The sequence below is a fragment of the Algibacter luteus genome, from assembly GCF_030344935.1.
Lineage (GTDB): Bacteria > Bacteroidota > Bacteroidia > Flavobacteriales > Flavobacteriaceae > Arenitalea > Arenitalea lutea.
The window spans coordinates 634386-692056 of the sequence record NZ_CP128313.1 but is presented as its reverse complement, the minus strand read 5'-3'; the positions used below and the strand labels follow the sequence as shown (position 1 = coordinate 692056).

Genomic DNA, 57671 nt, shown 5'->3' with positions numbered 1-57671 from the left:
TAAAGGTCGGACACGCAGGAACGTTAGACCCTTTAGCCACAGGTTTACTTATTATTTGTACAGGTAAAATGACGAAGCAAATAGATACTTTCCAAGCCCAAGAAAAAGAATATACTGGCACTATTACTTTAGGAAGCACAACACCTTCTTTCGATTTAGAAACAGAAATAAACGAAACCTTCCCGATAGAACATATTTCTGAAGCTTTAATTCAAGAAACCACCAAACAATTTATTGGCGACATACAGCAATTTCCTCCTGTTTTTTCAGCATTAAAAAAGGATGGCAAACGCTTATATGAATTTGCTAGAGCTGGCGAAAACGTCGATATTAAAGCAAGAAGCGTTTCAATTTCTGAATTTGAAATTATTGATATCGACATGTCTAATTCACAAAGTACAGGTGCTATAAAAGTAGACTTCAGAGTAGTGTGTAGTAAAGGCACTTACATAAGGTCGTTAGCTAACGATTTTGGAAAATCTCTAAGCTCTGGAGCTCACCTTTCAGCATTAAGACGAACCAAAATTGGTGCTTTTGATGTGGCCGATGCTATATCCATAGACACCTTCATTTCATCGCTAAAAGACTAAATTTTTAATTTTTACGTATATTACCATATAAAACACGTTACATTATATCGATTTGCACCTAACAGATCAACATAAAGCCCTACTTATCACGCTTCTAATTTCTGGAACTGTGGTACTCTCTGTATTTAATTTGAGCCTTAAGCAACACGACGACATTGCTTCTGAAAGTTATTATGAAATAGAGCCTGAAAAGGAACTTACGGAAGAAGAACTTAAAGTGCTTGAAGCCTTGGAAAAACTTAATAATTCCAAAGCTGAAACCAATCAAGCCTTTAACGAATCTCAAAAAACGAAACATTTTGCGCAAGCTTTTAAAACTATAGCGCCTCCTAAGGATTATGTTCCTAATACTCCTAACACCGAGAATAATCATCAAGAAGCCAGAGATGCTTACGATATTCCTGAAGATTCTAAATTAAACACAGAGGAATTAGCAAAGTTTAGTAAAGTTAATGATGTGCTTAAAAAACAACAGGCAGACGCTACTAATTCTAAAAGTTCGATACGATTTTCATTAGTTAATCGAAAAAAAGTGTTTATACCTATTCCAGTTTACTTATGCGAAGTTGACGGCAAAATTGTTGTAAACATTACAGTAAACTCAAGCGGAAATGTAATTGATGCTTACGTAAACACATCCTCAACATCGAGTAACGAATGCTTAATAGAAAGCGCATTGGATTACGCTAAACGATCTCAGTTTAGTGAAGATGCCTCAAAAGAAACTCAATTGGGTTCTATTACCTTTTATTTTATTGGCAAATAGGTGCTAATCGACAAAGTATTTCAACAATATCTTTAATCACATTTTGCCCTTTATCATTATTATACCAATGTTGTAGGTCTTCTTTGAATTCTGGAGTTAGACTACCGTGTTTAGCTTTAAATCTACTAACATAATTAGCAGCTTCACTTGGTCTTGGTCCATATGTATTTATTACTTCGCCTGTTTCATCATCAATCATAATAACTTTAGGAATGGCGCTGGCGCCATTAGTTAAATAAATATCCATAAGCTCCAGATTTTCATCTCGAAGAACCACCTTCATATTTATGTAATCAGATAACTCAGCTATCTTATTTAGAGCTGGAAGTACATGTGCTGCATCACCACACCAACTTTCAGCAATAACCAACCAAGTTATCTTTTGATTGAATTCTGATACGATTTGTTTCACCTCTTCCGAAACCTTAATGGTTTTATCCCAACGCTTCATACGTTTATCATTAAGCTTCGTATAATTCACCATAGCTTCAGATTTGTCGTTTCCAGTAGTAGCATGGTCTTCTACCAATTGCTTTACTAAAGCTCTATAGTTTTCGTAAGTCAAGCTATTTTTTATACCTTTTTCTATTATTGGATGCATAACATTTATATTTTAATGGATATTGACACACAAAATTAATGTGTCAGGATTCTAATTAAGATGATTTTTGTCATACTTTTACTATTATCCTTACAAAGAATTATTTTACGCTTAAATTTTTAGAATGATGAATAAACATAGATGCGGATGGTGCGAAGGTGATGCTTTATATGAAGCGTATCACGACGGCGAATGGGGCGTTCCTGTTTACGATGATGACACCTTATTTGAATTTTTAATATTAGAAACTTTTCAAGCGGGTTTGAGCTGGATTACCATTCTAAGGAAACGTGAAAATTTTAAAAAAGCATTTGATAATTTCGATTATAAAAAAATCGCAGGATATCAACAAAGTAAAAAAGACCAATTAATGGAGGATGCTGGAATTATTAGAAATAAACTTAAAATTAATGCAACTGTATCTAACGCTCAGGCTTTTATGAAAATACAAGATGAGTTTGGAAGTTTCAGCAAATACATATGGGGTTTTGTAGACGGAAAACCGATTAAAAATAAATTAAAAAACTACAAAGAAGCTCCAGCGAACACCCCTTTAAGCGACACCATAAGTAAAGATTTAAAAAAGCGAGGATTTAAATTTGTAGGTTCTACTGTTATTTATGCGCATATGCAGGCTACCGGAATGGTAAACGATCATGAAATTAGCTGCTTTAGGTATAACGAAGTTTAATTTTTTAATGCTCTAATAAATTCTTCTCTTGATATTTCCTCGGCCCCTAAACTTTCAAGATGCTTGGTATAAACCTGACAATCTATTAATTTATAGTTCGTGTTTTCAATAAAGGTTATTAAGCCAACTTTACTAGCATTACTTTCTTCAGTAAACATACTTTCACCACAAAAAATATGATTTCCTAAATCAACGCCATATAACCCTGCCACAAGCTTATTCCCTTTCCAAACTTCAACAGATTTTGCATATCCTAATTCATGAAGTTTTAAATAAGCTTCAATCATCTCTGGTGTTATCCACGAACCAATTTGCCCTTCGCGCTTAGCTCGTGAACATGCATTAATTACAGTCTCGAAATCTTTATTTATGGTAACTTCAAACTCCTGTTTTTTTAAAATTTGTTTCATGCTTTTTGAAACTTTTAATTTCTCTGGAAACAATACAAATCTAGGATCTGGTGACCACCACAATATGGGCTCTTCTTTATCATACCAAGGAAAAATACCAGATTTATAAGCAAGCAATAAACGCTCTACCGATAAATCGCCACCAAATGCCAGTAAACCATCTTCTGTTGCTGTATTGACATTTGGAAACCATATGTCTGAAGTTAATTTGTGCATACTTTAAAATTAAAAAACCTCAATGTATTTTTAACATCGAGGTTTTTTTATCGTTAGATTTCTGCTTTTACAGAATTTAATTAAAACGGTAAATCGTCGTGATCTTCTTCTTGTAAATCTCCTGCAGGCTCAAAAGCATCTGCTGGTGGCACAGGTGGTACATTTGCATCTCCTGCTTCACTTTGTAAAGCTTCTATTCTCCAACCTTGAATAGAGTTAAAATACTTGGTTTCACCTTGAGGATTAACCCACTCTCTTCCACGTAAATTGATGCTAATTTTTACTTGTTGACCAACTTGATAATTGTTAAGTAAGTCTGTTTTATCTTGAACGAATTCCACCATAATATGTTGTGGGTATTGCTCCTCAGTTGTTACTACAATTTCTCTTTTTCTAAACCCATTGCTTCCAAAAGTTTGAGTTTCTCCAATCATTTTAATTCTTCCTTGAACTTCCATTTTTATATATAATTATTAAATATTCGTCTAATTTAATTACACTGTTATGACAACAGTATTTTCCATGCACTTTCAATATCGCCAAAACTAATATAGTTTCTTGCCAACTTGTGTTTTTCTCTATGTGTTGCTGTTTTTATATTTGGGTAGCGCTCTCCAACTTCCTCAATAAATGCATTAACATGCTCTTGGGTTGGTAAAGCTTCAACATTGGCCAACATTCCTAAATCATTTCCTGTTAAAATCATACTATTTTTAACGTGGTCTGGAAAATTATCAACACCAATTCCCAAGGTTGATATTGGTTTAGGTATTTCAAAAAATCCTGATTTAGCACGACTATAATAACTTCCTCCTGCTCTTGCTACTAAATCTAATTTCTTCTGATTGATGTTGTTGTTTTCATCCAAAACCTCATCATCTATATGAAACATCACAATTTCACAAATAATTAAATTACCAGCACCACCTTCTGCCCCTAACTTTATGATATCTTTAATTTTACATTCAAATTGTACAGGTGATTCAGCAACTCTGTATGGTTTAACTTTACTCGACTTAAGCATCGATAAACCTGCTTTTTCAAATTCATTAACGCCTTCTGGATATTCAGAGCTACTTAATGACATTTGGTGAACCATATCGAAATTAACCACGTTAATTACGACTTCTTTAGTGATTTCACAATTATCTAATGTGTGTTTAGTAGTATTATTGCTTACCCGTCTAGCAGGTGAAAAAATTAAAATTGGCGGGTTTGAACTAAAAACATTAAAGAAACTAAATGGAGATAAATTAGCGTTTCCCTTGGCATCCAACGTACTTGCAAATGCAATTGGCCTAGGCGCAATAGCGCTTAACAAATAGCTATGTAATTTACTGGTTGATAAGGTTTTTGGATCTATCGTAGGCATTTAACTTCTTAAGTTTTCACAAATGTAACTAATCTATAACGCAACTAAAAACCGATTTACTAACAACTTACACAATAATATTAACAGATTTACATTATATTACATGTTAATTAATTTTTAAAATGATTTTTACAAAACACAGCAATATTTTCCGATGGATTATCATTGTAGCCTCTTTTGCAATTGTCTCTCTTATTTTATTGAAAACCTACGAGTTTTTTCAACATTTTAAGGATGAAGAACGCACAAAAATGGAAAATTGGTCTTTTGCTCAAACCGAATTTGTGAATTCAGACACCAACACCAATTTAAATTTAACCCTTAAAATTTTAAATAGTAATACCACTACTCCAATGATAGTTATTGATAAAGATGGTAACTTGAGTAGTTCTAATAACATTAATGATAGCAAAATTGAAAACCCAGAGTATTTAAAAAAACTCATTAATAAGTTTTCTGACGAGAACAAACCTATTGAAATTAAGTATCAAAATCAGGTGTACTCTACTATTTACTATGGAAACTCACCTTTATTAAACAAACTAAAATATTATCCATTAGCTTTAATACTTATCGTGGTTCTTTTTGGTGCCGTTATTTTCTTCTTTTATAGTAGCAATAAAAATGCAACCCAAAACAAACTTTGGTCTGGTATGGCAAAGGAAACAGCGCATCAAATAGGCACACCTTTATCTTCTTTAATTGGCTGGACAGAATTATTAAAAACCGAAAACGTTAATCCGGAATATATCACTGAGATGGAAAAAGACGTGAGTCGATTAAAAACTATTGCCGAACGATTTAGTAAAATTGGTTCTTTACCAACTCTAGAGAAAGCAGATATTATTAAAGAAACCATAGAATCTTACGATTATTTAAAATCTAGATTGTCTAAGCTTGTAGATTTTGAAATAATAATCCCCGATGGTGAAATTCCCGTTAATTTAAACAAGCAGCTTTACAGTTGGACAATAGAAAATTTAGTAAAAAATGCTATCGACGCTATGAAAGGACGAGGTAAATTAACAGTTGAAATATCGCAACTTGAAAATGATGTGAAAGTTAATGTTACCGATACAGGAAAAGGCATTTCTAAAAAACATTATAACAGTATTTTTGAACCAGGGTTTACTACAAAAAAACGCGGTTGGGGACTAGGATTATCTTTAACCAAGCGAATCATTGAAGATTTTCATAACGGGAAGATTAAAGTGCTTCAATCTGCAAAAAACAAAGGAAGCACTATACAAATAAGCTTAAAACGTGCGAGTTAAAACTTATTTATTATGACTGAAAAATTAATTGACGTAAAAAACGTGACATTAAAAAACAATTGTCCTGAGTGTTTCAGCAAAGATGGATTGCGCTTAACATTCAAGCAAAAAATTAAAGACAATAAGTTTTACCGATCAATTACTTCAGAGATAAGTCAAGAGATAAGTTGTAATAAATGTAACTCTATCATTTATCCAGTACAATGGACTGATGACATAGAACTAGTTTTTGAGTATCAGAAAAAAGCATTCACCCCAAAAAAGTCGTCAACTTACTTAAAAAAGGCATCTTGGATAGCAATTATAGTTGGATTAGTTTTAGTAGCCATAATATTCGCACTAGTATTTTACCTTATTCTATAATTGTGATTTGATGGCTTCTGCCAAGGCTAGAAATTCCTCATGAGAAAGTTTCGCTTTTTGAATAAAACGTGCATCTTCCATTGATTGTAACGGAATTAAATGCACATGCGCATGCGGTACTTCTAAACCTATTACACTTACGCCAATTCGTTTACAAGGCACTGCTTTTTTTAAAGCTAAAGCAACGGTTCTAGAAAAACCCATTAAACCATGATATGTAGTTTCATCTAAATCAAAAATTTTATCAACCTCTTTTTTAGGAATACACAGTGTATGTCCTTTAGCATTAGGATTAACATCTAGAAAAGCTAGAAAATCATCTGTTTCTGCTATTTTATAACAAGGCAATTCGCCGTTTACAATTTTTGTGAAAATAGAGGCCATATGATTATTTGATTTGTTTTTAATTGGATTCCGTTTTCACGGAATAGAAACCAGTATTATCTTGAAATTTCAATAATATCAAATTTCATAACGCCATTTGGAACCTGAATTTCGGCTACATCGCCAACAGATTTACCCAATAGCCCTTTTCCGATAGGTGAATTAACAGAAATTTTACCAGAAGCTAAATCAGCTTCACCATCGGCAACCAATGTATATACCATTTCCATACCGTTAGTTTGGTTTTTAATTTTAACCTTCGATAAAACTAGAATTTTAGAATTATCAAGCTGCGATTCATCAATTACACGAGCGCCAGCTAAAGCATCTTCAAGTTTAGAAATTCGCATTTCTAACATCCCTTGAGCTTCTTTTGCCGCATCGTACTCAGCATTTTCGCTTAAATCTCCTTTATCTCTAGCTTCAGCAATGGCTCTTGAAGCCTTTACACGCTCAACATCTTTAAGATGTTTCAATTCATCTCTTAATTTTTTTAACCCCTCTGGTGTATAGTATGATACTTTACTCATAACTTCATCGTTTAACTTTATAAAAGATGCCGAATCTCCATGAAAATAATTTTGATAGAGTTCAGCAAATAAAAAAATCTCGCGTATACGAGATTGTCATACAAAAATACAAAATTTTAGTTATATCTGTATTGAAATCATGAACATACTTTGCCTTAGAGGTTTTTTGAGAAAGAAAAAATAGCCTAAGGAAAATTTAAATATTAGAATCTCAATTTACTTTTTATTGTAAATTGCATGCCAAATCCCCTGAATTTATGAAATCCCTTTTTTACACCTTATTTTTTTTAATTCTAATGACTTGCAGTGGCAACCAAGTAGATGATAAAAATTGTAGATTCCTACTAGACATTAGTGTCAATTTTACAATAGATTTAAGTTTACCACAGTACAGTCAGCTTACTTTTGCTGGTAATTCGGTATATATTCCAAATGAAGGTAATGCAGGCATTATTGTTGCTAGTACAGGAGCTGATTTCTATGCTTGGGATGCAAGCGACCCAAATCATGCACCTAATTCATGTTCTGCGCTTGTACCTTCAGGTTTAAACGGAACTTGTGGGTGTGAAGACGGCAATACCTACAATTTTGTAACCGGAACCCCGGATGGGAACGACGGCTTAAGATGTGCACTGAAAAACTACCGTGTACAACAAAACGGCAATACACTTTTAATATTTAATTAAAAAGCGCAGTTACATAATTATAACCACGCTTTTCATCCCTAGATAATACTTAAAACTTGAAAGTTGCACCAACTAAAAAATTGGTTGTTGCTTGTGGGTAATAACCAGCATAATAACCAGTGGTTATTCCAGAAGGGCTCGATGTATCTTCATAATCATAAGACCCAAAATACCCATTAGAAACATATTTTTTATTAAAAATATTATTCACCAATCCTGATAATACAATGGATTTAAATAATTTTCTTGGTTTTATTTCATAATTAATATTGAAATCGTTTATAAAATAACGCTCTAAAATAGAGGCTTCATTGTCTGTATTTCCCATATATTGTTCACCCACAAACTTACTTAAAAGCGATAATTGTAATCGTTCTGCCGGCATATAATTAATGGCATTACCAATAACTAATTCAGGTGAGAACGAGATATTTGTATTTCCTAAATCAACCAATTCGCCATTTATTTCAGATGAAAAATCTTTATTTTTATTACTGCTTATGGCAACGTTTGTTGACGTATTAAGCATTTTGCTGAATTGTATTTTGGCATCAACCTCAAGTCCAAGTCTATAACTTTTGCCACTTGTAGCTCTAATTGGGCTTCCAACATCGTCAAGTTCTCCAGTTAACACCAATTGATTTTGATAAAACATGTAATACAAATTCGTATTTACACTGACTTTATTGCTGTTATAGCGCCAACCTAATTCAATATCATTTAAAGTTTCATTTTCGGTTACACCAGCTTCAAAATCGTCGCGATTGGGTTCTCTATTCGCTCTTGCATATGAAGCATAAAAGCTATTGAAATCGCAATGTTTATAAGTTAATCCTACCTTGGGATTGAAAAAACTAAAATTGGCATCGGTAATAAATTCGGCTCTATCAGAATTTAAACCATTGGTTTTATAGCTTACAAAACGTCCTTGCAAATCAACAAATCCTGTAATTTTTTCGGCCATTTTAAATGTAGCTTTTGAAAAAATACTGAAATCGTTTTTGGTAGCATCGCCTTCATAATAACGATCTCGAATCTCGGTATTTGGTTGTAAATCGCTTCCCCAAATCACTTCTCCAAAGTGATCGCCGTCGTAAGAACTATAAGATAAGCCTGAAATTATTTCAAATGCATTTTGCTTATAAGTTACATTTGCATTTAATACATAGAAATTATTATCGAGCCATCTTCTAACAATTACATCAGAGTCTTCCTCAATTAAATTAGCAAAATCTGCAGCTGATTCTTCTGGCTTATACTGCTCAAAATAGCCTTTCCCTTTGGTATAATTTAAGCCTAAATTAGTTGACCAATTGTTATCAAATCGCTCATTCCAATGTAATTGATAATGGTCTTGCCAATAATTATCTGTTTCATTTTCGTAGGTGTACGGGTTTTGTCTTCTATCCTCTTTTAATTCATCCGCTGTTAACCCATACCACGCTTGATATGTGCGCTCTGCATTACCAAACGTCAGAGCTTTAATTAAGGTATTATCATCTTTATAAATACCCTGAAGAAAGTATGATTTTAAATCAGTAAAAGCACGATCTATATAGCCATCTGAATCAATTTTTGAAAAACGCCCTGACACTTCAAAATGATTATTTAATAACCCTGTACTTAATTTTACTGTGTGCTTTCGGGTCCCAAAGCTTCCAAAACTATTAGAAATTTCACCTGAAGCTTCCACTGATGTTGCATCGGTTAATAAATTTAAACTCGCTCCAAAAGCTCCAGATCCATTAGTAGACGTTCCAACGCCACGTTGTAATTGCAAACTCTCTGTTGAAGACGCAAAATCCCCTAAATTCACCCAAAAAGTACCTTGGCTTTCAGGGTCGTTATAAGGAATTCCGTTAATGGTTACGTTAACACGAGTTGCATCGGTACCTCGAACTCGTATACCAGTATAGCCAATTCCAGCACCCGCATCACTAGTTGTTACTACCGATGGTAAAAAGTTAAGCAACACAGGAATGTCTTGCCCTAAATTACGTTTTGCCAAAGCCTCTTTAGACAAATTAGAGTGCGTAATTGGCGAATCTGCATCCACACGTACTGCTTTTACTAAAACTTCGTCTAGTTTTTCTGTTTTAGTTGAATCTTGTGTTTTTTGATTTTGTTGCGCTTGCGCACTGACTGATAACACTAAAAGTGTTAAAAAAAGAAAAATGTTTTTCATTACGATTAAGTATGTTTAATCGAATAAAAAGAGGTAATTATTCTTTAATTATTAATAATTAGTTTTTGAACGCTTGAAATTTTCAGTTAAAATTCAGCTATTATTACTAGCATCATAAAAGATGAACTAATCACAATCACTAAAAATGTCCACTGAACTTTTACTTTACGCTCGATTCCTAAACAGCATTACCTGTTCTAGGTTCAATGGGTATGATCTCAGCCGATAATAGGCACCCCTTTTTTGAGAACGTTGCAAAAGTAATTATCAATTGTCAATTATCAACTAATAATCACTATTTTTTTATTGTAAATCTGGCTTTTTTCGACCTGCCTTCTTCTCGGAAAGATGCCGTTTTTGTTTCAATCGCTTTTTTATTACTGATTTTGGGATTTTTGTAGGTCGGCGTTTTTTAGGAACTTTTAGTGCGTTTTTTAAAATCTCAATAAAGCGTTTAACTATAATTTCTTTGTTTTTATGCTGACTTCGGCTTTCGCCACATTGCAAAATTAATATACCGTCTTTCGTAAGCCGATTTTTAAGCCTAAACAGTAGGCGAATTTTTTGAACATCATTAAAAACGCTTGATTCCTTTAAATTAAAAGTTAATTCTACTTTTGAGGATACTTTATTGACATGCTGACCACCACTGCCTGAACTTCTAATAGCTTTAAAAGTGAGTTCTTGTAATATGGTGCCTTCATCAAACACAATTACGCTTGATGTACTGGTTTTAATAAATCGTTTACTGTCTTAACCGGATTAAATGTCTCCAAAGGCACTTCAACAAAAATCGAATTCCAATACGCCATACTCCCATTCCATAATCCTGGTAATTCTAAAGCATTAATATCAACCCCATTCTGGGTTTTTGTGGTAATAAAAGCGGCTTCATGGTCTACAAAATCCATTAAATCGAATTTTTCTCCTTTGTAATTTTTAACACCGCAAACTAAATCTGTAGGATTAAAATGTGTGGCTTTATAAACAATACCCTGTTGGTTCTTTTTTCCGAAGTTAATTTGAGCAAATTCAACTATTTGCAAAGATATTTTACCATCTTCAGCCATAACCCAAAATGGACCTCCTCCCGGTTCACCTTGATTTTTTACCATGCCGCAAACACGAATGGGCTTGTTGAAACTTTGTTTTAAATAAGTTACTTTCTCATCATGTGTCATTTCTTCAAACTCAGAATTTATCGGCACATTTAATCTGTATCGTAAAAATAAAGCCATGACTTTTAAATCGGCATCTTCTAAATTTCCCGCATCGAGTTTATTTAGATAATGAAATACTTTTTCTTGAGCCTCTAATAAAACACCTGCTAGCAATTTTTTATAGTTTGAAACTTCAATATTTTTTTCAGCAACTACAATATTATCTATGTTTTTTATAAAAATTATATCGTAGTCCAGGTCATTTAAATTCTCTAGGAGAGCACCATGACCTGCTGGTCTGAACAAAATTGAACCATCTGGCTTTCTAAACACCTCATCCTTTAAGGTAAGCGCAATAGTTTCGGTAGCTTCTTTTTGATATGAAAATGATATATTAAAGGACGTATTCGTCTCTTTTTCTAAATCTGCTTTAACTCTACTAAATTCATTTTTAAAATATAAATGATGCTTTTCTGACACGGTAAAATGCAAATTCGATTTTCCTTGAGACGATGCGTACAACGTAGATTCAAAAAGATGTTCTTCAAAAGCGGTTTTAACTGTATTTCCATATTTATGAAATGGCAGCAATCCTTTTGGGAGAAAGCTATAATTAAGTAAATCTGCATCAAGCATAGATTTTACTAACTGCAAATATTTTTCGTCTTCGGATAGTTTTTCATAACCAGAACTTACCTTCTTTGCTCTCGTGATTACTTCATTATAAAACGGAAACTTCTCAAAATTCTCAACAAAAGTTACTATCAACTCATCATTATTACGTTCCGCATAACTTTTTAAGCTTTCTTTAGCTGGATTGAAATTTTTAAGAAATTGAAACAAAAACTTGAACATACGAGTAGCAGCACCAGATGCCGGAACAAACTTTACGATGTTTAATTCCTTTTGCTTAGCCTCATAAAATTCTATAAACCCCTTTATTTCAGCATCATCATAACGTTCAATTCCTTTATCAATAGTAGCAGCAGCCACTAATTTCGAATAAGACATACCATCTTTTAATCGAGAAACTTGATCGTTTACTTCTTCAAGAGTTATACCTTTACTTTTAATTTGTTCAATATCTTTATCTGAAAACATTATACTTTGGAGTTTAATAGTTTATCAATATATTTTACTGCCGTTTCTAAACGTGTTTTTTTATCTCCTCTAAGGAGCACGTATGGTTTTTTGTATTTTATAAGGGCATCTTGAAAAGCATCAAACATCTCTTTTCTGTGTTCTGGCTTATCTCTTAAATCATCAGCTTCCCAAGGCGTATCAATATAAGTTAAAAAATACAAATCGTACGAATTTTCTAGTGCATATTTTTCAAGAATCGGATCACAGGAACCTAAATAATAAGTTTCAGAGTACACTTTGGTTTCCAACAAATCTGTATCACATATTAAAACAGAATTGGTTTTTTGAGCCAGTTCATTTTCTAATTTCATTTGCCCTTCAGCTATTGGTAACAAATCTTGTGGTTCGCAAGTTTTGCGCTCATTATTCCATTTATCTTGCAGATATTCGCGTGCATATTCAGGCACCCAAACCGAATTATAATATCTTGCCAACTGACGAGATAATGTTGTTTTTCCGGTTGATTCGGGCCCAAATAAAACTACTTTTATGCAGTTTGCAGGTTGTTGTTTATACTTTTCTTCCATGCAATATATCCAAAAATGGCAATGACTGTAAATCCTAAATATTGTAAGCTTGTAAATGTAAATCCTTTATAAAAATATAAAGGTACTGATATGACATCTCCAATAATCCAGAAAATCCAATTCTCTAGTTTTCTTCTTGCCATTAACCACATTCCTACAAAAAATATGGCCGTAGTTATGGTATCTATATAAGCAACCCAGCTGGTCCACTTATCAAATACATTGTAAACTAAAAATACAAATACTAATGTGCCTAAAAATATGGCTAAACTTGTTTTCTTTTCGTTGAACGACGTTTTTGAAATAGGCGTTACGTGCTCCTCATCAACTTTTCTGGTCCAAATGTACCAACCGTAAACACTCATGATGAAGTAATACCCATTTATCATCATATCGCCTAACAACTCCCATTTAAGCAATAAATACACAAAAATTATGGTACTTATCATTCCCGTTGGAAACACTAAAACATTGTTTTGTTTAGAAAACCAAACGGAAAGAAACCCAAAAAAAACGGCAACTATTTCAAGTACAATATCTACCGTTTCATAACCTGAATATTGCCCAAAGAAAAAATCAAAAATGGGGTTCATAATCGTGTCTGTCTGATTTTACAATTTTCATGTACAAAAGTCCGCGTTCAATAAGTTCGAAAGCTTCTTTTATTTCGGTTGTCAATAGGGTCATCACTTCATCATAATCACCATAAACCTGAGTACTTAAAGGATTTTCAAGTACTTTTAAATTTGATGCTCGCAACTTTTTTATAAAATGTATGATTGCTGGTTCGTAATCATCATGCAATGGCGTAAGTGTTAATTCTACTGATATTTTCATTTATTTATTTTTTCAATTCTTCAAAAAACAATTCATCTTGCTCAAACGCAGTACCAATGACTACTAAATCTGCTCCTGCATGGTATGCCTTATGCAAATCTGATTTATTTCTTATGCCTCCGCCTACTATTAACGGAATATCTAAATCCTTTTTTACTTGGCTTATTATATCCTCAGTTAGTGGGTTTATAGCACCACTTCCAGCTTCCAAATATATAAGCTTTGCGCCTAATAATTGTCCTGCTTTTGCTGTATCCTTTATGTTTTCAATATTCTCTCTGGGCATTGGCTTTGTAGCGGTTACTTTTTCAATAGCAGTTACTTTCCCATTTTCAACTAAAATATAACCCGTAGAAATCACCTCTAAACTCGTTTTTCTTAGTTTAGAAACGGCTTCAACATGTTTACCAACTAAATAATCAGCATTTCTGCCAGATAGTAAGGATAAAAACAAAATGGCATCAGCCTTATCTGTGATCTGAGTAACATCTCCAGGAAATAAAACTATTGGTAAATGAGTATACTTCTTAATTTCAATAACCAATTGTTCGGTTGCCGTTTCTTCAACAGTACTGCCACCTACAAAAATATGTGTAGCTATAGATTTGTTTATATTTTGAACGAAACGGTTGGTGTTTTCATGTAAAAATTTATCTGGATCTATTAAAACCGCCAATAGCTTTTCACCATTAATAATTGATTTTTTTATGTTTTGATAAATTGAATTCATTTAAGCAATCGCATAAGCACAAGTAAAGCCTTCGAACTCTAGAAAATTAATATTATAGCGGTACTTTTTTTCTTCATAATCTATCCAAGCAATGGTATCATCATCTTCCATAGCAAATGGAATTACCAAACAATGCTGCTTAAAACTTAACCCTGGTGTACAAAACAATTTGTAAAGTGATTCTTTTACACACCAAATAATAGTGAGTTTGTTAATGTAATACGATTCGGATTCATTTAAATAATCAAACTCATAATCAATAAATTTGTGGGCGATAATACTAATCTTATTACGTTGTTTTTCAATGTCAATCCCAATAATTAGATCGCTAACAATAACTGCCGAAAAATTAAAAGAGTGTGTAATTGATATGTTCTTTCCGTCTTTTAAATGCGGTTTGCCATTCTCATCATAAAACAAATCGGCATCTTCGTAACCAAACTCTGCCAATAAATGTCTAACACTTAAAAAACCACGTTGGTGGAGCTCACTTTTCATGCCTAAAACACGCTCTAACGAATTAGGTTTTAAAGTAATATCCTTTATCAAATCGTCGTAAGACTCGTTAATTTTCCAAATTTTAACAGTAGTTTGTGAATTTGGCACTATGGTTTTATAAAGTGGCATTTAATATTCTAAAAGTTAATAGTTATCTTTGCAAACTCTAAGCAATTGGTATTAATTATAATAGCGAATTTAAGTATTTTAAGTTCTACATACAATGAAGCTTAGCAATTAAAAAATAAAAGAAAAATTACAATGAGCACAAAAACAATTCCTTATGTAGCCAGTAAAGTAAAAGACATTTCTTTAGCCGATTGGGGACGAAAAGAAATCGAATTAGCTGAAGCTGAAATGCCTGGTTTAATGAGTCTTCGTGAAGAATATAAAAACGAGCAACCTTTAAAAGGTGCCCGTATTGCAGGTTGTTTACACATGACTATTCAAACCGCAGTATTAATTGAAACCTTACAAGCCCTAGGTGCAGAAGTAACTTGGAGTTCTTGTAATATTTTCTCAACTCAAGACCAAGCTGCTGCTGCCATTGCTGCCGCAGGAACTTCGGTTTACGCTTGGAAAGACATGACCGAAGAAGAGTTTGACTGGTGTATTGAGCAAACCTTATTTTTTGGAGAAGACAGAAAACCACTAAACATGATTCTTGATGATGGTGGCGATTTAACCAATATGGTTTTAGATAAATACCCAGAATTAGCTTCGGGAATTAAAGGTTTATCAGAAGAAACTACCACAGGTGTTCACCGTTTATACGAACGTGTAAAAAACGGAACTTTACCAATGCCTGCCATAAACGTTAACGATTCAGTAACTAAATCTAAATTCGATAATAAATACGGTTGTAAAGAATCTGCAGTAGATGCTATTCGTCGTGCAACAGATATTATGTTAGCTGGAAAACGTGTAACTGTTTGTGGATATGGTGATGTTGGTAAAGGCACCGCAGCATCTTTTAAAGGTGCAGGAAGCATCGTTACAGTAACCGAAATCGATCCCATTTGTGCGCTTCAAGCTGCAATGGACGGTTTTGAAGTTAAAAAACTTGAAACAGTTGTAGCCAATTCAGATATCGTAATTACTACTACAGGTAACAAAGATATCGTTCGTGCAGAGCATTTTAAAGCCATGAAAGACAAAACAATTGTTTGTAACATTGGGCATTTCGATAACGAAATACAAATGGCATGGTTAAACGAAAACTACGGAAACACCAAAAACACAATAAAACCTCAAGTAGATAAATACACTATTGACGGTAAAGATATTATTATACTAGCAGAAGGTCGTTTGGTAAATTTAGGTTGCGCCACTGGCCACCCAAGTTTTGTAATGAGTAATTCGTTTACTAACCAAACCTTAGCGCAAATCGAGCTATGGAACAACGCCGATGCCTACAAAAACGACGTGTACATGTTACCAAAACACCTCGATGAGAAAGTAGCAAAATTACACTTAGAAAAAATTGGTGTAGAGCTTACAGAGCTAAAACCAGACCAAGCTTCTTACATTGGCGTAACTGTAGATGGTCCTTACAAACCAGAGCATTACAGGTACTAAAAAAGAATTTTAGAATTTTATATAAATCCCAAGCAGCCATGTTTGGGATTTTTTTTGTCACTTCGAGTAATTCTGAAGCATGAAGTATTGTATCGAGAAGTTGGGCGTTACCACAAGGGTCGGGCTTTACGCTGCAAGTCCTCGGTCGTACCTCCCTGTGGGCTTTCCACTGCAATCCCTAACGCAAAATTCAAGGTAAAATTAATCTACCAAATCCTCTTCAAAATACCACCAAAGGCTCGAGTCAATAGATTGTTTCATTTTATTAATATCAACATCGTCTTTCAGATATATCGTAATACTTTCACAAGCTCTATTCTGTGCAATACTATCACAAATCTCAATGTCTTCTATTTCTTTAAAATGTTCTAAATGTTTTTTAATTCTTTCATCCAAAGATTCATCGCTCAAAAAAATCTTAATGGTAGGTTGCGTTGGGGAATTCCTGATTTCAGATCTAAAAGGCAGCATAATCAAAAAAATTTCAAGTTAAACTATTATCTAAATTGCAAACGCAATACTTTAAAGTTAAGAAATTTAATGATATCTTTTAAAAATAATTTAAACTATGAGTAATCATCGTACAGAAATACTATCTCAATTACTATCAAAAATCGAGGCAACTATTCCACAAAAAGAAGTTAAAAACCCATCCGTTTCAAATGCAACTGTTGGTTGGCAACTAGACCATGCCTTAAAAGTTTTTAATGCCGTAAGCGAATGGACAGCAAACTCCAACCCAGAAGATTATAAGTATAAATTTAATTATTGGCGCACCATATTACTAACTTCAGGCTACTTTCCAAGAGGAAAAGTAAAAGCGCCTAAACATGTTTTACCACCAGAAACTGTTACAACCGAAGATTTATTGAAGCAATTAGAAACAGCTAGAATACATGTTGGTAAGTTAAAATCGCTTCCTGAAAAAGCCTACTTTAAGCATTTTATATTTGGAAAGCTATCTAAAAAGAAAACGCTTCGCTTTTTAGAAGTCCATACCAATCATCATTTAAAAATAATAAACGATATATTAAAAAAATAAAAAAGCTCCTTCTGAAATAGAAAGAGCTTTTTATAATTTGTTAAGAAATGTTTCTTAAGCCTCAAAAGGCTCGATAGAAACGTAAGACTTGTTATCTTTTTTCTTAGTAAATTTTACAACACCATCAACTTTAGCATGTAAAGTATGGTCTTTTCCTTGGTATACGTTTTCACCTGGGTGATGCGTGTTACCACGTTGTCTTATGATAATGTTTCCAGCAATAGCAGCTTGTCCACCAAAAATCTTTACGCCTAAACGTTTCGATTCTGATTCTCTACCATTCTTAGAACTACCTACTCCTTTTTTATGAGCCATTGTCTTAAGTTTTTATATTGTTAAACTTAGCAGTAAGCTATTAAGCTTTACCACCATCTAATTCGTCTTGCCATTTTTTAAGCTCATCCCATTTACCTTCAGCAGCTAATTTAGCTTGTGCTGGCCAAGTATCAGTTACGTGGTTTCCACGAACTCCTGCGATGATCTCAGATATTTTAGCAGCATCAGTTTTTGCTAATTCAGCAAAAGTTGAAATTCCTGCTTCTACTAACGTAGATGCGATTTTAGGACCAATACCTTCAACCTTCTTTAAATCATCAGCTTTTCCAGTTGCTTTTTTAGCAGCAGTCTTAGGTGCAGCTTTTTCAGCTTTTGGAGCTTCAGTTTTTGGTTCAGCCTTTTTAACTTTAGGTGCAGCAGCTTTCGCTTCTACTTTTGGTTCTGCTTTTTTAGTTTCCTTTTTTGGAGCCGCTTTCTTAGCTCCAGAAGCTACAATGCTTTCAATAACGATTTCAGATAAAGATTGTCTGTGTCCGTTTTTTACACGGTAACCTTTTCTTCTTTTCTTTTTGAAAACTATTACTTTATCACCTTTAAGGTGCTTTAAGACTTTCGCACTTACTTGTGCTCCATCTATAGCTGGGGCGCCTACAGTTACATTGTCACCATCTGCTAAAAGAAGTACATTATCGAAAGAAACTTTCTTACCTTCTTCTGTTGCTAAACGGTTAACAAAAACTTTTTGGTCTTTTTCAACTTTAAATTGATGCCCTGCTATCTCTACAATTGCGTACATAGCGTAACGTTTTTATTAATTAATTTTGTTCAAAAATGAGTGCAAATATACTGCTAAATAATTAATCTACAAACGTTATCCTTTAATTTTAGGTAATATTTCTGCTCTTTTTAAAAAGTTGCATTACAGTTAGCGAAGAAACCACTGTTGTAGCAAACCCCATTATAGCAACCACGAAGGTTACCATACCAATATGGGCGTTAAAACCTCCCTTTATTTTCTGAAGCAGTTCAGGTAAAAACCCACCGTTAATTTCGGTCGCATAAACTAGAAAGAAAGCCGTAAAAACGATAGTTGCCACAAATCCTGTAATAAGTCCCGTTTTAAAACCTTCGCTATAAGAAAAATTAGCAGGGTTTTCAAGTTTGCTTAAGCGCGTAGCTTCATAAATGCCAAAACCCGTAATTAGAGCATTTACAAAACTAAATGCCGGATTTGTATGCATATTTACTAAAGACAACACTAAAAAATAAGCGATTAACACAGCGCTTGTTACTAAGCCGAAACGAATGGGAAGTGATAAGTTTTTCATAGAAGGTTGATATTATTTCTCTTAAATTTCGTGAAAAATCTTGAATAAAAATAATTTAGTTCTGAAAAAAGTTGATTCGTAAATCCTTATTATCAAGTAAAACCCGTCTAATTATCCCAGTAAATTCTGTAAAATCCACTTATTTTAATTAAAGCATTTCTTAGAATCATAAAACTTAGATTTTTTAAACAATAAACCCCATTATTTACTAGTTTTGTGATAAACCTTTTAAATCATATTTGAATGAAAACAATAAAACAATTTTTCATCCTTACAATTATTGCGGCCTTCGTATTTAGTTGTAAAAATGAAAAGAGCCCTGAAGTTAAAACGGTGGAAGTTGAAACCGAGGAAGTAAAAGAATTAGACCCAAATGCAACATATGCAAAAGCAGAGTTTACTATTGATGGTATGACTTGCCAAATAGGATGTGCCGCAACAATACAAAAGAAAATTTCAAAAATGGACGGTGTGAAATCTGCAACTGTAGATTTTAATAAAAAGTTAGCTATGGTTGAATACAATGAAGCCAAAGTGACTCCAACTTCGTTAGAAGAAGCCGTTACTAAAGTTTCGGAGACTTATAAAGTAAGTGAAATGAAAACTGTTGAAAATTTTTCGAAAGAAAAAACATGTTCGGCAGATTGTAAGGAAGCTTGTTGTGCAAACAAAGACAAAAAAGAATGCAAACCAGATTGCGCAAAAGCGTGCTGTAAAAAAGATAGTAAAATGGCGTGTAAAGCAGACTGTGAAAAAGCTTGTTGCGCTAAAAAAGAAGCCTAATATTTTTTCCATAACTATAAAAAAAGCTGCTAAAATTTAGCGGCTTCTTTTATTTCCATGTTACTGTTTCCATAATACGTTTAATATCCTTTTGCAAATAATTGGCGGCGGGTAAAATAGAATCGTAATTTGGTTTGGCATAAAAATATAACGAACCTGTTAAAAAATGATTTAGGCTATCTGTGACGTAAAACTGAGCAGGAGAAGCAACATTCCCTTTAACTTCAGATAACATACCATACACCATTCTTTCTTTATCTTCATAAGGGTAGGCTGGAATTTCATCCGCTTTTTTAGTATGCTCTAAAGTAAATTTTTGTGCATCTCTTAAAAAATCCCTTAGGTTCTTTTCGTCCTTGTTAATAGCCTTGTAGGTTAAAAATATAGTGCCTTTTAATGCTGGGTACTCTAAATTCACACCGTAACTCTCTGTGGGTGCTTCAAGTTCTTTTAAAGTGATTTTTTGGGCTAACAGGTTTTTATCGAAAGTAAAAGGCAATTTTAAATCTGCATCAACATATTTTGCATTAGGGTATTCCAGTCGCAATTGTGCTTTTGGTTTAGGCACATAATCTTCACCACAAGACCAAAACATAATAACACCAAACAATGAAAAAACTGTATATAATTTAATGTTATTTGTTATTAATTGCATGTGTTTTTCTTCTTATAAAATGAATTAGGTAATGGTAAATTTAACAAGCTTAATTCGTTTTTTATCCATAGCTTCAATAGTAAAAACGTAATTTTTAAATTTTATTTTACTATTCAGCTTTGGAAAACTTCCTGAAATTTCTAGAACAAAACCTGCTACGGTCTCAGCTTCACCTTTAGAATCTTCAAAAACAGTATCGTCTTCAATCTTAATAATTTTGTAAAAGTCTTTTAAAGCCGTTTTACCTTCAAATACATAATTGTTCTCGTCTAATTTAGAATAGGTTAAATCTTCATCATCAAATTCATCACTTATATCACCTACAATTTCTTCAATGATATCTTCTAAAGAAATTAACCCAGAAGTTCCTCCATACTCATCTACCACAACTGCTAAATGCACTTTCTTCTCTTGAAATTCAGACATTAAATCGTCTAACTTTTTATTTTCTGGAACGAAAAACGGTTCGCGAAGTAAGGTTGTCCAATCAAACTGTTTTCTATCGATAAAAGGCAACAAATCTTTTACATAAAGTATACCCTCAATAGTATCAATATTTTCCCGATATACTGGTATTCTTGAATAACCATTCTCAATAATTACAGGCATTATTTCAAGATATTTCTGTTCTACATTTAAAGCAAAAATATCAATACGGGGGCGCATAACTTGCTTGGTATCGGTGTTTCCAAATGATACAATACCTTGTAAAATTTTGTGCTCTTCTTTAGTGGTATCATCTTCACTTGTAAGTTCTAAAGCTTGAGACAATTGATCTACACTCAAATTAGATTTTTGTTTACCTAGTTTATTATGAATTCCAATGGTAACACCTCGCATAGGCAAGCTTATTGGAGACAGAAACACATCCAGAACCTTCAGAGGATATGCCATAAACGTAGCGAATTTTAAATTGTTTCTGCTTGCATAAATTTTAGGCAAGATTTCGCCAAACAACAAAATTAAGAACGTAACAACTACAACTTCAACTACAAATTTTATTTGAGGGTTTTTTAGGCTTCCAAACATTAAATCGCCTAAAAAAGCAAACAGTATTACTATGGCTATATTGATGAAGTTATTGGCCACTAATATTGTTGCCAATAATTTTTTTGGACGCTCTAAGAGCTGCAAAATAATTTCAATGCGTTTAGATTTTTTTTCTAAATCGGTTTCCACGTCACTTCTAACAAGTGAAAAAAGTGCGACTTCGGCACCCGAAATAAGCGCTGAACAAACTAAAAGCAAAACTAATAATGCAAAACTAATAACAACCGAAAAATCAATTGCTTCTATAATTAGTATAATACTCGCGGGGTCAGGATCCAATTACTACAGGTTTAATTAAACATAGACTATTGTAAGCTATAGGGCAAAATCTAGAAAGGTAAATCATCATTATCTTCTCCAATAGGTTCAATACTTGACTGAGCATTAAATTCTGGCTTATTAGCAACTGGTTTGTTTGGCGCATTAGTTTCACTTTCCTTTTTTGTAGATAGGAAAGTAAAATCGTTACATTGAATTTCTGTTGAATACCTGTCATTCCCTTTATCATCTGTCCATTTTCTGGTTTTCAATCGCCCTTCTATATAAACTTTATCGCCTTTACTCAAGTATTTTTCGCAAATCTCTGCAGCTTTATTTCTTACTACTATATTATGCCATTCGGTATTTGTAATACGCTCGTTAGTTTGCTTGCTAACGTAAGTTTCATTGGTTGCTAAAGGAAAACGACCTACACAACCTCCTCCTTCAAAATAATGCATTTTAACTTCATCGCCTAAATGCCCAATAAGCATTACTTTATTTAATGTACCCGACATAATTTTTACGTTTTTAATAAGATGGCAAAAGTAACTAATTGCCCTTCATTTTTTTAAAATTAATAAAAAAATATGATTGTTGGTATTAAACCTCTAGAAATTAAATGATTCTATAAAATTTCCTATTAAGGTTGGAACCGCAAACTTTCTAATTTTATTTGTTGCAATTGCATCTTTTGGAAGGGTCTTCAAATTGATAATCCAGAATTTAGTATGTAAATGCTGATGTGATAATTTATGAATAATTACATCTTCATTATATTCTGACCAAGTATAAGTTCTGTTTTCTATAAGTTTATGCCTACTAATTATGTCTTTAATCTCAGATGATTGTAAATTATGCTTCGTTTCAATTAATGGAAATTGATATAAATTTTGCCAAATCCCCTTACCTTCTCGTTTTTCCAATACTGTTTTTCCATCTTCAGATAAAAACACTAAATAATTATAATGTTTAATTTGAGCTTTGGCCATTCTAATTTTCACAGGCAAGGCTTCAATTCGGTTTTCATTAAAAGCTATACAGCTTTCTTGAAATGGGCAGATTTTACAATCAGGGTTTTTGGGTTTACATTGGGTTGCTCCAAACTCCATTATGGCTTGATTGAATTCGGCAGGTTGTTCTTTATCAATAAGCTCTTGAGCCAAAGCCTTAAACTCTTTTGCTCCTTTTGTTGAATTAATAGGTGTGTCTATACCAAAATAGCGCGATAATACTCTGTAAACATTTCCATCTACCACTGCCGTTTCCTCATTAAAGCATATAGATGCAATGGCACTTGCCGTATAATCACCAACACCTTTAAGCTTTAATAAATCTTTATAATTATCAGGAAACAGGCCATTTAAAGTATCTACAACATAATTAGCGGCGGTATGTAAGTTTCTGGCTCTAGAGTAATACCCTAACCCTTGCCAAAGTTTGAGCACTTCACTTTCATCGGCTTTAGCCAAATCAAAAACAGTTGGAAATTCACTAACAAAAGCTTCATAATATGGTAAACCTTGTTTTACTTGTGTTTGTTGTAAAATGATTTCTGATAACCATATATAATAAGGATTCTTGGTTTCGCGCCAAGGCAAACTTCGTTTATTAATTGAATACCAGTGTGTTAAGGTTTTATTGAATATCATGAATCTATTTAAACGAAGAAACAAAAATAAACCTTTATAATATTTAATTTTAGTGAATTAGGTTTGAAATATTGAATATTTAATTCCTATATTTGCATCCCTTTTAGAATTTATAATAACACAAAAAATAATATATTAAAATGACGAAGGCTGATTTAGTAGCAAAAATTTCCGAGAAATTAGGAATAGAAAAAGGAGATGTTCAAGCAACGGTTGAAACATTTATGGAAGAAGTAAAAACTTCATTAGAAAGTGGTGATAACGTATACCTTAGAGGTTTTGGAAGCTTTATAATTAAAACAAGAGCTGAAAAAACAGGTAGAAATATTTCTAAGAATACAACTATCAAAATTCCTGCTCATAATATCCCTGCATTTAAGCCTGCAAAAGTATTTGTAGAAGGCGTTAAAACAAATGTAGACGTTAAATAAAAAACATTAATCGAATTATTAATTTAAAAAGACACTATTTATGCCAAGTGGTAAAAAACGTAAAAGACATAAGGTAGCGACGCATAAACGTAAAAAACGTAGACGCGCTAACCGTCACAAAAAGAAAAAATAAATCATAAAAGTAGTTAGATTAGCTACTTTTTTTGATTTTAAAAACAACAAGTTCTTTGAAATGAGTTCAATAATTTTTTAGCACCATTTTTGGTGTATTTTGAACTCCACGGATATTAAAAATCCTGTGATAAAAAATAATGTATAATCCATCTGTATAATTTGGTTAATAGTTACTAGGTATTAGTTGCTAGTTGTTATTCAATAAAATTTCAACTCTAATCTTCTTACTTTCAAACTTATAACTAAAGTGTATGGATAAAAATTAACTTAATGGATAAAGAATTGATCATTAGATCTAGTTCCGACAATGTTGATTTTGCCTTATTAAAAGATGGAAAACTTATTGAATTACAGAAAGATGAAGATAGTAACGACTTTGCTGTTGGTGATGTGTTTATAGCCAAAATAAGAAAAGCCGTTCCTGGACTAAATGCTGCATTTGTTAATGTAGGTTATGAGAAAGATGCATTTTTGCATTATCATGATTTAGGGCCAAAACTACCTTCACTTTTAAAATTCACAAAACGTGTAAGCACAGGTAAACTAAAAGATTTTTCTTTAAAAAATTTCCCATTTGAAAAAGATATTGAGAAAGACGGTAAAATTACCGACGCCTTAAAATCTAATCAATCGCTATTAGTACAAATAGTAAAAGAACCTATTTCTACAAAAGGCCCTAGAATAAGCTCAGAGCTTTCTATTGCCGGTAGATATATTGTTTTAGTTCCTTTTTCTAGTCGTATTTCTATTTCTCAAAAAATAGAAGACAAAGAAGAAAAAGACCGATTAAAACGATTAGTAAAGAGTATTACTCCACAAGGTTTTGGAGTTATTGTACGTACCGTAGCACAAGGCAAAAAAGTAGCCGAACTAGATAGAGACTTACAAAATTTGCTTAGTCGTTGGACGGCAATGTGTAAAAAGCTAAACAAAGCGCATCACCCAAGTAAAGTATTAGGAGAAATGAATAAAGCCTCATCAATATTACGAGACATATTCAACGACACCTTTACGGGAATTACTGTGGATGATGAAGAGCTTTACTATCAAATTAAAGATTACGTGCAAGAAATTGCGCCAAAAAAAGAATCTATAGTGAAATTGTATCAGTCTAAAATTCCAATTTTTGAAAAATTCGGGATAGAAAGACAAATTAAAACCTCGTTTGGTAAAACTGTTTCAATGGCAAAAGGAGCTTATTTGGTAATTGAACATACTGAAGCCCTACATGTTATTGATGTAAACAGCGGAAACCGTTCTAACAAAGCCAACAACCAAGAGGATACAGCATTAGAAGTAAATTTAATAGCAGCTACCGAAATGGCTCGCCAATTGCGCTTACGCGATATGGGTGGCATCATTGTGGTAGATTTTATAGATATGACCAATGCTGAAAACAGGCAAAAACTCTTTAATCACCTCCGTGACGAAATGAAGGATGATAGAGCAAAACACAAAATTTTGCCACCAAGTAAATTTGGTTTGATACAAATAACTAGACAGCGTGTTCGCCCTGAAATGAACATTAAAACTCGAGAGGAAAATCCCGACGAGATTATTAATGGCTCTGAGGTTGAAGCACCAATAGGAATCGTGCAAAAAATAAATCACGACCTTGAAAAACTTATTAAAAAAGACTATAAAAAGCTGACTTTAAACACACATCCTTTTATAGCAGCCTTTTTAACTAAAGGTATTCCATCTGTGCGTTCTAAATGGTTTTTAGAACACAAAAAATGGGTAAAAATTTTACCAAGAGATGCTTACACATATTTAGAATATCATTTTTTCGATAAAGATGGTAATCAAATTAAATAATTAAAAAAACCCGCAACTTTTAAGTTAGCGGGTTTTTTATTTTTATAAAGTTTTACTTTAATTATTTGAGCGTTACCCTAAAAGGGTCGGGCTATACGTTGCAAGTCCTCGCTCCTCCTCCGTCGGGCTGCGGGCTTTTCACTACTATCCCTAACGCACTTTATCATTCAATCTTAAAATCAGAACAATAATTAAAACTCCAAATCTGCTACTATATCAAATTCATCGTAAATAGCTTTGTCTTTTAATCCATCAAAAAAACTAGACGAGCCATATCTAACATCAAATTTAGATCTATCAATTTTTAACGCAGCATTGGCTTTGTTACCGTAAACCGATAAATCAAAGCTTACAGGCTCAGTTATATTTTTTATTGTAATATTTCCCGATACTTCATACGAGTTTTTACCTGAAGATTTCACTTCTGTAAGAACTAACTTTGCTGTTGGAAAATTTTCTACTCCAAAAAAGTCGGCAGATTTTAAATGACCATCTAACTTGCCTTTGTATTCGCCCTCTAAATCTGTACTGCTAATTGTGGTCATATCTATAGTGAATTCTCCACCAATTAATTGATCAGCATTAAAATTAAGAAACCCAGATTTTATGGCAATTGTTCCTTCATGAGATCCGGTAACCTTGTAGCCTTTCCAAACAACCTTACTGTTTTCTATTTTTATTTCTTTCTTACCTTCGTTAAGAGTCGTAAAAGAAAATGCCATAAATGCCATAACAAAAACTGCAATAGTTCTAAATAAATTTTTCATTTTTTCGTATTATTTAATTGTTTTTAAAATTCTGAAACAAAATTCTGAAATTTAGAACTATCAAAAAATGAACTAGTATATAAAATTATGTTAATCTAGTTTAACTTTTATTCCTTTTGAACTAACTGGCTCTTTATTTTACTAAAAAACTCTTTGGTTATGCCCAAATAAGAAGCAATTAGATATTGAGGCACTCGTTTATCTATTTTAGGGTAAGTATTTTTAAATATTAAATAGCGCTCCTTAGCATCTAAACTAAAATTTCTAATTATGCGTTTTTGTGAAGCTACGAACGCGCGTTCAATAATTTTTCTAAACAAGCGTTCTAACTTCGGAATTTGAACGTATAATTCCTCTAGATTTTCATAGCTAAATTGAATTAATTGTGTGTTTTCTAGACATTGCACATTAAAATCGGCTGGTGCCTGAGTAATAAAACTACCCAAATCTGACGCCCACCAATCTTCAACCGAAAACATTACGACATGCTCATTACCTTCTAAATCTATGTAAAATGTTTTTGTGCAACCAGAAATAATAAAATTTGCGCTTTTACAAACATCCCCTTGCTGAACTATATATTGGTTTTTGAGGTAATTACGAACCACAACTTTAGTCATTAGAAATTTTTCTTCTTCTGATGTTAAGCTTATATATGGCTTAATATATTCTAAAAATCGATTATGATTCATTTGTTCAAGGTTTTACTCACACTAAAGATATTATAAATATCTATTCCGAGTTAAAAACAATTAATTTACAAACACGCATTTAAGGTGCTGGATTTGGTAATTCCTGATGCACCGTATTTATTTGAGATAACAACTCTCCACTTAAGTTTACATTTACACTTCCAATATTTTCTTTAAGTTGTTCCAAATTAGTAGCTCCAATAATCGTACTGGTTACAAAAGGTTGCTGGTTTACAAAAGCCAAACTCATTTGAGCTAAGGTCAAATTATTTTCTTCAGCAATCTTTAAGTATCGCTTTGCCGCCGCTGTTGCTTGTTCACTGCTATATCTCGCAAACCGAGGAAACAATTTAAGTCTAGCATTTTCTTCTGCGTTTCCAGTAATATATTTACCAGATAACACCCCGAATGCCATTGGTGAATAGGCTAATAAACCAACGTTTTCTCTGAGCGCAACTTCGGCTAAATCGGTTTCAAAAGTTCGAGTTAGTAATGAATATGCATTTTGAATGGTTTTAACCCGTGGTAAACTATGACTTTTTGATTCCTGCAAGTAGCGCATGGTTCCCCAAGCATTTTCGTTTGATATCCCAATATGTCGAATACGTCCTGTTACTATCTCTTTATCCAAGCTGTGAAGAATTTCGTTGAAATTGTCCTCCCATTTAGTGTCGAGTTTAAAACTTCGAACACCAAATCTGTTGGTATCACGTTCCGGCCAATGGAGTTGGTATAAATCGATATAATCAGTTTGAAGTCTTTTTAACTCCAAATCGATTGCTTCTTTTATAGCGTTTGGACTGAAACCGGTAGTTCGAATATGAGCTGTATAATCACCACTTCCAGCGATTTTTGAAGCGATAACTACTTGATCTCTTTTTCCAGATTTTTTTAACCAGGTCCCAATAATTTTACTCGTCCGCCCACTCATTTCTGCAGTGGCGGGTACGGGATATAATTCGGCAGTATCAATGAAATTGATTCCTTGATCTGTAGCGTAATCTAGTTGTGCATGCCCTTCAGCTTCGGTGTTTTGGTTTCCCCAGGTCATTGATCCTAGGCATATTTTACTAACTTTTATATCGGTTTTTGGAATTTTTGTGTATTTCATTTATCACTTTTTTCTTAAGAATTGCTAAGATAAAAAACCTAATAACGCTTTTTGACCCGAAAAGCTTAAATCTGTGTTAAGACAAAAATACCTTTAAAAGCCATTAGGCTTTTAAAGGTATTTTTGTCTGTTAGGGCTTGCGACATCGTTTAATCCCCGATGAAAATCGGGAGACTGCCAAAGGCCCGACCCTTGGGTAACCTGCCTGCTGGCAGACAGGCCCCCATAATTTGCTACTCTTCGCTTAACAACTTAGAAAGCTCGTCTAATTTTGGTGTTAAGATAACTTCTATACGTCTATTTTTTGCTTTCCCTTCTGGAGAGTTATTTGAGGCCACCGGGGCGAACTCACCACGTCCTGCCGCCGTTAAGTTTTCGGGGTTGATGTTTTTATTTTCTCTCAAAATATTAACGATGGCTGTGGCGCGTTTCGTTGACAAATCCCAATTGCTAGTCATAATTCCGTTACCTTTGTATGGAACATTATCTGTATGCCCTTCAATTAAAACGGCTATATCGGGGTTGTCTCCAAGCACATTACCCAGTTGTTTTACGGCTCTAGTTCCTTCGACACCAACGGCCCAACTTCCGGAGCTAAAAAGTAGTTTGTTTTCCATAGAAACGTAAACTTTACCATCACGTTGTTCTACGGTTAAGCCTTTGCCTTCAAAATCGGTTAAAGCCCTAGAAATAGCGTTTTTAAGCGCTGTCATTGCCGCATCTTTTGATGCTATAACTTGTTCTAATTCTGCCACACGGTTTGAACGATTTTCTAATTCTTTTTTAAGTTTTTCCAATCTTGCATTTTCGGCTGCTAATGCCTGTTCTTTAGCTTCAAGTTGAGCTAACAATTCTCTGTTTTTTTGAGAATTCGCTGCAATAGCTGCAGAACTGTTTTTTTCTAAAGCTGCGTAAGAGGCTTTTAAATTATCGTAGTTAGATTTTGTTGCATTGTAATCGGCCTGTAGTTTGTCTCGTTGTGCAACAGCTTCATCATAAGCGGATTGCAATTGCTTTAGTTCGTTTTCAGCTGCCGTTTTAGCACTTAAAAGTGCCTCATTATTTGTGGATAATTTTCTATTTTCCTTCTTCAAATCAGCATACTTTGCTTCAAGTTCTTTATAAACTTTTGGTGAAACACATGATGCTAAAACTACTAATGCAATTACTGCAAATACGCTTTTTTTAATCATTTTGTTTGGGTTTGATTTATTCGTTAATCTTTATTTCTCAATTTCAACTAGAATCGGACAATGGTCGCTATGCACTGCTTCTGTGAGTATAACGGCTCTTTTGATGTTTTCTTGTAATGGTTCTGAAACCATGGCATAATCTAATCGCCACCCTTTATTATTGGCTCTGGCATTAGCACGATAACTCCACCAGCTATATTGCTGTAATTCAGGGTTTAAAAATCTAAATGAATCTATAAAACCGCTGTCGATAAACTTTCCAATCCATTCGCGCTCTTCTGGCAAAAATCCTGATACGCCTTTCATTTTTGGGTTATGAATATCAATTTCTTCATGACAAATGTTATAATCGCCACAAATAACCAGATTAGGCACTTCTTTTTTAAGATTGTTTATATAATCTTGAAACATATCCATATACTCCAACTTATGGCTTAATCGTGCATCATTTGTTCCAGACGGCAAATACAAACTCATTACTGAAAATCCATTAAAATCGGCACGCAAGTTTCTGCCTTCAAAATCCATAGACTCAATACCTGTACCAAATTCAATATGCTTTGGTTCCGATTTACTTAAAATAGCAACACCACTATAGCCTTTTTTTTGTGCGCTAAACCAATAATTGTGTTGATACCCAGCTTCTTCAAAAAGACTTAAATCTAATTGATCTTCTTGGGCTTTTATTTCTTGCAAACAAATAACATCTGGATTTGCAGCCTTTAACCAATCTATAAATCCTTTATTGATGGCTGCACGAATACCGTTAACGTTGTATGATATGATTTTCATTACTATATTTTTTTGTTATCCTTAATTAGTAAGAGACAATTCACTTTTAAAAAAACATTGTTTTAGCTAAAATAAATAATGCGTTACTTTTACACTATTAATTGGAACACGAGTTTTAACGAAGCTATTAACAAAATATTTTAAACGTTTTGTAGTTTAAGTATCTGATGAAGTTTTTTATAGTTATACTTTTAAGTTTGATTGGGTATTGTGGGTTTTCTCAAACACCAAATGCTAACTATAAAACTATAAAATTGGCTGTAAAAGATACTATTGCTATTGATAGCGTTAGTATCAACTCCAATTGGTTCTCTGTAACTAAAAAAGACCTGTCTTTAATCGATTCAACCTATTACCAAGTTGATTTTGCCAAAGCTATTTTGAAGTTTAAAAAAGCAATTGAAACCGATTCTGTTATAATAAATTATTTAAAGTTCCCTGAGTTTTTAACCAAAACTTACAAGCAACTAGATGAAAATATTATAGTTGAAAATGATAATGCCAACAAGACGCTTTATAAACTTTCACAATCAAACACCAACCGAGAATTTGTTCCATTTGATGGGTTAACAACTTCAGGAAGCATTTCCAGAGGTGTTACTGTAGGCAATAATCAAAATTCTGTATTAAATAGCGAATTAGATCTTCAAATTACAGGAAAATTAAACGACAAAGTATCTTTAAGAGCTTCTATACAAGATGCTAATATCCCTTTACAAGAAAGCGGCTATAGCCAACGATTGGATGAATTTGATCAAGTTTTTATTGAATTATTTAGCGACCAATGGAACGTTCGTGCAGGTGATATCGATTTGGTAAACGCTAATTCTTACTTTGCTAGTTTTTCTAAACGGGTACAAGGATTAAATTTTAATTTGATTTTGGGTAATGAGGAGAAACAAACCCAATTGTTTGCAGCTGGTGCTCTAGTAAGAGGTCAATTTACAACCAGCCAATTTGTTGCACAAGAAGGTAATCAAGGACCTTATAAATTGCAAGGGCCAAATGGCGAGTTGTTTGTGCTAATTGTTTCAGGTAGTGAAACGGTTTATGTTAATGGCATTCCTGTAGCACGTGGCGAAGACCAAGATTATATTATTGATTATAATGCAGGAGAAATCATATTTAACTCCACCTACCCAATCACTTCTGAAATGCGAATTACAGTTGATTATCAATTTAGCGACCGAAACTATTCCCGATTTGTAGCCTATGGTGGTGGAAATTATTCAAGTGAAAAAATGAATATCGGAGTTTCGGTCTATTCTGAAAATGATGCTAAAAACCAACCACTACAACAAAACTTATCTGAAGAACAAATTGAAATACTAGCAAATGCGGGTGACGATAAATCGCAAATGGTAGCACCATCTGAAACCAGAGATGAACAAAACGACAACAGAATATTGTACAAAAAAGAACTCATAAATGGAGAGGAAGCTTTCGTGTTTTCCAACAGTCCTGATGACGAATTGTATCGCGTAACTTTTAGTTTTGTTGGCGAAAATCAAGGTGATTATACATTAAGCAATATCAATGCAATAAATAATATTTATGAATATGTTGGGTTAAATCAAGGCAATTATGCGCCAGTTGTTCAACTTGTGGCGCCTACTAAATTGCAAATTGTTGTTTTAAACGGAAGTTATAAACCATCTGATAAAACAAACATGAGCTTCGAAGCTTCTGGAAGCAAAAACGATTTAAACCTATTTTCAAGCGCTGATGACAACAATAACGACGGGTTTGCTGGAAAAGTTAACATCAATCAAATTTTGGTAAAAAAAGATAGTCTATGGAATTTAGACGGTTATTTTAATACTGATATAATTAGTGCAGATTATAGAAACATTGAAGGTCTATATAATCCTGAATTTAATCGAGATTGGAATTTAGACCAAGTCAACATTAATGGGATAGGGCTTAATTTAGGCAATCAAGTATTGCTAAACTCTGGTTTTAGGATGTTTCATCATAAAAAAGGAAGTGTCAACTACCAATTTGAACATTTAAATTTTTCTGATGGTTTTAATGGAAATAGACATATAGCGAATGCCAATTTGCAATTAAACAATTTTAATATTCTTTCAACTTCAAGTTTTTTAAATGCAGATTCTAATATTAATACCTCTACTTTTTTAAGGTCGTTTAATCGCATTACATATAGTATGAAGAAAAGTTGGATTGGTACTCGCATAGCTATTGAAAACAATGAACAACGCAATAATTCAACACAAGAACTTACAGAATTGAGCCAGAAATTTAAATCCTACGAACTGTTTTTTGGTGTAGGCGATAGCACTAAAATATTTACCGAAATAGGCTATAAAAACCGAGTAAACGACAGTATAAGAAATAATGAATTACAAAAAGTAAACACGTCAAATACCTTTTATTTGGATTCAAGACTGGTTCAAAATAAAAACACAAACTTATCGCTGTATGCTAATTACAGAACCCTAAAAAACACCGACAAAGCTCTAGCAGATGAAAACTCGATTAACTCCAGATTTCGATTTAATCAAAAGTTATTTAAACAAATTATACAATGGAATACCATATTCGAGACTAACTCTGGAAGATTACCTCAACAAGATTTTACTTATGTAGAAGTTGAAGCAGGACAAGGTACTTATACATGGAACGATTATAATGCAAACGGTATTCAAGAGCTTGAAGAGTTTGAAATTGCACAATTTCAAGACCAAGGTCGATACATTCGAGTACTTTTGCCAAATCAAGTTTATATAAAAACACATCAAAATAGGCTCAGTCAAACCTTAACCATAAATCCGTCGCAATGGTCGGTTTCAGATAAAAAATCAGAAAAATTTTGGTCGCACTTTTACAATCAAACCAGTTATTTAATCGACAGAAAAATAAAGCGTGAGGGCAGTAAATTCAACCTCAACCCTTTTAACAATAGTGAAAATGACCAACTTGGTTTACAGTTAAATTTTAGAAACGTACTATTTTACAATCGCGGCAAACAACATTATACAACTTCGTATACTTTTCTAGATAACGTTACTAGAAGTGTGCTATCCGTTGGGTTTATTGAAAATAGTTTAAAAAGTCATCAAATAAATTTCAACCATAAAATATCGGGCAATTGGCTTATAAACATGCTTTCTGCTTTTGATAACAATGAAAGTATAAGTGAAAATTTCACTAGTAAAAATTACAATTTTGATGAAGCTAGATTCAACCCTAAACTCTCCTATTTATTTAATGATAATTCAAGCTTTGATGTGTTTTATCAGTTTGCAAAAAAAGACAATACCATAGGCGATATGGAAAGCTTAAAGCAACAAAATTACGGCATATCCTTTACCTTAGGAAGCAGCCAAAATAGCGCTTTAAATGGGGAAATAAACTATTTTTCTAATGATTATAACGGAAACCCAAACACACCTGTGGCCTATCAAATTTTAGAAGGGTTACAACCAGGAAAAAACTTTACTTGGAGTTTATTAGCACAGAAAAAACTAACCAAATTTTTAGATTTAAATCTAAGTTACTTTGGTCGAAAAACTGAAACCAGCAGAACGATTCATTCCGGCACCATTCAGTTAAAAGCCTACTTTTAAAGGTTAGATTGGTCTACTTTTTTAAATACTTCAATAATAGTTTTTACAGCTTCTAAGTAAAATTCTGGATGGATGTTCTCAAACGTATCTGAAGGTTCATGATAATCTTTATGGTCTTCAACACCGAAATACAAAAAAGGAATACCCTGTTTATGGAAATTAGCATGATCTGAAGCGTAAGTCCAATTGTCCAATCCATCATAACCGTCATGCCCTGTTAGCAACTTGATGTTGCAAGAGTAATTAAAATTCGACATTAAATACTTTAGCTTTTTATTTTCTGAAGTTCCTGCCACATAGAGCTCGTTCTTATCGCTTCGGCTTATCATATCCATATTCAAATTAATAAGCAAATCTTCATAGGGAATTTTAGTGTTTTTTACAAAATATTTAGACCCTTGGAGCCCTAGTTCTTCACTATCAAAAGCCGCTAAAATAACCGAATGCTGTGGTGGATTTTTTTTGAAATATTCTGCAAACGCAAACAATGCGCTTAACCCTGAAGCATTATCATCGGCACCGTGATATATCTTTCCATTCTTTATGCCTTCATGGTCATAATGCGCACTAATAACAATATATTTCTTTGGAAATTTTGTGCCTTCAACTAGCCCCAATACGTTAACACCTTCATAGTTTTTTTTCTTAACGAAGAAAAACGGTTCTTCGAAGGACTTGCCTAATGGTTTAACCTGTAGCGCATGAAACTGATTTATAATATACTTTCGGGCTTTAACAGCGCCTTTGGTTCCAGTTCTTCGTCCTTCAAATGCTTGAGACGATAGAGATTTAACATGTTTAAGCAGCTCTATTTCATCAAACAGAGTGCATTGTTTTGTTTCTGTTTGAGCTAATAAAATAGCCGGAAAACTAATGAAACAAAATGTAATTAGTAAAAGTATTTTACGCATAAAAATTCTTAGAGAATAAATATAATTAAATTATTTAACACCCTTTACAAATAACAAAACCCATACCAACAAGTTGATATGGGTTTAATTTTATTAGAAAACACAACTATTTTACAGCTGCTTTCATTAATTCTCGATTCAAACGAGCAATGTTATCTAATGAAATACCTTTTGGGCATTCAATTTCACAGGCACCTGTATTTGTACAGTTTCCGAATCCTTCCAAATCCATTTGCGCCACCATATTTTGAACACGGTCGGCAGCTTCAACTTGCCCTTGAGGCAATAAAGCGTATTGAGATACTTTAGCGCCCACAAATAACATTGCAGAAGAGTTTTTACAAGTAGCAACACAGGCTCCACAACCAATACAAGTGGCAGCATCCATTGCTTCATCTGCATCATGCTTTGAAATAGGAATAGCGTTAGCATCTTGTGTATTACCAGATGTATTTACAGAAATATAACCTCCAGCTTGTTGTATACGCTCGAATGATGTTCTGTCAACCACTAAATCCTTTATAACAGGAAATGCGGCTGCTCTAAATGGTTCGATAATAATGGTATCTCCATCCTTAAACATTCTCATGTGTAATTGGCAGGTTGTTACGCCTCTATCTGGACCATGAGCTTCCCCATTAATGTACATAGAACACATACCGCAAATACCTTCACGACAGTCATGATCAAAGGCTACTGGATCATCGCCAGAACCTACCAACTGTTCATTCAAAACATCCATCATTTCAAGGAAAGACATATGCTCAGAAATATCAGTTACTTTATAATCGACCATTTGCCCTTTTGCACTTGAGTCTTTTTGTCTCCAAATTTTAAGTGTTAAATTCATAGCGTCTTTTTTATTTGTAACTTCTTTCTTTTACTTCAATATTTTCATAAACTAGTTCTTCCTTGTGAAGCTTAGCTTCACTAGGTTCACCTACATATTCCCAAGCAGAAACAAACTGAAATTCTTTCATTCTTTTTGCTTCACCTTCTTCTGTTTGGTATTCTTCTCTAAAATGTCCTCCGGCAGATTCTTCTCTAACAAGCGCATCTTTAGCAAACAGTTCGCCTAACTCTAAGAAATCTGCAACGCGTCCTGCTTTTTCTAATTCAGGATTCATTTCATTTGCATGACCTGTTACCTTAACATCTTTCCAGAATTCTTCACGAATTTCTTTTATTTCTTTAATGGCTTCTTTTAAACCTTTTTCGTTTCTTGACATACCACATTTATCCCACATCACCTTACCTAGTTTCTTGTGAAAGTAGTCAACCGATTTTGATCCTTTATTAGAGATAAAGAAGTCTATTTTATCTTTTACTTCTTTTTCAGCCTCTTCAAACTCTTTAGTATCAGTAGATATTTTTCCTGTACGAATGTCATCAGCTAAATAATCTCCAATGGTATAAGGCAGAACAAAATAACCATCTGCTAAACCTTGCATTAAAGCAGACGCTCCTAATCTGTTTGCACCATGATCTGAGAAGTTTGCTTCCCCAATACAGTACAATCCTGGAACAGTAGTCATTAAATTATAATCAACCCAAACACCTCCCATAGTATAATGTACCGCTGGGTAAATCATCATTGGTGTTTTGTATGGATTTTGATCTACAATTTTCTCATACATTTGAAATAGGTTTCCGTATTTAGCTTCAACTATAGCTTTACCTAAATCATAAATTTTTTCTTTTGAAGGATTTGAAATATTATGAATTTTAGCTTGCTCAATTCCGTAACGCTGGATAGCATCTGCGAAATCTAAATAAACAGCTTCACCAGTTGCGTTAACACCGAATCCAGCATCACAACGTTCTTTTGCTGCTCTTGAAGCCACATCACGAGGTACCAAGTTTCCAAAGGCTGGATAACGACGCTCTAAGTAGTAATCTCTTTCATCTTCAGATAAATCCGTTGGTTTTTTCTTGCCCTCTCTGATAGCTTTAGCATCTTCTAACTTTGCAGGTACCCAAATACGTCCGTCGTTACGCAATGATTCAGACATCAACGTTAATTTAGACTGATAATCTCCTGAACGCGGAATACATGTCGGGTGAATTTGAGTGTAACAAGGATTCGCAAAATACGCTCCTTTTTTATGTATTTTCCAAGCTGCAGTAACATTACTTCCCATAGCATTTGTTGATAAGAAATATACGTTACCATAACCTCCTGTTGCAACTACCACGGCATGTGCTGAATGGCGCTCAATTTCGCCAGTTATTAAATTTCTAGCTATAATACCTCTCGCTTTTCCATCAACTTTAACAACGTCTAGCATTTCATGACGGTTGAACATTTCAATCTTTCCACGTGCTATTTGACGATTCATTGCTGAATATGCACCAAGTAATAATTGTTGGCCGGTTTGGCCTTTTGCATAAAATGTTCTTGATACTAAAACGCCACCAAACGAACGGTTATCTAATAATCCGCCGTAATCTCTAGCAAAAGGAACACCTTGAGCCACACATTGGTCGATAATATTGGTAGACACTTCAGCTAAACGATAAACGTTAGCTTCACGAGAACGATAATCGCCACCTTTTACTGTATCATAAAATAATCTATATGTTGAATCACCATCACCTTGATAGTTCTTAGCAGCATTAATTCCACCTTGAGCAGCAATTGAATGTGCTCTTCTTGGAGAATCTTGATAAGCAAATGCTTTAACATTATATCCTAATTCCGCTAAGGTTGCAGCTGCAGAACCTCCTGCTAAACCAGTTCCTACAACAATAATATCGATATGACGTTTGTTAGCTGGATTTACTAGGTTAATGTGATTTTTATAATCTGTCCATTTATCTTGAATTGGACCCTTTGGTACTTTTGAATCTAAAGCCATACTATTTCAGATTAATGGTTAAAATGATGATAAAGTGCAATAAAAATAAATCCTAAAGGAATTATTATTGAATAGGCTTTTCCTATATTTTGAAGTGTTTTCTTTCTTCCTGCTGTTGCTCCCATAGATTGGAAAGCAGAAGTAAACCCATGTAGCAAGTGCAATGCCAAAAACACAAAGGCTAGCACATAAGCACCTACCCTAATTGGACTTACAAATTTATGTGTCAATTCTTCGTAATAACGAAAACCTTCAACTCCTTCAATTGTTCCTGACCAATCCCCTTTTATGAATTTTGTATTGATTTCAGGAAACCAAAAATCTATAAAGTGTAGCACAATAAATGCCAGTATTGCAACACCGCTATAAATCATGTTTCTACTCATCCAAGTTGAATTTGCAGCTCCATTGTTTTTTACATAAGCTACGTTTCTAGCTTTTTTATTTTTAATTTCAAGCACAAAGCCCATTACAAAATGAAATACAACACCAAAAATTAAAACCGGTTGTAATGCAAATTGAATCAACGGATTTGTTCCCATAAAATGAGAAACTTCGTTGAAAAGATCAGGATTTAAAACTGATAAAATGTTAATTGCAAAATGCTGTAGTAAGAAAAACATGAGGAAGAATGCCGAAAGTGCCATAGCTACTTTTCTCCCAACTGAAGATTTAAAAAATCCGCCCATATTTGTTAAGTTAGTTATTTATTACAAATGTAGGTTAGGAACATGTTTTAGCCAAATAAGAGCGCATAGTTTTTGCTATTTAGAATCGTTTTAAAAAACTCGTTATAAAACACAAAAAGACACCCAATTTAACGAGTGCCTTTTTACTTGAATACAACCTAAAATTCTATTCTAAAACTATCTTTTTTGTAATAAAAGCCGCATCTGAATAAATATTTAAAAAATATACGCCATAGGCGATGTTGCTTAAATCAATTTCGTTTCTTTTTGATGATTCTTCTAAATGGTAGCTTGAAATTAATCTACCGTTAACATCATACAAATTTGCGCCCTCAATCATAGCACGACCATCGGTATTAATATACAATGGGCCTTTAGTAGGGTTTGGATATAGACTAATACCTTCATTCAAAATATCTTCTTCCACCCCTAGCGCACAGCCTCCCGAATAATCGGTCATTAATTGTGCATCACAAACTGAAACACTCGTGCTTCTATCTTGAATCATGGAAGCCAGCGTAATATTATCACTGCTTAAAGCCCGTAACGATTCGCCTCTTGCAATGGCATAATGCATGACATTATTTGTATTAATGATATGATCTAATTGACGACAATGCCCTAACTCATGCAGTGCAACGCTTTCAAAATCAAATTCTGTTGCTCCGGGTGTTTCTGTTAAAAAATTCCAATCGGCTTCATCATCAAATACGATATCGAATTCTCTTATATACCATTCCAAAGAAGGCACCCCATTAATCACAACATCGCAGGCCGAATAATAAGAAGTTCTAAGCCCAAGAACGGTGTCTGGCAAATCTTCGTTAGGAACTGTACTCGTGCTACTATCAAAGGTAATGGTGTTTTTATCATCTAAAACAGCCTTGTGTTGTGCACCTGCTTCAGTAACCAAATCTGTTTCATTTAACAACCAGTTTATTTCAGTCTCGCATCTCCATGTATCCAATGCTTTTTTGAATGTTTCTTTGGCCTCAGGAACTTGAGCAAACTCAGAAGACATTTGCCAGGTATAACCTCCGCTTCCATTACCATTAACCAATTGCGTTGGGTATGCCACGTAAACACCAGAATTTAAATGATCTGTTATGATGTTGGCTTGCGCATAAGTAATTGTTAAGTTGTTATTAGAGGTCATAGCAGTTCCATCATTATGAATAACTTTTACTTTTCCTGTTCCGGCTTCAGAAGGCACTTCAACTGTAATTAAAGTATCTGTCCAAGTTAAAATCTGCGTTTCTAAAGCATTAACAAAACTTGCTCCGGCATTATCGGCATTATAAAAACTCACGGTACCTTTAGTTGTTCCAAAGTTTGTGCCTGTAATAGTTAAAACCGATTGAGTTCCTGCTGATGTTTCAGTAGGTGAAAAGCTTACAATGGCTAGTTGCGTACTAGTAGCATTTTTTTCTAATGTATTTTGTGCTTCGAAGCTTGCCAATTCGACATAATCAGTATTCGTGAAATTTTTAATTTCCTGATAAAAGTTACTTACAATTCCCTTTTTAGAATTAAAGGAATTCGTGACTATATCATTTTCAATACTATACTTGTAAAACCCTTGTAAAGACCCAAATGGCTTATATTTTTTATTAGTTGTTAAGGTTTTAGATGCCATATCCGAATCATTTTCATATAAAGTAAAAACACCAACATCACCTGCTTTTAATTTTAAACTAGGATTTACAATTTGCGCATCGTAGCCTACAACACCTCCAGCAGTAATAAGTTCAATAGTACTAAAAGCTTCTCCTTTAAAAACTTTATAAACTTCAATAGTATTAATTGTAAATATGTTTTCATGATTTGTATCCCAACTCGATTGTTTTGAGAGCACCTTACCCTCAATGACTAAAGATGATTTTTCAATTTGTTTTTCTAAGGATACTTCTTTGAGCATTATTTGAGCAAACATGGCTTTTGAAGTTAATAAAACACATAGTAGGTTAAGTAGGTTTCTTTTTCTCATTTTTTAATTTTTTTTTAATTAGTGAATAAATAATAGCAACAAGGGGGTAGTTGATATGAAATTTATTTACGGGCAGAAATTGGGTCTAGACTATCTGTAAATGTTAAAATCGATGAAGTGCTTTTTAATGAATTACTTTTAGTACAAATGGTGAAAAATTAACGTGTTTAATCCTACTTTAAGAATTAGGACAAAAAAAAAGAGGCTTTCAAAAATATATTTGAAAGCCTCCATTGCAAGTTTATTTTTATACTATTCTAAGACCAGTTTTTTGGTTAGAAAAGCATTATCACCATGAATTATAACAAAGTACACACCCTTGGAGGCATCAATCATGTTAATTCTTTTAGTTTTTGAAGCGTCTGAAACATCAATATCTTTTACTAATCTGCCACTTACATCGAAAATAGCAACCCGCTCAATTTTTGAGGAGGACGAATTTTCTATAAAAAACTCTTGTTTAGCTGGGTTTGGATATAATGTAATGCTCGTTTTTTTACTATTTTCTTCAACACTTAAGTTACACGATCCTGCATAATCTGTCATAAGTGGACGATCTGGTAAGCCACAAATCTTATTTGTTGAACTTTGAGAATGCACCTCATTCCCAGCTGCAATACTATTGGTATCCAAAACAATATTAGACGAGTTATTAGGAATTGAATAATGCATAACGTTGCTTGTATTTATAACATGCCCTAATTGATGGCCATGTCCTAATTCATGCAATGCTACGGTTTCAAAATCATACTCTCCAGAATCGAAAACTTCGCCACTTGCACCAAAATACCAACTGGTTCCACTATCAAAAACAATATCTAAATCTGTAACATACCATACAATTTCACCAGTACATACACGACCACTCAAACCTGAATAACAAGTGCCTAAAACACCAGCTTCTAATTCTGCATCATTATCAAATCTAATGACATTTGTAATAGTAGAAATATCATCAACAACAGTTGCAGAGGCGCTAACCTCCCAATTTACTTTTGTTTCACATCGCCAATTGTTAAAGGCTCTCATAAATGCATCTTTTGCACCAGGCAATTCTGTATCGTCAAAGAAATCGGTAAACATTTCCCAAGTATATCCACCGGTAAACCCATCGGGTAAATCGTCATTATCACCATAATGTTGTGTTCTATTGGATTCATCGCCAGAACCTATATCACCAATACCGTTTAGAAGCGCATAACTCACTGTTAGCGTGGTGGCGGATGTGCTACTAGCACTAGCCGCATCTGTAACTCGAATGGCACCAGTTCCAGCAAAACTTGGAACTTGTACGGTTATTTGGGTATCTGTCCAAGTTAATATATCATTATCTAAAGCATCTAAAAAAGTTGCACCACCATCATCTGCATCTCTAAACCCAACTTTGCCTTGGGTAGCGCCAAATCCGTTACCATTAATCGTTAATACCGATTGTGTCCCAGCCGTAATCGTTGTTGGCGTAAATGATATATCAGCAGGAGGTAATAAACTATTTTTTTGGTTAAGACTTTTTTGTTCTAAAGCCACATCAAACGGAGTCAATGTTATATAATTTTTATTGGTAATCCTTTGTATTTCTTTGTAAAAAGATTGTTGAATTCCTTTTCTTTGACTAAAGGTATTTATAGCCTTATCAGATTGTAAATCGTATTTGTAAAAGCCTTGAACTGAGCTATATGTTTTGTATTGATTAAGTTGTGTTTTATTGTTTAATCCTACATTCACATTACTATCATATAAATTAAAAACACCTACATTTCCAATTCTTAGTTTTAAAGCATGCGACACTAAAATAGCTTCTAAACCTACAGTACCACCTTGTGTTAAAACTTCAACAGTTTCGATAGTTTCGCCTTTGAATACTTTGTACACTTCAACCGTATTCGCTGTATAAATTAATTTATGGTCTGCATCCCAAAAAGTCCTTTGAGAAATAACTTTTCCCTCGATAACTAAACTAGAATTTTCAACCTGTTCTTTTAACGATATTTCTCTCAAAGAAACTTGAGCAGCTACAGTAAAAAAACAAGAGAAAAGTGTTAATACTACAAGTGTGAATTTTATTGGTAATTTTACATACATAGTTTTATAAATTGAAATAAAAAAAGAAGAGGGGTTTATCAAATATAGGAAAATATCATTTAAGATTTATTAAGTTTTATTACATTTAAAATTCCTAATATAGAATACATATGAAATATCAACAAATAAATAAATCGCTTTTCGAAACCAATCGAGCAAAATTCACAACTAAAATGAAACCTCATAGTTTAGCTGTTTTTAACTCGAACGACATTTATCCAATAAGCGCTGATAGTACTATGCCTTTCGAACAACATAGAGATATATTTTACCTGAGTGGCGTAGACCAAGAAGAAAGTATTTTAGTACTTTTTCCAGATTGCCCGAAAGAAAAGCACAGAGAGATTTTGTTTTTAAAAGAAACAAACGACCATATTGCTGTATGGGAAGGCGAAAAATTAACGAAGGAAAAAGCGTTTGAAACTAGTGGGATTAAAACTGTTTATTGGTTGCAGGACTTGGAAAAAATTATGTTCGAAATCATGACCCAATGCGATACCGTTTATATAAACACTAATGAACATTATCGTGCCAATGTTGAAACTGAAACACGTGAAGACCGATTTACAAAATGGCTTAAAAATAAATATCCTGCGCATGCTGTTGCAAAAAGTAATCCTATTTTACAACGATTAAGATCAGTAAAAGAACCCATTGAAATTGACCTTATACAAAAAGCATGCGATATAACAGAAAAAGGCTTTAGACGAATTCTAGAGTTTGTAAAACCAGGAGTTTGGGAATATGAAATTGAAGCTGAATTTATACATGAATTTTTAAGAAACCGATCGAAAAAATTTGCATACACCCCTATTGTGGCCTCAGGTAATAATGCCAACGTTTTACATTATGTTGAAAACAATCAGCAATGCCAAAGTGGAGATTTAATTTTATTAGACGTTGGTGCAGAATATGCAAATTATTCTAGCGATATGACTCGTACTATTCCTGTATCTGGCCGTTTTTCTGAAAGACAAAAAGCAGTATACAATGCCGTATTAAAAGTAAAAAACGAAGCTACAAAAATGCTTGTTTCAGGAACCGATTGGGCTCAATATCATGTGGAAGTTGGAAAACTAATGACTTCGGAATTACTCAATTTAAAACTTTTAGACAAAGCTGATGTTCAAAATGAAGATAAAGAATGGCCTGCTTACAAAAAGTATTTTATGCATGGCACGAGTCATCATATGGGTTTAGACACCCATGACTATGGTATTTTAACCGAGCCTATGCAAGCTAATATGGTGTTTACCGTGGAGCCTGGTATTTATATTCCTGATGAAGGCTTTGGTATAAGGCTAGAAGATGATGTTGTAATCCAAAAATCAGGAGAACCAATTAATTTAATGAAGAACATCCCCATTGAAATAGACGAGATTGAATCAATTATGAATACTTAAAAAAAGTAGAAGGGGTTTTTTAAAAAAACCCCTTCTTGCTATAAACACTAATATTATAATTTACAGAGTGACTAATTCAAATAAATAATTGTTTAGTTTTTGTAGCGTATTAATTTTATGCTTTGTGTCGATTAATAAAGAAATGTTATTATTACTTCCTCCATAAGAAATCATCCTGATTTTAACATCTTGTAAAATCTGGAACAATTTGTAAGTATCCTGATGGTTAACAACCGAATGACCTACAAGACAAACAATACTTTGGTTTTTGTCTACCTCAATTGTTGCTATTTTTTCAAGTTCAACTAAAATTTTATCTAGATTTCTGTCATCATCTATAGTCAAAGAAACTGCAACCTCCGATGTGGTAATCATATCGATAGAGGTTTTATAAATTTCAAAAATTTCGAATACTTTTCTTAAGAAACCATGGGCTTGCAACATGCGCGCCGATTTAATTTTTATAGCGGTAATATTATCTTTTGCAGCAATAGCCTTAACCCCGTTAGTTGACGTTTCGTTTGAAATTAATGTACCGTAAGCCTCCGGATTCATGGTGTTTTTTAAACGCACAGGTATATTATCTGCTCTTACAGGAGTAACCGTTTGTGGGTGTAATATTTTGGCGCCAAAATATGCTAACTCCGCAGCTTCTTCAAAAGACAGGTTTGAAATAGCACTTGTGTTTTCAACATATCTTGGATCATTATTATGCATTCCATCAATATCTGTCCAAATTTGAACCTCTTCAGCTTTAATTGCAGCACCAATAATAGTTGCTGTATAATCGCTTCCACCGCGTTGAAGGTTTGAAATATTTCCTTCATCATCTAAACAAATAAAACCTTGTGTGATATAAATTTCTGAATCTTCAGCGTTTTCAATAACAGTTTTAAAATTTGATTTTATATAGTCTAAATCTGGTTCTTTAAAACCATCAATACGCATAAAATCTAGAGCGGGCAGTAATGCAGATTTTATACCTTCTTGCTTTAAATAACTATTAAACATATAAGTTGAAAGCAATTCTCCTTGCGCTAAAATTCTATTTTCTAGAGTTTCAGTATATGCCTCATTAGTGCTATTAACCAATAATTCAAAAACACCAGATACATAACTTTTAACGCTGGTATTTAAAGCATGATCAGATAATAAATTATCAATGGTAACAAAATATTTTTCATGCAGCACGTTAATTTTATCAATGGTAGCATTAGGCTGACCAGATTTAATATCTTGAGCTATGGCAACCAATTGATTTGTAGTTCCAGACATGGCTGAAAGCACCACTATTTTTTTCTGCTGGTCGTTAATGATTTGTTTAACATTAAACATGCTTTCAACAGACCCAACAGATGTACCACCAAACTTTAATACTTTCATTTAAAAACCTATTTATTTCGTTCGCTTTTATTAAAAAATGCGTTCTATTTTGTTTATTTTCTGCTACAAAACTATAACTCATTTAGTTAACAACGATGTTTTTTAAAAAAAAGAGTTATTTTTACACAAATTGTTAAATAGTTAACACTTAATAATCAGGCACATGAAAACTGTTTCCAATTGTGTAGAAGACATTTTAATCTCGCAACCTTATCTAGAAGAAGCCTTATCTAGAAATATTATTAATTTTAGTGCACTCGCCATAGAACTTGTAGAGCCCATTAGCGATATGCTGAAGAAGGAGGTCAAACCAGGAGCTATAATGATGGCCTTGAGGCGCTATAACCCTCCCGCAACTTTAGGGAACTCAATTAAGATGAAGCGTGTTATACAAAATCTTGGAGACATCACCGTGCGCTCTAATCTTACCGATTTTACTGTAAAAAACTCTGCAACATTAATTGATAATCACGCTAAAATTTTAGAACGCATAAATAAAGAAGATAAACTTTTTTATGCTTTTACACGAGGAATTCACGAGAGTAACATTGTAGTTTCTAATAGTTTGAACGATTTTGTAAAACAGCATCTAAAAAACGAAACTTTCATTGCCGTACAAGAAAATTTATCTGCAATTAGCATTAATCTTCCGCAAGACAACTCTAAAATAGCAGGATTATATTATCACTTCTTTAAACGATTAGCTTGGGAAGGCATCGTCTTGTATGAAGTATTATCAACCACCAACGAGTTTACCATTTTAGTTGAAGATGAATTTGTCGATAAAGCTTTTACTGCCATTAAAAAGGTTAAATCTTAGTTTATTTAAATGCATAATTTATCTTTGCCAAAGATAAAATGAACATGTATTTAACCCACAAAGGTATTAGCGTTTTTTACACAGACCATGGTAGTGGAAACGTTATAGTATTACTTCATGGTTTTTTGGAAAACGCATCCATGTGGGAACCGTTCATAAAACCCCTTTCAAAAACAAACCGAGTTATTTGTATTGATTTATTGGGTCACGGTAAAACTGGCTGTTTGGGTTATGTGCATACTATGGAACTCATGGCCGAAGTTGTTAATGCTGTTCTCGAACATCTGAAAATCAAACATTCAACTTTTATTGGTCATTCCATGGGTGGCTATGTTACGCTCGCTTTCGCGGAACAATACCCAGATGCAATAAATGGATTATGTTTAATGAATTCTACCGCAGAAGATGATACTTTAGAAAAAAAAGCAAACAGAGACCGAGCTATTTTGGCCGTAAAACAAAATCATAAAACTTTTATTAGAATAGCAATTACCAACTTGTTCAGGCCAAAGAACAGAACTATATATGCTGAGAAAATAAAAGGTGTTATTCAAGAAGCGCAACTAACGCCCTTGCAAGGTATTGTAGCTGCACTTGAGGGTATGAAAATTCGAAAAAACCGTACTGAACTTTTACGAAAACTACCTTGTAAAAAAATGCTAATTGTTGGAAAAAAAGATCCTGTTTTAGATTACAAAAGTTTAAAAGATCAAACAAAAGCCTTAGATGTTGAATGGGTAGAATTTCCAGACGGACACATGAGTCATATTGAAAATAAAGATGAATTCTTACGTCATATCGTGCATTTCATCGAAAAATAATTACTTTTTGTCGAAATATCCAATTTTATTTTTAAATTTATGCACCGAATTTAGAGTAACATGAAAAAACCTACTAACAATCCAAAATTTATTCCGAGCATTTATTGCCGTTTTTTTGGGCATAATTATCAGATTACTAGAAAGGTGACTAATCATGTAAAAGAATACAATTGTAAGCATTGTAAAAAAGAGGTAACAACCAATAGCAATGGTAAACTTACAAAGCTTACGCCCATGTTTAAAGAAATAAATAGCATTTTAGAGCGGATACATACTACGAAAACTGATCGTTTAAAGAAAAAATCTTTCGTTTCGTCGATTTATTAACTACTTATGAACATAATAAGTTGGTTTTTAATACTTTTAGCTTTCTCTCTAAAACAAATTAATATGATTAGCACATGAAAAACATTCATTGTATGGTGTTTGGACATGATTACAAAGTAACTCGAAATGTTACATATCATGTAAAAGAATACACTTGTAAAAACTGTAAAAAGGAACTAACTACTAGTAGCAACGGTAACTTAGTAGAATTGACTCCAAAATTTAAAGAAATTAACGACGTTTTAGAACGCATTCACCACAAACGCATTCTTAGAATAAGTAAAAAGCAAAATAAAAACACGCCTAAAGAACCAAGGTTACTTATTGCTTAATCGTTAAAATTTTTCCAACCTTGTGCCTTTATCGGAATGCGTGTATCTGCACGTGTTACTAAATGTACGCCCTCCTTTTCTTCTTTAACATAGCCAATAACAGATAAATTAGGATTTGCTTTTATTTTTGGATAATCATCTTGCGAAATAGTAAAAAGCAATTCATAGTCCTCACCCCCATTTAATGCCACAGTTGTACTGTCTATATTAAACTCCTCACAAGTAGAAATTACTTGAGGATCTAACGGTATTTTTTCTTCATATAAATCGCAACCCACTTTACTCTGTTTACATATATGTATTATTTCAGAAGACAAACCATCACTGACATCAATCATAGATGAAGGTTTAACTTCTAAATCTTTAAACAACTTTATAATATCTTTTCTTGCTTCTGGTTTTAACTGCCTCTCAATAATATAACTATAAGGCTCTAAGTCTGGTTGATTATTCGGATTTACTTTATAAACTTCTTTTTCGCGTTCTAATATTTGAAGCCCCATATATGCTGCACCCAAATCACCGGTTACTACTAGCAAATCGTTTGGCTTGGCTCCACTTCTGTAAACGACATCATCGGTTTCAACCTCACCAATTGCCGTAACTGAAATCAATAAACCTTTGGTAGAAGATGTGGTATCACCTCCAACAACATCAATATCATAAATATTTGCAGCAGTCTCAATACCAGCATATAAATCTTCCAACGCTTCCAATGGAAACCTATTTGAAACCGCAATAGAAACTGTAATTTGTGTTGCTTTAGCATTCATTGCATAAACATCAGACAGATTTACAATTACCGCTTTATATCCTAAATGCTTCAAGGGCATATAACTCAAATCAAAATGCACACCTTCTACCAACAAATCGGTTGTTACTACAATCTTTTTGTTTTCAAAATTTAAAACCGCAGCATCGTCGCCAATACTTTTTACAGTCGACTTCTGTTTCACTTTAAAATTTTTAGTTAAATGATCAATTAATCCAAATTCGCCTAAATCACTTAACTTTGTTCTCTGTTGATTTTTATCTTCTATCATTTGGCAAAAATAAGAAGCTATTTTTGTTTTTACTATCTTTATACTAAAACTAAATCTATTTAGTTATAATTTCAAAATTTACTATGAAAATTTTACGCCCTATTTATAGCATCTGCTTCATTTGCTTTCTGTTTTTTATTGTTCAATCTTGCGACGACGAACCCGTAGAACTACCCACTATTGTTGATACAGACAATGATGGCATTGAAGATAGCATAGACAATTGCCCGTTAATTTCCAACCCTAATCAAGAAGATGACGATGACAATGGCGTTGGAAATACATGCGATGATAATGACGATGATGATGACGGTGTTTTAGATGTAGATGACAATTGCCCGTTGGTAGCAAATCCAGATCAAGATGATGATGATAATGATGGTATTGGTAATTTATGTGATGATGATTATGTAGATCCCAATACGCCTGTAGCAAAATGTGAAAACGGATTTGCAGATATTTACCCATGCAATGGCTATGATTTAATTGCAAACATACCATTATCAACTTTTGGAGCATCAGCCGGAAATGATTGTTGGGGATGGACAGACCAAACTACAGGAAAAGAGTATGCGCTAATGGCAACAAGCCATAACACAGTGTTTATTGATATTAGTAACCCTTACCAGCCTGTATATTTAGGAAATTTACCTACTGCAACTACAACTAGCCCTTGGCGAGATGTAAAAGTATACAAAGATCATGCATTTATTGTAGCAGATTGTAGTTTTGGCGACCCTACTTGTAATGACGATCACGGGTTGCAAGTTTTCGATTTAACAAGATTAAGAAATGTAGCAAACCCACCTGAAACTTTTACAGTTGACACACATTTTACTGAATTCGGAAAAGCACATAACATCGTCATTAACGAAGATAGTGGTTATGCGTATATAGTTGGCGCTAATAGAAGCTCCACTTACCTTGGTGGCCCAATCTTCATTAATATTTCAAACCCAAAAGCTCCAGTAGCAGAAGGTGGTTTTAAAGAAGGTGGCTATTCGCATGACGCACAAGTGGCAACCTATAATGGCCCTGATGCAGATTACACAGGCAAGGAAATTTTAATTGGAAGCAATGAAAACGAAGTGGTTATTGCAGATGTCTCAGATAAAGCAAACCCACAAATTATATCAACTATAAGTTATAATAACGTATGGTATGCCCATCAAGGTTGGTTTACAGAAGATATGAAATACTTTATTCTTGGAGATGAATTAGATGAAATTAGAGTTGGCACCAACACACGAACCATCGTTTTTGATTTTACAGATTTAGATAATCCAGTTTTTCATTTTGATTACCTCGGTCCAACCGAAGCTATAGACCACAACGGATATGTTAAAAATAACACCTATTTCTATGCGAGTTATAGAGCAGGTGTACGTATGCTAGATATTTCTCAAATAGGCAATAGTTCATTCACAGAAATTGGATACTTCGACACCTACCCGACTAATAATGCTACCGAGTTTAATGGGGCTTGGAATGTTTATCCGTATTTCTCAAGCGGGAACATTATTATTAGCGATATCGATCGAGGCTTATTCATCATAAGAAAGAGTGATTAACGCCGTCCCAAAATGTATATCTATTTAAAGAAACACATATTCGCCCTAAAAGTTGTTTCGTTATGCTTCTTCTTTTTAAACTGTTCAAAAAAAGACGATAATCAAAATAACATCCCAAAATCTGTCGAAATAGATTTTGTCAAAACTGTTGGTGGCACTCAAAATGAAAGCGGTCAAGCGGTTATAAACACTCGAGATGGTGGCTATGCTATTTTAGGTTATGCGCAAAGTATGGATGGAGATTTGAACAATAAAACCAATACTTCTTTTGATTATTGGGTTCTAAAATTCGACCAAAACGATGCGTTGCAATGGCAAAAAACCTATGGTGGAAGTGATGATGATAGAGGAAACGATATTATACAAACTTCAGATGGTGGTTACGCCATTATTGGTTTTAGTAAAAGTTTGGACGGCGATATTACCGAAAATAATGGCGCTCAAGATTTTTGGGTTTCAAGGATAGATGCTAGCGGAAACTTACTTTGGCAAAAATCATTTGGGTATCTAGGAGCAGATATTGGACTATCCATAATTCAAAGTCATGATGGCGGTTTTCTGCTTACTGGTGTTCTCGATGTTTCTGCCTCAAATGGTGAAGGAAATAGTAAATCTTCATTTTATAAAAGGCATGCTGGTGGTGATTATTGGGTAATTAAAATAAACGCTTCTGGCGATTTACAATGGAGCAGATACTTTGGTGGCACCTTTACAGACACCCCGTATGATGCTATTCAAACCAGTGATAGTGGGTATATAATTATAGGGTCTTCTGACAGTGGAGACGTCGATATCAGCAATAACAAAGGCACCTACGATTTTTGGGTATTGAAAATTTCAGATACCGGAGACCTACTTTGGGATAAGAATTTTGGAGGCTCTCAATCTGAAGAAGCGCGAAGCATTGTTAATACAAACGATGGAAATTTCATTATTGTTGGCGATACTAGAAGTAACGATTTAGACGTTTCAATAAATGCTGGTGCTGCAGATTTGTGGGCCATAAAAATTTCTCCTATCGGTGACCTCATTTGGGAAAAAACCTTTGGCGGAAGTAGTTTCGATGTGGCTAGATCTATATCAAAAACTCAAGATGATCATTTTATTATTTCTGGAAGTTCAAGAAGTCTGGATGGAGACTTGACCAATAATAATGGGCAGAACGATGCCTGGGTCATAAAAGTGGATACCAACGGAAAATTATTTTGGCAAAAATCTGTAGGTGGGTCAGAAATTGATTTTACTTATGATGCTGTTGAACTCGACAACCAAAGCATCATTGCTGTTGGAGACTCTAACAGTTCTAATTTTGATATTGAAGAAAACAAAGGGTTTTCAGACTTACTGATTATAAAAATAGAAGAATGAAAAAATTAGTATTCGTTTTTTTAATTTCTTGTTTAACATTTTTATCGTGTAGTGAAGATCAGGATGACAAGATATCTCAAGCCACTATTACCTTAAGTTTTAGTCATCATTGGGACGGAAACTTAGTGTCAAACGCAGATTTTAATACCATTAAATTCACGAATGCATTTGGAACTCAATTGAGTATTGAAAGACTTCGCTATCTTATTTCAAAAGTTACATTCTATAAACCGGACGGAAATAAAATAGAATTACAAGGCTATAATCTGGTAGATGTAACTAACAATCAAAATTTAACTTTTACATCACCAACACCTATTGAATTGGGATCTTATTCCAAAGTTTCGTTTACATTTGGCTTTAATAATGAAGATAATGCTGGTAATTATCAAGATTTAAATTCAGCCTCATGGAATGTGCCAGCAGCATTAGGAGGCGGTTATCATTACATGCAATTCGAAGGCAAGTTTATAAATACTTCAAATCAAGAACAAGGTTTTAATTATCATGCCATTCGAGCTGCCGAAAACCCAGGAGATAATCCAACATTCCCACAGGATACGTTTTTCGCAGTTGATTTAGGAGCGGTTACGATAACCAACAATACTACCTTTAATATTGAAATGAATATTGCCGAATGGTTCAAAAACCCAAACACCTGGAATTTAAATGAATTAAACCAAATGCTTATGCCAAATGCCGATGCTCAAATTTTGATGTATGAAAACGGTTTGAGCGTGTTTAGTTTAAAGTCTATTAATTAAAACCACATTGTTTTGAGGCTATGGAAACTACATATCATATTAATTCTGTTGGCTTGTTTTTCATGCGAAAACGAGTCTGTAGACCAATATGTAGCCACACCTTATCAACTTGAAATTCCAAAACTATTTCAAGACAATATATTAGCCCCCGTAATTCCATTAGATAATCCAATGACTGTTGAGGGCGTTGCATTGGGCAAAAAATTATTCTTCGACCCTATACTATCTGGCGATAATACCCAATCTTGTGCCGATTGTCATGCCCCTGAAAATGCATTTAGCGATACGCGAAAGTTCAGCGATGGCATAAATGGTGAATTCGGCAACCGCAATACCATGCCACTTTTTAACTTGGCGTGGAATTATGACGAAAAGTTTTTTTGGGATGGAAACACCTTTAGTTTAGAACATCAAGCGCTGGTGCCAGTTGCAGACCCAATTGAAATGAATAGTACGTGGATTGATGTTGAATTAAAACTTCAACAACATAATGAATATCCTAGCTTATTTGAAGATGCTTTTGGAACCACTAAAATAGATTCGAATTTAGTAACGAAAGCCATAGCCCAATTTGAACGCACCTTAATTTCTGCAAATTCAAAATTCGATCAATATCTTTTGGGTCAAACCAATTTAACTTCTGAAGAATTGAATGGTTTTAATATTTTTATGGATGAAGCCAGAGGCGATTGTTTTCATTGCCATGGCAGTGATAAAAACCCACTATGGACAGATAATGCATTTCACAACAACGGTTTAGACCATACGTTTACAGATTTAGGCTTAGGAGCAGTAACAGGAGACCCTGCTGATAACGGCAAATTTAAATCACCTTCATTACGAAACTTAGCCTTTACCGCACCATATATGCATGATGGACGATTTGCAACTTTAGACGATGTGATAAATCATTACAGTGAGGGTCTGAAAAATTCTTCAACAATAGATCCGCTAATGAAAAAAGTAAATCAAGGCGGTGTTCAACTTACTACAGAAGATAAAGCAGATTTAAAAGCCTTCCTTCTATCCCTTTCTGATACTGAATTTGTAAATAATTAAAGAATAATACTACATAATTGAATGTATTTCATCGAAAAAATACGTTTTTAAACAGTTTTTTATTTGATTTTGTATAAATTGTTCCCGAGTTAAGAGTCAATTAATGAGCAAACACATAACATCTAACATGTTCTGTTCGGCCTACGGACATAATTATTTTCGTTTGAAACAAGCAAACGCGAATACTCCAGAACTGATATGCAAGTGCTGCAAAGGCTATTTTAAGTTTGAAAATGACGGCTCTATAACTCCTATTTCTCAAAAAGAAAATAAAAAATCTACTTCGTTTCCTTACAAGAGAAGAACCGCCTAAACCCTTCGAAACATTCAACTTACCAAAAGATTTCTTTCCTTAATTAAATACTTATTAATTAAATAAGAAAAACCTATAAAGCGATATATTAATATAATGTTAGGTTATTCGAATTTCACTGACTTATATTGTATATTTGTGCTCTATTTAGAAACTGTCTTAATAAAAATTATTAATTCAAACTAAATTTAATAAAAAAAGAAATATGATAAAAGTCTCTGAAACAGCTAAAAAGAAGGTGATAGAGCTTATGACTGATGATGGCTACAATGCAACTACTGATTATGTTCGAGTAGGTGTAAAAAGTGGCGGTTGTTCTGGTTTATCTTATGATTTAAAATTTGATAAAGAACAACAAGATGGTGATAAAGTATTTGAAGACAATGGCGTTAAAATCATAGTGGATAAAAAAAGTTTTCTATACCTAATTGGCACAACTTTAGAATATTCAGGAGGATTAAACGGCACAGGCTTTGTGTTTAACAATCCTAATGCCAACCGTACTTGCGGTTGTGGCGAATCATTTTCATTATAAAAAAGAAAGTATTATGTCGAAGTATACCGAAGATGATTTACGCGAAGAATTAAAAACCAAAGAATACGAATACGGTTTTTACACAGATATTGAATCAGACACATTTCCTAATGGCTTAAATGAAGATATTGTGCGCGCAATTTCTAAAAAGAAAGAAGAGCCACAATGGATGACCGATTGGAGATTGGAAGCCTTTAGAGTTTGGCAAGAAATGACCGAACCAGAATGGGCAAACGTAAAATATAAAAAGCCAGATTTTCAAGCCATATCGTATTATTCTGCACCTAATAGCAAGCCAAAATACGATAGTATTGACGAAGTTGATCCAGAATTGTTAGCAACTTTCGAGAAATTAGGTATTTCCCTAGATGAACAGAAAAAATTAGCTGGTGTCGCCATGGATGTGGTTGTAGATTCTGTTTCTGTAGCTACAACTTTCAAGAAAACTCTAGGAGAAAAAGGTATTATTTTTATGAGTATTTCTGAAGCCATTAAAGAGCATCCAGAACTTGTGAAAAAATATTTAGGAACTGTGGTTCCGCAAAAAGACAACTTCTACGCAGCTTTAAACTCTGCAGTTTTTAGTGATGGTAGTTTCTGTTACATTCCAAAAGGCGTGCATTGTCCTATGGAATTATCAACCTACTTTAGAATTAATCAAGCTGGCACCGGTCAGTTTGAAAGAACACTTGTTATTGCTGATGAAGGCAGTTACGTAAGTTATTTGGAAGGCTGTACAGCTCCAAGTCGTGATGAAAACCAATTACATGCTGCGGTTGTAGAATTAATTGCTTTAGATGATGCCGAAATAAAATACTCAACCGTACAAAACTGGTATCCTGGAAATGCTGAAGGTAAAGGTGGTGTATACAACTTTGTAACAAAACGCGGAATTTGCGAGAAAAATGCTAAAATTTCATGGACGCAGGTAGAAACTGGAAGCGCTGTAACTTGGAAGTACCCATCTTGTATTTTGAAAGGTGATAATTCAGTAGGTGAATTTTATTCTATTGCGGTTACTAACAATTATCAGCAAGCCGATACTGGAACCAAAATGATTCATTTGGGTAAAAACACAAAGTCTACAATCATATCTAAAGGTATTTCAGCTGGAAAATCACAGAATTCTTACCGCGGATTGGTGCAAATAAACTCCAGAGCAGATAACGCCCGTAACTTCTCGCAATGCGATAGTTTACTTATGGGTAATGCCTGCGGAGCACATACTTTTCCATACATAGAAGCTAAAAATAAAACAGCAAAAATAGAACACGAAGCGACTACAAGTAAAATTGGTGAAGACCAAATTTTTTATTGTAATCAACGTGGTATTGATACTGAAAAAGCAATTGCCTTAATTGTTAATGGTTTCAGTAAAGATGTTTTAAATAAACTCCCAATGGAATTTGCTGTAGAAGCTCAAAAATTATTAGAAATAAGTTTAGAAGGAAGTGTCGGATAATATATTAGAATTCAAAATGAAAAAATTAATCATTCTACTTTTAAGCGTTTCAGTATTTGTAAGCTGTAAAAACGATTCTAAATCTGAAACACAAGAAACCCTTAATTCTTCAACAGAAGAAAATACAAAACCAAGTAACGGATTAATGCATTTAAAAGGTTCTTTTGTGTATTATGATGGTGCTGCAGTTTTACAAACAAAATCTGAGATTTATGGCGTTTTAATCACCGACAAATTGGAGGAACTTCAAAAACAAGTTGAAGAATATAAATCTGCACCAACCGATATGGTTAATGTTGAAATACGAGGTAAAGTTACAAATCAAAAAGACGAAAAAATTCTCTGGGAAAACAAGGTGGAAATATTAGAAATATTAGATGTTTCACCGGCTTCAACAGAAGAAAATAATGTTATTAAATTAGGAAGTGAATAGTATGTTAAAAATAGAAAACTTACACGCAAGTGTTGAAGATAAAAGCATTTTAAGAGGTGTAAACCTTGAAGTGAAACCTGGTGAAGTGCATGCCATTATGGGGCCAAACGGTTCTGGTAAAAGTACACTAGCGGCAGTTATTGCAGGAAGAGAAGATTACGAGGTCACCAAAGGAAGTATCACGTTTGAAGGCGAAGATATTGAAGAATTAGCTGCTGAAGAACGTGCACATAAAGGCGTGTTTTTATCCTTCCAATATCCTATTGAAATTCCTGGTGTTTCAGTAACCAACTTCATGAAAACTGCTATCAACGAAACTCGAAAAGCAAAAGGGTTAGAAGATATGCCTGCTAAAGACATGTTGAAATTAATCCGTGAGAAATCAGAGCTATTAGAAATTGATAGAAAATTTTTATCGCGTTCTTTAAACGAAGGGTTTTCAGGAGGAGAGAAAAAGCGAAATGAGATTTTCCAAATGGCAATGCTTGAACCTAAACTAGCTATTCTTGACGAAACAGATTCTGGTTTAGATATCGATGCGCTTCGTATTGTGGCTAACGGTGTAAACAAACTAAAAAGTAAAGATAATGCTGTAGTTGTTATTACACATTACCAACGCTTATTAGATTACATCATTCCAGACTTTGTACATGTTTTATACAACGGACGCATTGTAAAATCTGGTGGTAAAGAATTAGCGCACGAACTTGAGGAAAAAGGATACGACTGGATTAAAGAAGAAATAAACGCGTAAAAAATCAGTTAAAAAGTAAAAAGTTATAAAGTTTTAAAGTTGCTTCAAATTAACTTTTTACTTTCTAACTTTTAAACATTTCAACTCAAAAGAATGGATTTAAAAGAAAAATTAGTATCATCATTTCTAGCATTCGAAAATCGTGTGGATGTTGATGCCTACGTGCATGATGTTCGATCTGAAGCTATAAAAGTGTTTGAAGAAAAAGGCTTTCCTTCTAAAAAGGAAGAAGCTTGGAAATACACCTCATTAAATGCAATTTTAAAAGAAGATTACAGCGTATTCCCTAAACAAGAAAACACACTAGACTATAAGGATATTAAGCCCTATTTCATCCACGATATCGATTCTTATAAAATCATTTTTATCGACGGTAAATATTCATCGCATTTATCGCAAACCACGCACGATGGTTTAGATGTTTGCCTCATGTCGTCTGCTTTAAATAAACCAAAATACCAATTGGTTATTAAAAATTATTTCAATAAAATAGCCGAAAAAGACAGTTTAACTTCATTAAATACAGCATTTTCAAACGAAGGTGCCTACATTCATATTCCTAAAAACAAAATTGTAGAAAAACCAATTCAAATTCTACACTTTTCAACAGGAAACGAGTCGGCTACCATGTTACAGCCACGT

Annotated in this window: 62 protein-coding genes (2 of these 62 cut by a window edge); 27 read left to right on the top strand and 35 right to left on the bottom strand. The window is 33.6% G+C overall.

Features of this window, described 5'->3' with window-relative positions:
• A protein-coding gene (gene truB, locus O5O44_RS02935) for a tRNA pseudouridine(55) synthase TruB (RefSeq protein WP_289195664.1) crosses the window boundary here: on the top strand, window positions 1-590 show its 3' portion. Its footprint begins 127 nt before the window's first position; the window shows 590 of its 717 coding nt (coding positions 128-717); its start codon lies beyond the left edge, outside the window; the stop codon is at window positions 588-590.
• A 52-nt stretch (window positions 591-642) separates the two neighbouring features.
• On the top strand, window positions 643-1356 hold the full coding sequence (locus O5O44_RS02930; RefSeq protein ID WP_289195663.1) for an energy transducer TonB: 714 nt from the start codon (window positions 643-645) through the stop codon (window positions 1354-1356).
• Here the strand turns inward: O5O44_RS02930 and O5O44_RS02925 are convergent.
• Complete coding sequence (locus O5O44_RS02925) at window positions 1343-1957, bottom strand: thioredoxin family protein (RefSeq protein ID WP_289195662.1); 615 nt, start codon at window positions 1955-1957, stop codon at window positions 1343-1345. The genes O5O44_RS02930 and O5O44_RS02925 overlap by 14 nt on opposite strands.
• Window positions 1958-2084: 127 nt before the next feature.
• Here O5O44_RS02925 and O5O44_RS02920 point away from each other — a divergent pair, with 127 nt between their 5' ends.
• A complete protein-coding gene (locus O5O44_RS02920) occupies window positions 2085-2648 on the top strand; it encodes a DNA-3-methyladenine glycosylase I (protein ID WP_289196463.1) in 564 nt (187 codons plus the stop codon).
• Here O5O44_RS02920 and aat read toward each other — a convergent pair.
• The 3 genes from aat to O5O44_RS02905 all read right to left on the bottom strand — a co-directional run bounded on the left by aat (window position 2645) and on the right by O5O44_RS02905 (window position 4646).
• Window positions 2645-3274, bottom strand: coding sequence for a leucyl/phenylalanyl-tRNA--protein transferase (aat, locus tag O5O44_RS02915; protein WP_289195661.1), 630 nt, complete (start codon window positions 3272-3274; stop codon window positions 2645-2647). The two genes, O5O44_RS02920 and aat, sit on opposite strands and share 4 nt — an antisense overlap.
• An 80-nt stretch (window positions 3275-3354) precedes the next feature.
• Window positions 3355-3732 carry a DUF3127 domain-containing protein gene (locus O5O44_RS02910; RefSeq protein WP_019386027.1) on the bottom strand — a complete coding sequence of 126 codons (378 nt, stop codon included), beginning with the start codon at window positions 3730-3732 and terminating at the stop codon, window positions 3355-3357.
• Window positions 3733-3776: 44 nt separating this feature from the next.
• Entirely contained in the window at window positions 3777-4646 is an 870-nt protein-coding gene (locus O5O44_RS02905) for a flavin reductase family protein (protein WP_019386026.1), read from the bottom strand.
• 122 nt (window positions 4647-4768) lie between these two features.
• Here O5O44_RS02905 and O5O44_RS02900 point away from each other — a divergent pair, with 122 nt between their 5' ends.
• Both O5O44_RS02900 and O5O44_RS02895 read left to right on the top strand, forming a co-directional pair.
• The gene (locus tag O5O44_RS02900; protein WP_289195660.1) at window positions 4769-5920 is read left to right on the top strand and encodes a sensor histidine kinase; all 1152 of its coding nucleotides are present in this window, start codon (window positions 4769-4771) and stop codon (window positions 5918-5920) included.
• 12 nt (window positions 5921-5932) lie between these two features.
• Window positions 5933-6283 (top strand): hypothetical protein, encoded by a 351-nt coding sequence (locus O5O44_RS02895; RefSeq protein ID WP_289195659.1) that lies wholly within the window; start codon window positions 5933-5935, stop codon window positions 6281-6283.
• On the opposite strand, the gene O5O44_RS02890 is transcribed toward O5O44_RS02895, so the two are convergent.
• Window positions 6278-6667, bottom strand: a complete 390-nt coding sequence (locus O5O44_RS02890; RefSeq protein ID WP_019386023.1) for an HIT family protein — start codon at window positions 6665-6667, stop codon at window positions 6278-6280. The genes O5O44_RS02895 and O5O44_RS02890 overlap by 6 nt on opposite strands.
• A 56-nt stretch (window positions 6668-6723) precedes the next feature.
• On the bottom strand, window positions 6724-7197 hold the full coding sequence (gene greA, locus O5O44_RS02885) for a transcription elongation factor GreA (protein WP_019386022.1): 474 nt from the start codon (window positions 7195-7197) through the stop codon (window positions 6724-6726).
• A gap of 257 nt (window positions 7198-7454) precedes the next feature.
• On the opposite strand from greA, the gene O5O44_RS02880 reads away from it, so the two are divergent.
• The gene (locus O5O44_RS02880; protein WP_289195658.1) at window positions 7455-7883 is read left to right on the top strand and encodes a Rieske (2Fe-2S) protein; all 429 of its coding nucleotides are present in this window, start codon (window positions 7455-7457) and stop codon (window positions 7881-7883) included.
• A 49-nt stretch (window positions 7884-7932) separates the two neighbouring features.
• Here O5O44_RS02880 and O5O44_RS02875 read toward each other — a convergent pair whose 3' ends face one another.
• From O5O44_RS02875 to O5O44_RS02840, 8 genes are all read right to left on the bottom strand, one after another.
• A complete protein-coding gene (locus tag O5O44_RS02875) occupies window positions 7933-10068 on the bottom strand; it encodes a TonB-dependent receptor (protein WP_289195657.1) in 2136 nt (711 codons plus the stop codon).
• Between the two features lie 303 nt (window positions 10069-10371).
• Window positions 10372-10779, bottom strand: a complete 408-nt coding sequence (gene arfB, locus O5O44_RS02870; protein ID WP_289195656.1) for an alternative ribosome rescue aminoacyl-tRNA hydrolase ArfB — start codon at window positions 10777-10779, stop codon at window positions 10372-10374.
• Between the two features lie 2 nt (window positions 10780-10781).
• Entirely contained in the window at window positions 10782-12329 is a 1548-nt protein-coding gene (locus O5O44_RS02865; protein WP_289195655.1) for a DUF4301 family protein, read from the bottom strand.
• Window positions 12329-12898 (bottom strand): AAA family ATPase, encoded by a 570-nt coding sequence (locus O5O44_RS02860; RefSeq protein WP_289195654.1) that lies wholly within the window; start codon window positions 12896-12898, stop codon window positions 12329-12331. Before O5O44_RS02860 ends, O5O44_RS02865 begins: the two co-directional genes overlap by 1 nt.
• Complete coding sequence (gene pnuC / locus O5O44_RS02855) at window positions 12859-13491, bottom strand: nicotinamide riboside transporter PnuC (RefSeq protein ID WP_289195653.1); 633 nt, start codon at window positions 13489-13491, stop codon at window positions 12859-12861. Before pnuC ends, O5O44_RS02860 begins: the two co-directional genes overlap by 40 nt.
• Entirely contained in the window at window positions 13475-13735 is a 261-nt protein-coding gene (locus O5O44_RS02850) for a thiamine-binding protein (protein ID WP_019386015.1), read from the bottom strand. The genes pnuC and O5O44_RS02850 overlap by 17 nt, the downstream gene beginning before the upstream one ends.
• Window positions 13736-13739: 4 nt before the next feature.
• On the bottom strand, window positions 13740-14465 hold the full coding sequence (locus O5O44_RS02845) for a phosphoglycerol geranylgeranyltransferase (RefSeq protein ID WP_289195652.1): 726 nt from the start codon (window positions 14463-14465) through the stop codon (window positions 13740-13742).
• Complete coding sequence (locus O5O44_RS02840; protein WP_289195651.1) at window positions 14466-15092, bottom strand: 4'-phosphopantetheinyl transferase family protein; 627 nt, start codon at window positions 15090-15092, stop codon at window positions 14466-14468.
• Between the two features lie 132 nt (window positions 15093-15224).
• Between O5O44_RS02840 and ahcY the strand changes: the two genes are divergently transcribed.
• Window positions 15225-16541 (top strand): adenosylhomocysteinase, encoded by a 1317-nt coding sequence (ahcY, locus tag O5O44_RS02835; RefSeq protein ID WP_289195650.1) that lies wholly within the window; start codon window positions 15225-15227, stop codon window positions 16539-16541.
• Between the two features lie 201 nt (window positions 16542-16742).
• Here the strand turns inward: ahcY and O5O44_RS02830 are convergent, their stop codons facing one another.
• Window positions 16743-17012 (bottom strand): hypothetical protein, encoded by a 270-nt coding sequence (locus O5O44_RS02830; protein WP_019386011.1) that lies wholly within the window; start codon window positions 17010-17012, stop codon window positions 16743-16745.
• A gap of 97 nt (window positions 17013-17109) precedes the next feature.
• Between O5O44_RS02830 and O5O44_RS02825 the strand changes: the two genes are divergently transcribed.
• Window positions 17110-17583: a DUF1569 domain-containing protein gene (locus O5O44_RS02825; protein ID WP_289195649.1), complete on the top strand. Its 474-nt coding sequence runs from the start codon at window positions 17110-17112 to the stop codon at window positions 17581-17583.
• 54 nt (window positions 17584-17637) lie between these two features.
• Here O5O44_RS02825 and rpmA read toward each other — a convergent pair whose 3' ends face one another.
• From rpmA to O5O44_RS02810, 3 genes are all read right to left on the bottom strand, one after another.
• Window positions 17638-17898: a 50S ribosomal protein L27 gene (gene rpmA / locus O5O44_RS02820; protein ID WP_019386009.1), complete on the bottom strand. Its 261-nt coding sequence runs from the start codon at window positions 17896-17898 to the stop codon at window positions 17638-17640.
• A gap of 40 nt (window positions 17899-17938) precedes the next feature.
• Window positions 17939-18655, bottom strand: coding sequence for a 50S ribosomal protein L21 (gene rplU / locus O5O44_RS02815; protein ID WP_289195648.1), 717 nt, complete (start codon window positions 18653-18655; stop codon window positions 17939-17941).
• A gap of 88 nt (window positions 18656-18743) precedes the next feature.
• Window positions 18744-19187, bottom strand: a complete 444-nt coding sequence (locus O5O44_RS02810) for a DUF4199 domain-containing protein (protein WP_289195647.1) — start codon at window positions 19185-19187, stop codon at window positions 18744-18746.
• Window positions 19188-19430: 243 nt separating this feature from the next.
• On the opposite strand from O5O44_RS02810, the gene O5O44_RS02805 reads away from it, so the two are divergent.
• Complete coding sequence (locus tag O5O44_RS02805) at window positions 19431-19970, top strand: heavy-metal-associated domain-containing protein (protein WP_289195646.1); 540 nt, start codon at window positions 19431-19433, stop codon at window positions 19968-19970.
• A gap of 49 nt (window positions 19971-20019) precedes the next feature.
• Here the strand turns inward: O5O44_RS02805 and gldD are convergent, their stop codons facing one another.
• The 4 genes from gldD to mutY all read right to left on the bottom strand — a co-directional run bounded on the left by gldD (window position 20020) and on the right by mutY (window position 23585).
• On the bottom strand, window positions 20020-20625 hold the full coding sequence (gene gldD, locus O5O44_RS02800) for a gliding motility lipoprotein GldD (RefSeq protein WP_289195645.1): 606 nt from the start codon (window positions 20623-20625) through the stop codon (window positions 20020-20022).
• Window positions 20626-20649: 24 nt separating this feature from the next.
• Window positions 20650-21954: a gliding motility-associated protein GldE gene (locus O5O44_RS02795; RefSeq protein WP_289195644.1), complete on the bottom strand. Its 1305-nt coding sequence runs from the start codon at window positions 21952-21954 to the stop codon at window positions 20650-20652.
• A 50-nt stretch (window positions 21955-22004) separates the two neighbouring features.
• Window positions 22005-22451 carry a single-stranded DNA-binding protein gene (locus O5O44_RS02790; RefSeq protein ID WP_289195643.1) on the bottom strand — a complete coding sequence of 149 codons (447 nt, stop codon included), beginning with the start codon at window positions 22449-22451 and terminating at the stop codon, window positions 22005-22007.
• Window positions 22452-22544: 93 nt separating this feature from the next.
• Window positions 22545-23585: an A/G-specific adenine glycosylase gene (mutY, locus tag O5O44_RS02785; RefSeq protein ID WP_289195642.1), complete on the bottom strand. Its 1041-nt coding sequence runs from the start codon at window positions 23583-23585 to the stop codon at window positions 22545-22547.
• A 140-nt stretch (window positions 23586-23725) separates the two neighbouring features.
• Between mutY and O5O44_RS02780 the strand changes: the two genes are divergently transcribed.
• Entirely contained in the window at window positions 23726-24016 is a 291-nt protein-coding gene (locus tag O5O44_RS02780; RefSeq protein WP_019386001.1) for an HU family DNA-binding protein, read from the top strand.
• Window positions 24017-24421: 405 nt separating this feature from the next.
• Window positions 24422-25969: an Rne/Rng family ribonuclease gene (locus tag O5O44_RS02775; protein ID WP_019386000.1), complete on the top strand. Its 1548-nt coding sequence runs from the start codon at window positions 24422-24424 to the stop codon at window positions 25967-25969.
• A 191-nt stretch (window positions 25970-26160) separates the two neighbouring features.
• On the opposite strand, the gene O5O44_RS02770 is transcribed toward O5O44_RS02775, so the two are convergent.
• The 5 genes from O5O44_RS02770 to O5O44_RS02750 all read right to left on the bottom strand — a co-directional run bounded on the left by O5O44_RS02770 (window position 26161) and on the right by O5O44_RS02750 (window position 30524).
• Window positions 26161-26736 (bottom strand): YceI family protein, encoded by a 576-nt coding sequence (locus tag O5O44_RS02770; RefSeq protein ID WP_019385998.1) that lies wholly within the window; start codon window positions 26734-26736, stop codon window positions 26161-26163.
• 107 nt (window positions 26737-26843) lie between these two features.
• A complete protein-coding gene (locus O5O44_RS02765) occupies window positions 26844-27428 on the bottom strand; it encodes a Crp/Fnr family transcriptional regulator (RefSeq protein WP_019385997.1) in 585 nt (194 codons plus the stop codon).
• 79 nt (window positions 27429-27507) lie between these two features.
• On the bottom strand, window positions 27508-28539 hold the full coding sequence (locus tag O5O44_RS02760; RefSeq protein ID WP_289195641.1) for an aldo/keto reductase: 1032 nt from the start codon (window positions 28537-28539) through the stop codon (window positions 27508-27510).
• Between the two features lie 233 nt (window positions 28540-28772).
• Window positions 28773-29732 (bottom strand): OmpA family protein, encoded by a 960-nt coding sequence (locus O5O44_RS02755; RefSeq protein ID WP_019385995.1) that lies wholly within the window; start codon window positions 29730-29732, stop codon window positions 28773-28775.
• A 30-nt stretch (window positions 29733-29762) separates the two neighbouring features.
• On the bottom strand, window positions 29763-30524 hold the full coding sequence (locus O5O44_RS02750; RefSeq protein WP_289195640.1) for an exodeoxyribonuclease III: 762 nt from the start codon (window positions 30522-30524) through the stop codon (window positions 29763-29765).
• A 167-nt stretch (window positions 30525-30691) separates the two neighbouring features.
• On the opposite strand from O5O44_RS02750, the gene O5O44_RS02745 reads away from it, so the two are divergent.
• Complete coding sequence (locus O5O44_RS02745) at window positions 30692-34114, top strand: DUF8818 domain-containing protein (RefSeq protein WP_289195639.1); 3423 nt, start codon at window positions 30692-30694, stop codon at window positions 34112-34114.
• Here O5O44_RS02745 and O5O44_RS02740 read toward each other — a convergent pair.
• The 6 genes from O5O44_RS02740 to O5O44_RS02715 all read right to left on the bottom strand — a co-directional run bounded on the left by O5O44_RS02740 (window position 34111) and on the right by O5O44_RS02715 (window position 42641).
• Complete coding sequence (locus O5O44_RS02740; RefSeq protein WP_289195638.1) at window positions 34111-35025, bottom strand: M28 family peptidase; 915 nt, start codon at window positions 35023-35025, stop codon at window positions 34111-34113. The two genes, O5O44_RS02745 and O5O44_RS02740, sit on opposite strands and share 4 nt — an antisense overlap.
• Before the next feature lie 106 nt (window positions 35026-35131).
• Window positions 35132-35875: a succinate dehydrogenase/fumarate reductase iron-sulfur subunit gene (locus tag O5O44_RS02735; RefSeq protein ID WP_289195637.1), complete on the bottom strand. Its 744-nt coding sequence runs from the start codon at window positions 35873-35875 to the stop codon at window positions 35132-35134.
• A gap of 10 nt (window positions 35876-35885) precedes the next feature.
• Entirely contained in the window at window positions 35886-37883 is a 1998-nt protein-coding gene (locus O5O44_RS02730; protein WP_019385990.1) for a fumarate reductase/succinate dehydrogenase flavoprotein subunit, read from the bottom strand.
• Window positions 37884-37894: 11 nt separating this feature from the next.
• Window positions 37895-38572, bottom strand: coding sequence for a succinate dehydrogenase cytochrome b subunit (locus O5O44_RS02725; protein WP_289195636.1), 678 nt, complete (start codon window positions 38570-38572; stop codon window positions 37895-37897).
• A gap of 166 nt (window positions 38573-38738) precedes the next feature.
• Window positions 38739-40559, bottom strand: coding sequence for a T9SS type A sorting domain-containing protein (locus O5O44_RS02720; protein WP_289195635.1), 1821 nt, complete (start codon window positions 40557-40559; stop codon window positions 38739-38741).
• A 252-nt stretch (window positions 40560-40811) separates the two neighbouring features.
• Window positions 40812-42641: a T9SS type A sorting domain-containing protein gene (locus O5O44_RS02715; protein ID WP_289195634.1), complete on the bottom strand. Its 1830-nt coding sequence runs from the start codon at window positions 42639-42641 to the stop codon at window positions 40812-40814.
• Window positions 42642-42751: 110 nt separating this feature from the next.
• Between O5O44_RS02715 and O5O44_RS02710 the strand changes: the two genes are divergently transcribed.
• A complete protein-coding gene (locus tag O5O44_RS02710; protein ID WP_289195633.1) occupies window positions 42752-44044 on the top strand; it encodes an aminopeptidase P family protein in 1293 nt (430 codons plus the stop codon).
• Window positions 44045-44104: 60 nt separating this feature from the next.
• Here O5O44_RS02710 and O5O44_RS02705 read toward each other — a convergent pair whose 3' ends face one another.
• The gene (locus O5O44_RS02705; RefSeq protein ID WP_289195632.1) at window positions 44105-45427 is read right to left on the bottom strand and encodes an aspartate kinase; all 1323 of its coding nucleotides are present in this window, start codon (window positions 45425-45427) and stop codon (window positions 44105-44107) included.
• 163 nt (window positions 45428-45590) lie between these two features.
• Here O5O44_RS02705 and O5O44_RS02700 point away from each other — a divergent pair, with 163 nt between their 5' ends.
• The 4 genes from O5O44_RS02700 (at window position 45591) to O5O44_RS02685 (ending at window position 47727) form a co-directional block, all read left to right on the top strand.
• Window positions 45591-46247 carry a hypothetical protein gene (locus O5O44_RS02700; protein ID WP_019385984.1) on the top strand — a complete coding sequence of 219 codons (657 nt, stop codon included), beginning with the start codon at window positions 45591-45593 and terminating at the stop codon, window positions 46245-46247.
• Window positions 46248-46291: 44 nt separating this feature from the next.
• Entirely contained in the window at window positions 46292-47068 is a 777-nt protein-coding gene (locus tag O5O44_RS02695; RefSeq protein WP_289195631.1) for an alpha/beta fold hydrolase, read from the top strand.
• 60 nt (window positions 47069-47128) lie between these two features.
• Window positions 47129-47395 carry a DUF1660 family phage protein gene (locus O5O44_RS16325; protein ID WP_289195630.1) on the top strand — a complete coding sequence of 89 codons (267 nt, stop codon included), beginning with the start codon at window positions 47129-47131 and terminating at the stop codon, window positions 47393-47395.
• 74 nt (window positions 47396-47469) lie between these two features.
• Window positions 47470-47727, top strand: coding sequence for a DUF1660 family phage protein (locus O5O44_RS02685; protein ID WP_019385980.1), 258 nt, complete (start codon window positions 47470-47472; stop codon window positions 47725-47727).
• On the opposite strand, the gene thiL is transcribed toward O5O44_RS02685, so the two are convergent.
• Window positions 47724-48770, bottom strand: coding sequence for a thiamine-phosphate kinase (gene thiL / locus O5O44_RS02680; RefSeq protein WP_289195629.1), 1047 nt, complete (start codon window positions 48768-48770; stop codon window positions 47724-47726). The two genes, O5O44_RS02685 and thiL, sit on opposite strands and share 4 nt — an antisense overlap.
• 83 nt (window positions 48771-48853) lie before the next feature.
• Here thiL and O5O44_RS02675 point away from each other — a divergent pair, with 83 nt between their 5' ends.
• The 10 genes from O5O44_RS02675 to sufD all read left to right on the top strand — a co-directional run.
• Window positions 48854-50341 carry a choice-of-anchor B family protein gene (locus tag O5O44_RS02675; protein WP_289195628.1) on the top strand — a complete coding sequence of 496 codons (1488 nt, stop codon included), beginning with the start codon at window positions 48854-48856 and terminating at the stop codon, window positions 50339-50341.
• A gap of 12 nt (window positions 50342-50353) precedes the next feature.
• Window positions 50354-51709: a hypothetical protein gene (locus tag O5O44_RS02670; protein WP_289195627.1), complete on the top strand. Its 1356-nt coding sequence runs from the start codon at window positions 50354-50356 to the stop codon at window positions 51707-51709.
• Complete coding sequence (locus tag O5O44_RS02665; protein WP_289195626.1) at window positions 51706-52473, top strand: MbnP family protein; 768 nt, start codon at window positions 51706-51708, stop codon at window positions 52471-52473. Before O5O44_RS02670 ends, O5O44_RS02665 begins: the two co-directional genes overlap by 4 nt.
• 12 nt (window positions 52474-52485) lie before the next feature.
• Window positions 52486-53532: a cytochrome-c peroxidase gene (locus tag O5O44_RS02660; RefSeq protein WP_289195625.1), complete on the top strand. Its 1047-nt coding sequence runs from the start codon at window positions 52486-52488 to the stop codon at window positions 53530-53532.
• A gap of 103 nt (window positions 53533-53635) precedes the next feature.
• Entirely contained in the window at window positions 53636-53845 is a 210-nt protein-coding gene (locus O5O44_RS02655) for a hypothetical protein (RefSeq protein WP_143148054.1), read from the top strand.
• Between the two features lie 205 nt (window positions 53846-54050).
• Window positions 54051-54380, top strand: coding sequence for a HesB/IscA family protein (locus O5O44_RS02650; protein ID WP_019385974.1), 330 nt, complete (start codon window positions 54051-54053; stop codon window positions 54378-54380).
• Window positions 54381-54393: 13 nt separating this feature from the next.
• Window positions 54394-55842 carry a Fe-S cluster assembly protein SufB gene (gene sufB, locus O5O44_RS02645; RefSeq protein ID WP_026009873.1) on the top strand — a complete coding sequence of 483 codons (1449 nt, stop codon included), beginning with the start codon at window positions 54394-54396 and terminating at the stop codon, window positions 55840-55842.
• A 16-nt stretch (window positions 55843-55858) separates the two neighbouring features.
• The gene (locus tag O5O44_RS02640; protein WP_019385972.1) at window positions 55859-56275 is read left to right on the top strand and encodes a hypothetical protein; all 417 of its coding nucleotides are present in this window, start codon (window positions 55859-55861) and stop codon (window positions 56273-56275) included.
• A gap of 1 nt (window position 56276) precedes the next feature.
• Window positions 56277-57029, top strand: coding sequence for a Fe-S cluster assembly ATPase SufC (gene sufC, locus O5O44_RS02635; RefSeq protein WP_019385971.1), 753 nt, complete (start codon window positions 56277-56279; stop codon window positions 57027-57029).
• A gap of 93 nt (window positions 57030-57122) precedes the next feature.
• Window positions 57123-57671, top strand: partial view of a Fe-S cluster assembly protein SufD gene (gene sufD, locus O5O44_RS02630; RefSeq protein ID WP_019385970.1) — the start only. It continues 765 nt past the right edge of the window; only the first 549 of its 1314 coding nucleotides appear in the window; it begins with the start codon at window positions 57123-57125; its stop codon lies off the right edge, out of view.

Excerpts from the sequence above, each read along its gene's own strand:
- O5O44_RS02925 (WP_289195662.1), bottom strand. The coding sequence starts at position 1,957 with ATGCATCCAATAATAGAAAAAGGTATAAAAAATAGCTTGACTTACGAA.
- O5O44_RS02920 (WP_289196463.1), top strand. The coding sequence starts at position 2,085 with ATGAATAAACATAGATGCGGATGGTGCGAAGGTGATGCTTTATATGAA.
- aat (WP_289195661.1), bottom strand. The coding sequence starts at position 3,274 with ATGCACAAATTAACTTCAGACATATGGTTTCCAAATGTCAATACAGCA.
- O5O44_RS02910 (WP_019386027.1), bottom strand. The coding sequence starts at position 3,732 with ATGGAAGTTCAAGGAAGAATTAAAATGATTGGAGAAACTCAAACTTTT.
- O5O44_RS02905 (WP_019386026.1), bottom strand. The coding sequence starts at position 4,646 with ATGCCTACGATAGATCCAAAAACCTTATCAACCAGTAAATTACATAGC.
- O5O44_RS02900 (WP_289195660.1), top strand. The coding sequence starts at position 4,769 with ATGATTTTTACAAAACACAGCAATATTTTCCGATGGATTATCATTGTA.
- O5O44_RS02895 (WP_289195659.1), top strand. The coding sequence starts at position 5,933 with ATGACTGAAAAATTAATTGACGTAAAAAACGTGACATTAAAAAACAAT.
- O5O44_RS02890 (WP_019386023.1), bottom strand. The coding sequence starts at position 6,667 with ATGGCCTCTATTTTCACAAAAATTGTAAACGGCGAATTGCCTTGTTAT.
- greA (WP_019386022.1), bottom strand. The coding sequence starts at position 7,197 with ATGAGTAAAGTATCATACTATACACCAGAGGGGTTAAAAAAATTAAGA.
- O5O44_RS02880 (WP_289195658.1), top strand. The coding sequence starts at position 7,455 with ATGAAATCCCTTTTTTACACCTTATTTTTTTTAATTCTAATGACTTGC.
- O5O44_RS02875 (WP_289195657.1), bottom strand. The coding sequence starts at position 10,068 with ATGAAAAACATTTTTCTTTTTTTAACACTTTTAGTGTTATCAGTCAGT.
- O5O44_RS02865 (WP_289195655.1), bottom strand. The coding sequence starts at position 12,329 with ATGTTTTCAGATAAAGATATTGAACAAATTAAAAGTAAAGGTATAACT.
- O5O44_RS02860 (WP_289195654.1), bottom strand. The coding sequence starts at position 12,898 with ATGGAAGAAAAGTATAAACAACAACCTGCAAACTGCATAAAAGTAGTT.
- pnuC (WP_289195653.1), bottom strand. The coding sequence starts at position 13,491 with ATGAACCCCATTTTTGATTTTTTCTTTGGGCAATATTCAGGTTATGAA.
- O5O44_RS02850 (WP_019386015.1), bottom strand. The coding sequence starts at position 13,735 with ATGAAAATATCAGTAGAATTAACACTTACGCCATTGCATGATGATTAC.
- O5O44_RS02845 (WP_289195652.1), bottom strand. The coding sequence starts at position 14,465 with ATGAATTCAATTTATCAAAACATAAAAAAATCAATTATTAATGGTGAA.
- O5O44_RS02840 (WP_289195651.1), bottom strand. The coding sequence starts at position 15,092 with ATGCCACTTTATAAAACCATAGTGCCAAATTCACAAACTACTGTTAAA.
- ahcY (WP_289195650.1), top strand. The coding sequence starts at position 15,225 with ATGAGCACAAAAACAATTCCTTATGTAGCCAGTAAAGTAAAAGACATT.
- O5O44_RS02830 (WP_019386011.1), bottom strand. The coding sequence starts at position 17,012 with ATGCTGCCTTTTAGATCTGAAATCAGGAATTCCCCAACGCAACCTACC.
- O5O44_RS02825 (WP_289195649.1), top strand. The coding sequence starts at position 17,110 with ATGAGTAATCATCGTACAGAAATACTATCTCAATTACTATCAAAAATC.
- rpmA (WP_019386009.1), bottom strand. The coding sequence starts at position 17,898 with ATGGCTCATAAAAAAGGAGTAGGTAGTTCTAAGAATGGTAGAGAATCA.
- rplU (WP_289195648.1), bottom strand. The coding sequence starts at position 18,655 with ATGTACGCAATTGTAGAGATAGCAGGGCATCAATTTAAAGTTGAAAAA.
- O5O44_RS02810 (WP_289195647.1), bottom strand. The coding sequence starts at position 19,187 with ATGAAAAACTTATCACTTCCCATTCGTTTCGGCTTAGTAACAAGCGCT.
- O5O44_RS02805 (WP_289195646.1), top strand. The coding sequence starts at position 19,431 with ATGAAAACAATAAAACAATTTTTCATCCTTACAATTATTGCGGCCTTC.
- gldD (WP_289195645.1), bottom strand. The coding sequence starts at position 20,625 with ATGCAATTAATAACAAATAACATTAAATTATATACAGTTTTTTCATTG.
- O5O44_RS02790 (WP_289195643.1), bottom strand. The coding sequence starts at position 22,451 with ATGTCGGGTACATTAAATAAAGTAATGCTTATTGGGCATTTAGGCGAT.
- mutY (WP_289195642.1), bottom strand. The coding sequence starts at position 23,585 with ATGATATTCAATAAAACCTTAACACACTGGTATTCAATTAATAAACGA.
- O5O44_RS02780 (WP_019386001.1), top strand. The coding sequence starts at position 23,726 with ATGACGAAGGCTGATTTAGTAGCAAAAATTTCCGAGAAATTAGGAATA.
- O5O44_RS02775 (WP_019386000.1), top strand. The coding sequence starts at position 24,422 with ATGGATAAAGAATTGATCATTAGATCTAGTTCCGACAATGTTGATTTT.
- O5O44_RS02770 (WP_019385998.1), bottom strand. The coding sequence starts at position 26,736 with ATGAAAAATTTATTTAGAACTATTGCAGTTTTTGTTATGGCATTTATG.
- O5O44_RS02765 (WP_019385997.1), bottom strand. The coding sequence starts at position 27,428 with ATGAATCATAATCGATTTTTAGAATATATTAAGCCATATATAAGCTTA.
- O5O44_RS02760 (WP_289195641.1), bottom strand. The coding sequence starts at position 28,539 with ATGAAATACACAAAAATTCCAAAAACCGATATAAAAGTTAGTAAAATA.
- O5O44_RS02755 (WP_019385995.1), bottom strand. The coding sequence starts at position 29,732 with ATGATTAAAAAAAGCGTATTTGCAGTAATTGCATTAGTAGTTTTAGCA.
- O5O44_RS02750 (WP_289195640.1), bottom strand. The coding sequence starts at position 30,524 with ATGAAAATCATATCATACAACGTTAACGGTATTCGTGCAGCCATCAAT.
- O5O44_RS02745 (WP_289195639.1), top strand. The coding sequence starts at position 30,692 with ATGAAGTTTTTTATAGTTATACTTTTAAGTTTGATTGGGTATTGTGGG.
- O5O44_RS02740 (WP_289195638.1), bottom strand. The coding sequence starts at position 35,025 with ATGCGTAAAATACTTTTACTAATTACATTTTGTTTCATTAGTTTTCCG.
- O5O44_RS02735 (WP_289195637.1), bottom strand. The coding sequence starts at position 35,875 with ATGAATTTAACACTTAAAATTTGGAGACAAAAAGACTCAAGTGCAAAA.
- O5O44_RS02730 (WP_019385990.1), bottom strand. The coding sequence starts at position 37,883 with ATGGCTTTAGATTCAAAAGTACCAAAGGGTCCAATTCAAGATAAATGG.
- O5O44_RS02725 (WP_289195636.1), bottom strand. The coding sequence starts at position 38,572 with ATGGGCGGATTTTTTAAATCTTCAGTTGGGAGAAAAGTAGCTATGGCA.
- O5O44_RS02720 (WP_289195635.1), bottom strand. The coding sequence starts at position 40,559 with ATGAGAAAAAGAAACCTACTTAACCTACTATGTGTTTTATTAACTTCA.
- O5O44_RS02715 (WP_289195634.1), bottom strand. The coding sequence starts at position 42,641 with ATGTATGTAAAATTACCAATAAAATTCACACTTGTAGTATTAACACTT.
- O5O44_RS02710 (WP_289195633.1), top strand. The coding sequence starts at position 42,752 with ATGAAATATCAACAAATAAATAAATCGCTTTTCGAAACCAATCGAGCA.
- O5O44_RS02705 (WP_289195632.1), bottom strand. The coding sequence starts at position 45,427 with ATGAAAGTATTAAAGTTTGGTGGTACATCTGTTGGGTCTGTTGAAAGC.
- O5O44_RS02700 (WP_019385984.1), top strand. The coding sequence starts at position 45,591 with ATGAAAACTGTTTCCAATTGTGTAGAAGACATTTTAATCTCGCAACCT.
- O5O44_RS02695 (WP_289195631.1), top strand. The coding sequence starts at position 46,292 with ATGTATTTAACCCACAAAGGTATTAGCGTTTTTTACACAGACCATGGT.
- O5O44_RS16325 (WP_289195630.1), top strand. The coding sequence starts at position 47,129 with ATGAAAAAACCTACTAACAATCCAAAATTTATTCCGAGCATTTATTGC.
- O5O44_RS02685 (WP_019385980.1), top strand. The coding sequence starts at position 47,470 with ATGAAAAACATTCATTGTATGGTGTTTGGACATGATTACAAAGTAACT.
- thiL (WP_289195629.1), bottom strand. The coding sequence starts at position 48,770 with ATGATAGAAGATAAAAATCAACAGAGAACAAAGTTAAGTGATTTAGGC.
- O5O44_RS02675 (WP_289195628.1), top strand. The coding sequence starts at position 48,854 with ATGAAAATTTTACGCCCTATTTATAGCATCTGCTTCATTTGCTTTCTG.
- O5O44_RS02670 (WP_289195627.1), top strand. The coding sequence starts at position 50,354 with ATGTATATCTATTTAAAGAAACACATATTCGCCCTAAAAGTTGTTTCG.
- O5O44_RS02665 (WP_289195626.1), top strand. The coding sequence starts at position 51,706 with ATGAAAAAATTAGTATTCGTTTTTTTAATTTCTTGTTTAACATTTTTA.
- O5O44_RS02655 (WP_143148054.1), top strand. The coding sequence starts at position 53,636 with ATGAGCAAACACATAACATCTAACATGTTCTGTTCGGCCTACGGACAT.
- O5O44_RS02650 (WP_019385974.1), top strand. The coding sequence starts at position 54,051 with ATGATAAAAGTCTCTGAAACAGCTAAAAAGAAGGTGATAGAGCTTATG.
- sufB (WP_026009873.1), top strand. The coding sequence starts at position 54,394 with ATGTCGAAGTATACCGAAGATGATTTACGCGAAGAATTAAAAACCAAA.
- O5O44_RS02640 (WP_019385972.1), top strand. The coding sequence starts at position 55,859 with ATGAAAAAATTAATCATTCTACTTTTAAGCGTTTCAGTATTTGTAAGC.
- sufC (WP_019385971.1), top strand. The coding sequence starts at position 56,277 with ATGTTAAAAATAGAAAACTTACACGCAAGTGTTGAAGATAAAAGCATT.